Origin of the sequence: Pseudomonas sp. PDM25, from assembly GCF_019219045.1 — a bacterium.
Lineage (GTDB): Bacteria > Pseudomonadota > Gammaproteobacteria > Pseudomonadales > Pseudomonadaceae > Aquipseudomonas.
Genome location: NZ_JAHUWL010000022.1, coordinates 57,672 through 104,157 on the forward strand (window position 1 = coordinate 57,672; position 46,486 = coordinate 104,157).

The 46,486-nt window shown below is 58.8% G+C and carries 47 protein-coding genes, 1 tRNA gene and 1 pseudogene (1 of these 49 running past the window's edge); 30 read left to right on the forward strand and 19 right to left on the reverse strand.

The window, feature by feature from the left end:
* The 6 genes in view from KW848_RS28820 to KW848_RS28845 are tightly spaced (each overlapping or abutting the next) and all read right to left on the reverse strand, a layout consistent with a single transcriptional unit that may run on beyond the window.
* Positions 1-30, reverse strand: partial view of a DUF58 domain-containing protein gene (locus KW848_RS28820; protein WP_218538833.1) — the 5' end (the start) only. It extends 1,299 nt beyond the left edge of the window; only the first 30 of its 1,329 coding nucleotides appear in the window; the start codon lies at positions 28-30; its stop codon lies off the left edge, out of view.
* Positions 27-1,025: a MoxR family ATPase gene (locus tag KW848_RS28825; protein ID WP_218538834.1), complete on the reverse strand. Its 999-nt coding sequence runs from the start codon at positions 1,023-1,025 to the stop codon at positions 27-29. Before KW848_RS28825 ends, KW848_RS28820 begins: the two co-directional genes overlap by 4 nt.
* Positions 1,022-2,185, reverse strand: coding sequence for a DUF4350 domain-containing protein (locus tag KW848_RS28830; protein ID WP_218538835.1), 1,164 nt, complete (start codon positions 2,183-2,185; stop codon positions 1,022-1,024). The genes KW848_RS28825 and KW848_RS28830 overlap by 4 nt, the downstream gene beginning before the upstream one ends.
* Positions 2,182-3,726 (reverse strand): DUF4129 domain-containing protein, encoded by a 1,545-nt coding sequence (locus tag KW848_RS28835; RefSeq protein WP_218538836.1) that lies wholly within the window; start codon positions 3,724-3,726, stop codon positions 2,182-2,184. Before KW848_RS28835 ends, KW848_RS28830 begins: the two co-directional genes overlap by 4 nt.
* A complete protein-coding gene (locus KW848_RS28840; RefSeq protein WP_218538837.1) occupies positions 3,713-4,690 on the reverse strand; it encodes a stage II sporulation protein M in 978 nt (325 codons plus the stop codon). Before KW848_RS28840 ends, KW848_RS28835 begins: the two co-directional genes overlap by 14 nt.
* Positions 4,687-5,412: an RDD family protein gene (locus KW848_RS28845; RefSeq protein WP_218538838.1), complete on the reverse strand. Its 726-nt coding sequence runs from the start codon at positions 5,410-5,412 to the stop codon at positions 4,687-4,689. The genes KW848_RS28840 and KW848_RS28845 overlap by 4 nt, the downstream gene beginning before the upstream one ends.
* 183 nt (positions 5,413-5,595) lie before the next feature.
* Here KW848_RS28845 and sbcB point away from each other — a divergent pair, with 183 nt between their 5' ends.
* Positions 5,596-7,026 carry an exodeoxyribonuclease I gene (gene sbcB / locus KW848_RS28850; protein WP_218538839.1) on the forward strand — a complete coding sequence of 477 codons (1,431 nt, stop codon included), beginning with the start codon at positions 5,596-5,598 and terminating at the stop codon, positions 7,024-7,026.
* A gap of 98 nt (positions 7,027-7,124) precedes the next feature.
* Here sbcB and mvaT read toward each other — a convergent pair whose 3' ends face one another.
* Complete coding sequence (gene mvaT / locus KW848_RS28855) at positions 7,125-7,502, reverse strand: histone-like nucleoid-structuring protein MvaT (protein WP_007933316.1); 378 nt, start codon at positions 7,500-7,502, stop codon at positions 7,125-7,127.
* Positions 7,503-7,842: 340 nt separating this feature from the next.
* On the opposite strand from mvaT, the gene purU reads away from it, so the two are divergent.
* Both purU and KW848_RS28865 read left to right on the forward strand, forming a co-directional pair.
* Positions 7,843-8,691: a formyltetrahydrofolate deformylase gene (gene purU, locus KW848_RS28860; RefSeq protein WP_111451428.1), complete on the forward strand. Its 849-nt coding sequence runs from the start codon at positions 7,843-7,845 to the stop codon at positions 8,689-8,691.
* Between the two features lie 62 nt (positions 8,692-8,753).
* On the forward strand, positions 8,754-8,915 hold the full coding sequence (locus KW848_RS28865) for a hypothetical protein (RefSeq protein ID WP_218538840.1): 162 nt from the start codon (positions 8,754-8,756) through the stop codon (positions 8,913-8,915).
* Positions 8,916-9,130: 215 nt separating this feature from the next.
* On the opposite strand, the gene KW848_RS28870 is transcribed toward KW848_RS28865, so the two are convergent.
* From KW848_RS28870 to KW848_RS28885, 4 genes are all read right to left on the reverse strand, one after another.
* A complete protein-coding gene (locus KW848_RS28870; protein WP_218538841.1) occupies positions 9,131-10,126 on the reverse strand; it encodes a lysylphosphatidylglycerol synthase transmembrane domain-containing protein in 996 nt (331 codons plus the stop codon).
* On the reverse strand, positions 10,123-10,899 hold the full coding sequence (locus KW848_RS28875; protein ID WP_218538842.1) for a DUF2334 domain-containing protein: 777 nt from the start codon (positions 10,897-10,899) through the stop codon (positions 10,123-10,125). The genes KW848_RS28870 and KW848_RS28875 overlap by 4 nt, the downstream gene beginning before the upstream one ends.
* On the reverse strand, positions 10,892-12,013 hold the full coding sequence (locus tag KW848_RS28880) for a glycosyltransferase family 1 protein (RefSeq protein ID WP_218538843.1): 1,122 nt from the start codon (positions 12,011-12,013) through the stop codon (positions 10,892-10,894). The genes KW848_RS28875 and KW848_RS28880 overlap by 8 nt, the downstream gene beginning before the upstream one ends.
* A 195-nt stretch (positions 12,014-12,208) precedes the next feature.
* Complete coding sequence (locus tag KW848_RS28885; protein ID WP_218538844.1) at positions 12,209-14,098, reverse strand: methyl-accepting chemotaxis protein; 1,890 nt, start codon at positions 14,096-14,098, stop codon at positions 12,209-12,211.
* Positions 14,099-14,287: 189 nt separating this feature from the next.
* Here KW848_RS28885 and KW848_RS28890 point away from each other — a divergent pair, with 189 nt between their 5' ends.
* A complete protein-coding gene (locus KW848_RS28890; protein ID WP_218538845.1) occupies positions 14,288-15,775 on the forward strand; it encodes a helicase HerA-like domain-containing protein in 1,488 nt (495 codons plus the stop codon).
* A 124-nt stretch (positions 15,776-15,899) separates the two neighbouring features.
* On the opposite strand, the gene KW848_RS28895 is transcribed toward KW848_RS28890, so the two are convergent.
* Positions 15,900-16,355, reverse strand: coding sequence for a DUF721 domain-containing protein (locus KW848_RS28895; protein WP_008147416.1), 456 nt, complete (start codon positions 16,353-16,355; stop codon positions 15,900-15,902).
* A gap of 307 nt (positions 16,356-16,662) precedes the next feature.
* On the opposite strand from KW848_RS28895, the gene secA reads away from it, so the two are divergent.
* The 4 genes from secA to KW848_RS28915 all read left to right on the forward strand — a co-directional run bounded on the left by secA (position 16,663) and on the right by KW848_RS28915 (position 22,458).
* Positions 16,663-19,398 carry a preprotein translocase subunit SecA gene (gene secA / locus KW848_RS28900; protein WP_218538846.1) on the forward strand — a complete coding sequence of 912 codons (2,736 nt, stop codon included), beginning with the start codon at positions 16,663-16,665 and terminating at the stop codon, positions 19,396-19,398.
* A gap of 122 nt (positions 19,399-19,520) precedes the next feature.
* Positions 19,521-20,738, forward strand: coding sequence for a bifunctional glutamate N-acetyltransferase/amino-acid acetyltransferase ArgJ (gene argJ, locus KW848_RS28905; protein ID WP_218538847.1), 1,218 nt, complete (start codon positions 19,521-19,523; stop codon positions 20,736-20,738).
* Positions 20,739-20,884: 146 nt separating this feature from the next.
* Positions 20,885-21,517 carry a glutathione S-transferase gene (locus KW848_RS28910; RefSeq protein ID WP_218538848.1) on the forward strand — a complete coding sequence of 211 codons (633 nt, stop codon included), beginning with the start codon at positions 20,885-20,887 and terminating at the stop codon, positions 21,515-21,517.
* Entirely contained in the window at positions 21,514-22,458 is a 945-nt protein-coding gene (locus tag KW848_RS28915; RefSeq protein ID WP_218538849.1) for a Nudix family hydrolase, read from the forward strand. The genes KW848_RS28910 and KW848_RS28915 overlap by 4 nt, the downstream gene beginning before the upstream one ends.
* Before the next feature lie 118 nt (positions 22,459-22,576).
* On the opposite strand, the gene KW848_RS28920 is transcribed toward KW848_RS28915, so the two are convergent.
* The 3 genes from KW848_RS28920 to KW848_RS28930 are packed head-to-tail and all read right to left on the reverse strand — an operon-like array spanning position 22,577 to position 26,160.
* Positions 22,577-23,158: a cob(I)yrinic acid a,c-diamide adenosyltransferase gene (locus KW848_RS28920; RefSeq protein WP_218538850.1), complete on the reverse strand. Its 582-nt coding sequence runs from the start codon at positions 23,156-23,158 to the stop codon at positions 22,577-22,579.
* Positions 23,159-23,160: 2 nt separating this feature from the next.
* Complete coding sequence (locus KW848_RS28925) at positions 23,161-25,197, reverse strand: HAMP domain-containing sensor histidine kinase (RefSeq protein ID WP_218538851.1); 2,037 nt, start codon at positions 25,195-25,197, stop codon at positions 23,161-23,163.
* A gap of 45 nt (positions 25,198-25,242) precedes the next feature.
* A complete protein-coding gene (locus tag KW848_RS28930) occupies positions 25,243-26,160 on the reverse strand; it encodes a putative 2-dehydropantoate 2-reductase (protein ID WP_218538852.1) in 918 nt (305 codons plus the stop codon).
* Positions 26,161-26,302: 142 nt separating this feature from the next.
* On the opposite strand from KW848_RS28930, the gene KW848_RS28935 reads away from it, so the two are divergent.
* Both KW848_RS28935 and KW848_RS28940 read left to right on the forward strand, forming a co-directional pair.
* Positions 26,303-26,788 (forward strand): YajQ family cyclic di-GMP-binding protein, encoded by a 486-nt coding sequence (locus KW848_RS28935; protein ID WP_007906601.1) that lies wholly within the window; start codon positions 26,303-26,305, stop codon positions 26,786-26,788.
* 135 nt (positions 26,789-26,923) lie between these two features.
* Positions 26,924-27,766 carry a mechanosensitive ion channel family protein gene (locus KW848_RS28940; RefSeq protein ID WP_218538853.1) on the forward strand — a complete coding sequence of 281 codons (843 nt, stop codon included), beginning with the start codon at positions 26,924-26,926 and terminating at the stop codon, positions 27,764-27,766.
* 75 nt (positions 27,767-27,841) lie between these two features.
* Here the strand turns inward: KW848_RS28940 and KW848_RS28945 are convergent, their stop codons facing one another.
* A complete protein-coding gene (locus KW848_RS28945) occupies positions 27,842-29,200 on the reverse strand; it encodes an OprD family porin (RefSeq protein WP_218538854.1) in 1,359 nt (452 codons plus the stop codon).
* Between the two features lie 183 nt (positions 29,201-29,383).
* On the reverse strand, positions 29,384-30,133 hold the full coding sequence (locus KW848_RS28950) for a hypothetical protein (RefSeq protein ID WP_218538857.1): 750 nt from the start codon (positions 30,131-30,133) through the stop codon (positions 29,384-29,386).
* On the opposite strand from KW848_RS28950, the gene KW848_RS28955 reads away from it, so the two are divergent.
* Both KW848_RS28955 and KW848_RS28960 read left to right on the forward strand, forming a co-directional pair.
* Positions 30,115-30,540: an HIT domain-containing protein gene (locus tag KW848_RS28955; RefSeq protein ID WP_111451442.1), complete on the forward strand. Its 426-nt coding sequence runs from the start codon at positions 30,115-30,117 to the stop codon at positions 30,538-30,540. The two genes, KW848_RS28950 and KW848_RS28955, sit on opposite strands and share 19 nt — an antisense overlap.
* Before the next feature lie 3 nt (positions 30,541-30,543).
* Positions 30,544-30,750 (forward strand): SlyX family protein, encoded by a 207-nt coding sequence (locus KW848_RS28960; RefSeq protein ID WP_008147392.1) that lies wholly within the window; start codon positions 30,544-30,546, stop codon positions 30,748-30,750.
* Between the two features lie 71 nt (positions 30,751-30,821).
* Here the strand turns inward: KW848_RS28960 and KW848_RS32160 are convergent, their stop codons facing one another.
* Complete coding sequence (locus KW848_RS32160) at positions 30,822-31,424, reverse strand: cold-shock protein (protein WP_111451443.1); 603 nt, start codon at positions 31,422-31,424, stop codon at positions 30,822-30,824.
* Between the two features lie 464 nt (positions 31,425-31,888).
* On the opposite strand from KW848_RS32160, the gene KW848_RS28970 reads away from it, so the two are divergent.
* The 18 genes from KW848_RS28970 (at position 31,889) to nadA (ending at position 46,336) form a co-directional block, all read left to right on the forward strand.
* The gene (locus KW848_RS28970; RefSeq protein ID WP_192410362.1) at positions 31,889-32,227 is read left to right on the forward strand and encodes a ribbon-helix-helix domain-containing protein; all 339 of its coding nucleotides are present in this window, start codon (positions 31,889-31,891) and stop codon (positions 32,225-32,227) included.
* 136 nt (positions 32,228-32,363) lie between these two features.
* Entirely contained in the window at positions 32,364-32,585 is a 222-nt protein-coding gene (locus KW848_RS28975; protein WP_010457489.1) for an FmdB family zinc ribbon protein, read from the forward strand.
* 122 nt (positions 32,586-32,707) lie between these two features.
* Positions 32,708-34,483, forward strand: coding sequence for an aspartate--tRNA ligase (aspS, locus tag KW848_RS28980; protein WP_008147383.1), 1,776 nt, complete (start codon positions 32,708-32,710; stop codon positions 34,481-34,483).
* Between the two features lie 123 nt (positions 34,484-34,606).
* Entirely contained in the window at positions 34,607-35,353 is a 747-nt protein-coding gene (locus KW848_RS28985; RefSeq protein ID WP_008072427.1) for a YebC/PmpR family DNA-binding transcriptional regulator, read from the forward strand.
* Between the two features lie 158 nt (positions 35,354-35,511).
* Positions 35,512-36,036: a crossover junction endodeoxyribonuclease RuvC gene (ruvC, locus tag KW848_RS28990; RefSeq protein ID WP_008147379.1), complete on the forward strand. Its 525-nt coding sequence runs from the start codon at positions 35,512-35,514 to the stop codon at positions 36,034-36,036.
* Between the two features lie 115 nt (positions 36,037-36,151).
* On the forward strand, positions 36,152-36,766 hold the full coding sequence (gene ruvA, locus KW848_RS28995) for a Holliday junction branch migration protein RuvA (protein ID WP_046049661.1): 615 nt from the start codon (positions 36,152-36,154) through the stop codon (positions 36,764-36,766).
* Positions 36,767-37,828, forward strand: coding sequence for a Holliday junction branch migration DNA helicase RuvB (gene ruvB, locus KW848_RS29000; RefSeq protein WP_008147374.1), 1,062 nt, complete (start codon positions 36,767-36,769; stop codon positions 37,826-37,828).
* A 127-nt stretch (positions 37,829-37,955) separates the two neighbouring features.
* Entirely contained in the window at positions 37,956-38,423 is a 468-nt protein-coding gene (ybgC, locus tag KW848_RS29005; protein WP_008147372.1) for a tol-pal system-associated acyl-CoA thioesterase, read from the forward strand.
* A complete protein-coding gene (gene tolQ, locus KW848_RS29010; protein ID WP_008147369.1) occupies positions 38,413-39,108 on the forward strand; it encodes a protein TolQ in 696 nt (231 codons plus the stop codon). Before ybgC ends, tolQ begins: the two co-directional genes overlap by 11 nt.
* Before the next feature lie 23 nt (positions 39,109-39,131).
* Positions 39,132-39,584: a protein TolR gene (gene tolR / locus KW848_RS29015; protein ID WP_161807482.1), complete on the forward strand. Its 453-nt coding sequence runs from the start codon at positions 39,132-39,134 to the stop codon at positions 39,582-39,584.
* Positions 39,584-40,663: a cell envelope integrity protein TolA gene (gene tolA, locus KW848_RS29020; RefSeq protein ID WP_111451445.1), complete on the forward strand. Its 1,080-nt coding sequence runs from the start codon at positions 39,584-39,586 to the stop codon at positions 40,661-40,663. The genes tolR and tolA overlap by 1 nt, the downstream gene beginning before the upstream one ends.
* Positions 40,660-41,961: a Tol-Pal system beta propeller repeat protein TolB gene (tolB, locus tag KW848_RS29025; RefSeq protein ID WP_074879460.1), complete on the forward strand. Its 1,302-nt coding sequence runs from the start codon at positions 40,660-40,662 to the stop codon at positions 41,959-41,961. Before tolA ends, tolB begins: the two co-directional genes overlap by 4 nt.
* A gap of 52 nt (positions 41,962-42,013) precedes the next feature.
* Entirely contained in the window at positions 42,014-42,511 is a 498-nt protein-coding gene (gene pal / locus KW848_RS29030) for a peptidoglycan-associated lipoprotein Pal (RefSeq protein WP_003178634.1), read from the forward strand.
* Between the two features lie 6 nt (positions 42,512-42,517).
* A complete protein-coding gene (gene ybgF / locus KW848_RS29035) occupies positions 42,518-43,357 on the forward strand; it encodes a tol-pal system protein YbgF (RefSeq protein WP_218538855.1) in 840 nt (279 codons plus the stop codon).
* 167 nt (positions 43,358-43,524) lie between these two features.
* The gene (gene queE / locus KW848_RS29040) at positions 43,525-44,172 is read left to right on the forward strand and encodes a 7-carboxy-7-deazaguanine synthase QueE (RefSeq protein ID WP_074880837.1); all 648 of its coding nucleotides are present in this window, start codon (positions 43,525-43,527) and stop codon (positions 44,170-44,172) included.
* 1 nt (position 44,173) lies between these two features.
* The gene (queC, locus tag KW848_RS29045; RefSeq protein ID WP_111451446.1) at positions 44,174-44,866 is read left to right on the forward strand and encodes a 7-cyano-7-deazaguanine synthase QueC; all 693 of its coding nucleotides are present in this window, start codon (positions 44,174-44,176) and stop codon (positions 44,864-44,866) included.
* Between the two features lie 63 nt (positions 44,867-44,929).
* Positions 44,930-45,005, forward strand: a tRNA-Lys gene (locus KW848_RS29050).
* 272 nt (positions 45,006-45,277) lie between these two features.
* Positions 45,278-46,336, forward strand: a complete 1,059-nt coding sequence (nadA, locus tag KW848_RS29055; RefSeq protein ID WP_008146918.1) for a quinolinate synthase NadA — start codon at positions 45,278-45,280, stop codon at positions 46,334-46,336.
* 56 nt (positions 46,337-46,392) lie between these two features.
* Here nadA and KW848_RS32005 read toward each other — a convergent pair.
* Positions 46,393-46,486: pseudogene (locus KW848_RS32005) on the reverse strand (IS110 family transposase); the annotation flags it as partial.

Sequence of the window (46,486 nt, forward strand, 5' to 3'; positions counted from 1 at the left end):
CCAGATCAGCAGCAGGCGCGAGGGTTTCACAGGCGTGGCGCCGGCACTTGATCGAGCAGTTGCTTGAGCACTTGATCGACCTCCAGCCCTTCGATGTCCAGCTCCGGGGCAATGCGCACCCGGTGGCGCAGTACCGACAGTGCGCAGCCCTTGATGTCATCGGGTATCACAAAATCGCCGCCACGCAACAAGGCGCGGGCGCGGGCGCAACGTACCAGCGCGATGGACGCCCGAGGCCCGGCGCCGAGGGTCAAGCCCGGCCATGTGCGGGTGGTGCGGGCCAGGCGCACGGCGTAATCGAGCACCTGATCGTCCAGCGGCAAGTCGCTGGCGATGCGCTGCAAAGCCAGCACATCCTTGGCTTGCAGGACGGTGCGCAACGGCTGCACATCGAGCATGTCGGCGCGGGTCGAGCGGCTGACCTGGCGCACCATGTTCAGCTCCTGATCGGCATCGGGGTAGTCCATGCGCACCTTGAGCATGAAGCGATCGAGCTCGGCTTCCGGCAATGGGTAAGTGCCTTCCTGTTCGATGGGGTTTTGCGTGGCGAGCACCATGAACGGTTGCGCGATCGGCAGGGCGCGACCTTCGAGGGTGACCTGGCGTTCCTGCATGGCTTCGAGCAACGCCGCCTGGGTTTTCGCCGGGGCGCGATTGATCTCGTCGGCCAGCAAAAGGTTGGTGAACAACGGCCCTTTGCGCAGTTTGAATTGCTCGGTTTGCAGGTCGTACACCGCATGCCCGGTGACATCGCTGGGCATCAGGTCCGGGGTGAACTGGATGCGCGCGAATTCACCGCCGAAGCAGCGGGCGAGGGCGCGTACCAGCAACGTCTTGCCCAACCCCGGCACGCCTTCGAGCAGCACATGGCCGCCAGCGATCAGGGCGGTGAGCACATCGTCGATCACGCTGTTCTGGCCGATCACGGCTTTTTGCAGTTCAGTTCTTACCGCCTGGGCCAACTGGCTGGCGCGCTGGCGTTGCTGCGCAGCGTGGTTCAGTGTGCCGGGCTCGATCTCACTCATAAGGCATTCCTCAAGGTTTGCAGGTGGGCGACCTGACGGCTGAATTCAGCGCTGGACAGCCGCTGCTTCGGTCGCGGGCTCATGGCCTGGCTGATAGCGCGTGTGGGTTGGCCGGTCAGGCGTGCGAGCACCAGCCATTGTTCGGCAACGCCGAGTTTTTCAAAACCGGGATGACGGCGCCGCACACGACGCAAGATGTCGTGCTGCAAGGCGTGCAACAGGTGCTGCTGACCGTTGCGGCGCAACATGAAATCGGCGCTGGCGCGCAGGTGTTCCTGAAGTTGACGGCGGGCCCTGGGGGCAGGTTCCAGCAGCGGACCCTGGCGCACGCCGACGTGCCAGAAGCCAAGGCCGATCAGGGCAAAAAGGGCGACCAGTGCTTGAGGGAAATAGCGCAGGAGCAAGGTCAGCAGACTGTCGTGATCGGTGTTGAACAGCAGGGTCACGTTCGTGTCCGCGGTCAGGTACCAGAGCAGCCAGGCGTTGTCGTACTGGTCTATGGTCGGGGTTTTCCACAGGTCGGCGTCGGTGACCACGATGATCGAACCGAGCCCGTGATTGAGCTGCATCATGTGCGTGGCCTTGCCGCTGTTGGCCCAGGCCTGGGCGAGATTTTTCGGGTCTTCGAGATGGAACGCGGTATCGAAACCGGCGTAGGCCGGCGCGTTTTCGTCTTCCAGATACAACTTGGTCAGCTTGGGGTAAGGATCGTCGTCGATAGCGGGCGGCGGGTCCTTGAGGTCTTTGCTCAGCGACTGGTGCAGCTGCACCCGGTCGAGCAACAGGTCGTTGCTTTGGCCTGTCTGTTCATCCCACAGCGACTGGGCAACAAACAAAAGTCGCCCGCCGGCCCGGGTCCAGTTCAACAGCTGATCGACCTGGCGCGGAGTCATGTTGTCGCGGTCTCCGAGCAATAACAGGCTGTGCTGATGCGGCTCCAGGGTGGGCAGAATGTCGAGGCTGTTGGCGTGGTTCACCGACAAGCCCTGTTTGCGCAGGAAATGCTCGGCGGCGAGATAGGGGTTGGCTTGGGCTTCGGGCGAGGGGCCGTGATCGATGTCTGCCTGATAGGGCGTCGCCTTGACGTACAGATAAACACTCAGCGCGATCAATAGCACGGCGATGAACACGCCGATCGCCAGCCCGCGTTGCCGGTTCAACGCGACGCTCCCGGGCCGAACAGGGCTCGCCAGCCGTCACAGAGTTCCTGTTGCAAATGCGCGGGAGGCAGGCGATGCCCGTAGGCCATGTTCTGCCAGTGCCCGGTCAGGCTTTTACTGAAGGCCAGCAAGGCAGGTTGGTGCAGGTGCTCGATGCGCTCCAGGACCTGGCCTTCGGTGTCGGCGGGTTTGAGCAACAGGTTGAAGTCGTGCAGCAAATGGCTGAGCAGACCGCGATAGAGCAATCCGAGGGCCTCGCGAGGGTGGGTTTGCCAGAGGCGTTCGGCGCTGGCGGCGATGTCGGCGGGCAGGGTTTCGCGGTTGAGGTCCAGGCCGAAAGCCTGTTGCGGTAACGGCCGCGTGACTTTGCTGTTCAAGGCCGGTCGACGCCTGACGAAGGCTTGCATCCAGTCACGGTAATGCCAGATCAATAAACCGATGGCACCGATCACGACACCCCACAACACCACTTCAATCAGGGTGGCCGCTGCGCCGAAGCGTTGGTTGTCCAGAAGCTTGAGCAGCGCCTCCAGCCATTCGGTTGTTGGTTCATCGTCCGCCTTGTCGGTGGCGGGTTGGTCCTCGCCAAAACGATAGCGCGTGACCGATTCCTTATTCTTGAACGGAGGCTGATCAAGGATCGCCTTGATGCTGTCCCGGGAGGCCTGACTGGTCAGTGGCTGGTCCAGCAGACGCGGGGTGTCGGGTGAAATGACTGGCTCGGCGGCCCACACGGTTTGTGCTGTCGGCAGCAACAGGAATGCTGCCAGCAGCAGGGGGACGGCGGCGCTGCTCAAGCGTTGGCGCATGCGGCGGAACACCAACTCGATATCCCAGGCCTCCAGCACCGTGCGCCGGTTCAGATAAAGGCTGAAGCCGCAGGCGACATACACCGGTTCCCAGACAATCAGCACCAGTGCGTAAAAGGCGTTGGTCAGGTGTTCCAGCCATCGCCAGTCCTGTGTGGCGGCGGTGATCAAGGTCTGCCAGCTCCAGTCGAGTTCGACCTGTTGCGGCAAGAACATGTAGAACAGCACCATCAGGCCGATCCACAGCGCGGTTTCCAGATGTACGCCGATGATCGTCAGCCAGCGCGCGGCACCGGCGTTACGCTGCAACAGCACCTGCAAGCGCTGTTGTCGTGGCTCACCACTGAGACCTTCGAGTTGCACCACCGGCATCAGGAAACTGCGACTCAGGCTCAGGCGTCGCCAGGTCAGGCTCACCAACAGTTGCGGTTGGAGCAGCCGTGGAAATTGGCGCAACGCCTGCTTTAGCGTGGGCGTTTCGCCGAACATGGCTTTGGACAGGATGTACAGCGGCAGGCGGTCGAACGCCGGTTTCAGCCACCAGAAAATGAACACGGCGAGGGAGGGCGAATCCCACAGCGCCCAGCTGAGCAGGGCGAACACCGGCAAGGTCACGATGGCCCAACTGGTCATTAGCAGACGCCGGTGTCGCTGGCTCAGCAGGACGCCCAGGTCCATGGCTTCCCAGGTGGTGCGCGGGCGGATGACAGCTGTGGCGTCACTCAGGCGCATGGCGGGTCCGTCCGGCAAACAGCAGATAAACCGCCACCAACAACCAGAGTGCTGCACCGACCAGGTATTTGGTCATGGGTGCGACCCCGATCGTGGATGACCAGTAAGCTTCGATAAACGCCGCAATCAGCAGAAACAGCATGACCCCGCAAATCAGCAGCACGCTCTTGCGTGCCGCCAATCGCAGGGCTTCGGAGCGGGGCAGGCGTCCCGGCGCGATCAAGGCCCAACCCAGTTGCAGGCCGGCGGCACCGGCCAGTGCGATGGCACTCAGTTCGAAGGCGCCGTGGCCAACCACGAATGACCAGAAGGTCTGCCCGTAGCCGATGTGCGTCAGGTGCCCGGCCACCGCACCAATCATCAAACCGTTGAAGAACAGGAAAAACGCGCTGCCCAGGCCAAACAGCAAACCGCTGGCGAAGGTCTGAAAGGCGATGCCGATGTTGTGCATGATGTAGTAACCGAACATCACCCAGTCTTCGCTGGCCGCCCGTTCTGCCGAACGCCCCAGGTGACCGGCCTCGGGGTCGTACATGCCTTGCATCTCGCTGACCTGATCGGCCGGGATCAGGTTGTAGACCAGGTCCGGGAACAGATACACCAGCAACGCGAAGCCAATCAGGCTGCCAAAAAACATCAGGCTGGCGGCGAGCACGAAACGCCACTGTTCGCGCACCAGTCGCGGGAAGTCAGCCAGGATGAAGCCCAGCACGTTGGCCCCCAGTCGACTGCGATGGCGATAAAGCTGTTGATGCCCGCGCAGCACTTGTTGCTGTAGTGAATCGATGAGGAAGCTGCTGTAACCCCGTTCCTGGGCCAGCGCCAGATGTTGGCAGAGACGACGATAATCGCTGGGGAAACCGGCGACTCGCTGTGCTTGCTTGCCTTGCTCCAGTTGTTCAAGCACGAGGGCAAATTGTTCCCATTCGGCCTTGTGGCGACTTTCGAAAAGGCTTTGCTTCATGTCGGGCCCAACAAGCCGCGGGCGATGCCATTGAGTTCGTCCACGGCCCCTGGTGCCGACACCTGCAACGGGTGCGAGAGTATCGCCGCCAGCTCTTTGACCCGTGCTGCAGAGAGTTCACCCTGGCGCTCGGCAAACCCGAGGATGGCGCGTTGTTCGGTCAGCGTCAGCGCAAAGGCCGGACGCCGGGGCTGGACGGCGGGCAGTTGTGGTCGGGCGAGCGGTTGTTCGCGGTAGATCACCAGCGTGCCGGCGGTCAGATCGCCGAGGCGCTTGAAGGTGGGATGTTGCAGGCAACTGATGGCGCCGAGGAAATAGCCGAACGGCAGCATGTCGACAAATCGCAGCAGGTTGCGCAGCAACGAAGCAGACCAGCCGATCGGTGTGCCATCGTCCTGCACCACCCGCAGGCCCATCCATTGCTTGCCTGGCGAACGACCTTGATTGAGCACTTCGAACAGCACCATGTACCACCAGCTCACCACGAACAACAGAATCGAGCCGAGCCCGGCACCGAGTTTTCCGAGGAACGCCAGGACAATGAACAGCAGGCCGACGATCAACCCGCGCAGCCCGAGATCGATGGCGAACGCCAGCGCACGAACCATCAACCCGGCCGGGCGCAGTGGCAGGTCGATGCCTTCCGGCGTTTCGACTTGATACCGCGTATCCAGTGGCGGGGCCAGCGTCGCTTTCCTTGGCAGTGCTGTGGTCTCGAGCATGGGCAACCTTGATGTGGCCTGTTCGGGATTCGATGTCCGTCCGATGCTAGCAGCCTCTCGGGGGGAAACGACATAACTATGTATTGCACGGTACGTAGCCAGAGGTGATTGAATGACAAGATTACTGGCCGGGGCGGGATGTGAACGCCTAGACTTCGCCGATCTTCAGTTCAGGAATAGCCCGTGACCTCTATCTTCTGGTACGACTATGAAACCACTGGCATCAACCCCCGTTGCGACCGCCCGCTGCAGATGGCGGGGATTCGCACTGACTTCGATCTCAATGAAATAGACGAGCCAGTCAACCTTTACTGCCAGCCCAGTGAAGACATCCTGCCCCATCCGGCGGCCTGTGCGATCACCGGTATCACGCCCGGCCGACTGGCCGAGCAAGGCTTGAGCGAAGCCGATTTCATGACCCGGGTGCATGCCCAACTCGCTGCGCCCGGCACGTGTGGGGCGGGGTACAACACGTTACGTTTCGATGACGAGATGACTCGTTACAGTCTTTACCGAAACTTTTTTGATCCTTATGCACGCGAGTGGCAGGGCGGTAATAGCCGCTGGGACCTGATCGATGTGGTGCGTGCAGCCTATGCCTTGCGCCCTGACGGCATCGTTTGGCCGACGGACGACGAGGGGCGGATAACGCTCAAGCTCGAACGCCTGACCGCCGCCAATGGCATTGATCACGGAAATGCTCACGAAGCGCTGTCGGACGTTCGCGCCACCATCGCCCTGGCGCGTCTGATCCGGGAAAAGCAGCCGAAGTTGTATGACTGGTTGTTTCAGTTGCGCGGTAAACAAAAGGTGATGGATCAGATTCGTCTGTTGCAGCCGATGGTGCACATCTCCGGGCGCTTTTCAGCGGCGCGCAATTATATCGGTGTGGTGTTGCCCTTGGCCTGGCACCCGCGCAACAAGAACGCCTTGATTGTCTGTGATTTGCACCTGGACCCTCAGGGCTTGCTCGACCTTGATGCCGACACCTTGCGTCAACGGCTGTATACCCGCCGCGATGACTTGGCCGAGGGCGAGTTGCCGGTGCCGCTCAAACTTATCCACATCAATAAATGCCCGGTGGTGGCGCCGTTGTCGGTACTTCGCTCTGAAGATCAGCAACGTTTGGGGCTGGATATGTCGCTCTACCAAGAGCGCGCGCTGCGGCTAAGTGACGCACAAACAGTTTGGCTGGATAAAGTTCAGGCGATTTATGCCAGCGAAGCTTTCACCTCGAGCCAAGACCCTGAGCAACAGTTATACGATGGTTTTATCGGTGATCGGGATCGGCGTCTTTGTGAGCAAGTCAGGTCTGCCGACCCTGCTCAATTAGCGCAACAACAATGGCCTTTCGATGATGAACGACTGCCTGAATTATTGTTTCGATATCGCGCACGCAACTTCCCCGATACGTTGAATTTCGAAGAGCAAGAACGCTGGAGACTATTCTGTCAGCAACGTTTGTCAGCACCCGAGTGGGGGGCGCCAAATACGCTGGAAACTTTTGCAGAAGCCGCCGCCCAATGGAGTAATACGGCTACATCGTTTCAGCAAGAGGTGCTGAATGAATGGCTGAATTATGTCGAAGGATTACGCAAACGTTTGAATCTTTGAAACCGAAAATGTTCGGGCTGAATACCGTGCATAAAAAAACGCCAGCAGATGCTGGCGTTCTTTTTTGTCGCGGATAAACCTGCGACAAGCGCTACGGCTTAGCCCAGCAGGGTAGCCCAGCCTTCAACCACGTCACCGCCCCACTTGGCTTTCCACTCTTTCAGCGTCTTGTGGTTGCCACCTTTGGTTTCGATGACTTCGCCGTTGTGCGGGTTTTTGTATTGTTTAACTTTGCGAGCACGCTTGGTGCCAGTAGTTTTTACTGCGCCGCCGCGTGGTGCTTTGGTTTTGGACTCTGGATCCAATAGCGCAATGATGTCACGCAGCGACTTGGAGTATTCGCCCATCAGGGTGCGCAGTTTGCCTTCGAATTCCAGCTCGGTTTGCAGTTTGTCGTCTTGGGACAGGTTCTTCAAACGGGCTTGCAGCTCTTTGATAGCTTCTTCGGTGGCGCGATATTCGTTGATCAAGGACATGAGGACTACCTTATGTTGGGGCGCTGGATGGCAGGTGACAGTGCGGCAATAATAGTCAGGGTGTTTCACCAAGTAAACATATAACCGGAGTTTTATTTAAATTAGTTACGGTGAATAGGGCATAAATTGCAGGTGAAGTTGATTAGTGTGATGCAGTCATCACAGATATTCACAATTGGGCACTTGAAGATGGGTAACGGGAACACCATCGCGCGGGTAGCGGGTGCTGCCAGAACGTCACTTGCCCACCTTCGTGCCGGGCCAACCGTCATCAATACTGCAGTTTTGCTGCGCAATCGCTAGAATGGCCGCCTTTGCGAAGTTCTGGAGTTTGACCCTCATGCGCACTTTTCGGCTGGTGATTGCTTGCCCGGACCGCGTCGGTATCGTTGCTAAAGTCAGTAACTTTCTGGCGTCACATAACGGCTGGATCACTGAAGCGAGCCATCACTCGGACAACCTCAGTGGCTGGTTCTTCATGCGTCACGAAATTCGTGCCGATTCGCTGCCCTTCGGTATCGATGCCTTTCGCGAAGCGTTTGCACCGATTGCCGAAGAGTTCTCGATGGACTGGCGCATCACCGATACCGAGCAGAAAAAGCGCGTGGTACTGATGGCCAGTCGCGAGTCTCACTGCCTCGCCGACTTGTTGCACCGCTGGCACAGTGATGAGCTGGATTGCGAAATTTCCTGCGTGATATCCAATCATGACGACTTGCGCAGCATGGTCGAGTGGCACGGGATTCCGTATTACCACGTACCGGTCAATCCGCAGGATAAAGAGCCGGCCTTCGCCGAAGTCTCGCGACTGGTCAAACAGCACGATGCCGAAGTGGTCGTACTGGCCCGCTACATGCAAATCCTGCCGCCCGAGTTGTGCCGTGAATACGCTCACAAGGTGATCAACATTCACCACAGCTTCCTGCCGTCGTTCGTCGGTGCCAAGCCGTATCACCAGGCATCGATGCGTGGCGTGAAGTTGATTGGCGCTACTTGCCACTACGTGACCGAAGAGCTGGATGCCGGTCCGATCATCGAACAGGACGTCGTCCGCGTCAGCCACAGTGACAGCATCGACGATATGGTGCGTTTCGGTCGGGACGTCGAGAAGATGGTGCTGGCCCGTGGTCTGCGTTATCACCTGGAAGACCGGGTGCTGGTGCACGGCAACAAAACCGTCGTGTTCTGACAGCCGGCTGTTGATCGTTCCCACGCAAGTGGGAGCGATCTGTATAGAACGAGGACATGACCATGGCCGATCCACTGGACAAAGCCACATCCAAGGCTCCTGCCATGTTGGGCGAGGGGTGTTTGAGTCGTTACGACCCGGATGACATGAACCCCGAAGACGGCACGGAGTTTCCCGGTGCCGCCGAGTTGTGGGAACAGTTGAATCCGGAGTCCGACGATTAAATCGCAGAGGCCTAAAAAGATCGTCCGAACGCGGCCCGAGCCTCCGCCAGCTCATGGAGATTTTTGGTGAATGATCCACCGTCATCGCGAGCAGGCTCGCTCCCACATGGGGCCGATGCCACACCGAAGATCCCCTGTGGGAGCGAGCCTGCTCGCGATGAGGCCCGAATCGGCGCTGCAAATCTCCATGTAGGGCTGCTGCGAGCTGCAATCTTTCAGGCTTGTTTGAATTTCATCAGTTTTTTGAGCAGCGGCCGCCCAAGCATCAGTAAAAATACCGGGCCACCCACCAGCAAATAGAAGTAATAAGTCACCGCCCGCCAGATCAGAATCGCCGCCGCCGCGGTGGATTTCCCCACCATCGGCGCCAGCAGCGCCGCCGACGTCAACTCCGCCGCCCCGGCACCGCCCGGCAACAGGCTGAACTGCCCCGCGCTCAGCGAAAGCATCTGGATCAGAAAGCTCCAGGCCCACTGCAAATCCGCCCCAAGCCCACGCAACGCCAGATACAGCACGCTATAACGCAAGATCCAATGCAGGCACGTCAGGGCAAACACTGTGATGAGCGTCTGAAAGGGCAGCTTCAGTGTGTCCGTGAACGCCGCCAGAAAGTGCAGGAGTTTTCGCGCCCAGCGCAGGCGCGTGGTGGTTTTGACATTCAGGCGAGCGAGCACCCGACCGCTCAGACGAATAAGTATTCGATGGTAGCGGGCGACCGCCACGCAACTGAACAACCCGCCGAACATCGAAATGGCGCTGACGGTCAGCAGCCATTCCATGCGTTGGCTGAGGTGCTGGAACAACGCATAAATCAGGATTGCGCTCAGCGCGCAGAGAAAGAACAGCAAATCGCTCAGCTGATCCATGGCAAACACGGCGCTGCCCCTGGCCGGACGCACGTCATGGCGCGCCAACAACGCCATGATCGTCAGCGGCCCGCCGCTGCCACCCGGTGTGGCGCAATAAGCGAACTCGGCGGCCATCACCACCCCAAGACTTCTGAACGGGCTCACCTTGTCGCGCTGATCCCCGAGCAACAGGCGCAAGCGCATCGTGTTCAGCACCCAGCACAGCAGGATCATGCCGAACATGATCAGTAACCATGTCAGCGGAAAGCTTTGCAGTCGAGACCAGGTTTCGGTACCGCCCAGCAGCGACGGAATCAGCACCGCAGCGAGCAGTGCGACGAGCAGCAGAATCCCGCGACTCATGCGGCGCGACCCATACGGTCGCTTTGCAGCGCCAGCCAGCGTGCCTTGGTCATCGGTACACGTCCCTCGTTGAGCAAGCGCTTGAGGGTTCGTAGCCAGTAAGTGCGCGAGAACTCGTGGCGCATGTCCACCGGGTGCAGGCCAAGACGAATCACCGGTGCTTGCTGCCAGCGTTGTTCGCGTTGATCGCTGACGAGCTTCGACAGCCCTCGGCGCCAGGCACTGCGCGCACTCCAGACCAGTCCCGGTGCGTCGACCGCGGTGAAGTCCGGCAGGCGATACAGATGCTGCGAGTCGCTGGTGTAACTCAGGGGTAACTGGCGCAAGGCCTGGCGCGTCCCTTCGCTCATCAACCAGGCCGGGGCGACGAAGCCCTCCAGCGGCCAGTGATAACGGTGGAACACTTCGATGCCGGCGCGCAGGCGGGCGAGGGCGACTTCTTGAGACAGGCTGTAAAACTCGCCTTCGTGGGTGTAGATCCGGCGCATGAACCAGTCTCGTGGCGTAGCGGGAGTGGGCGCTTCATCGCAATGAAAGTAACCATGCAATGCCAGTTCGTCACCTCGGGCGATACGACGGGTGAGCAAACGTCGAAATCCCGGATGCTCCTCCAGATCGTTGTGTTTGTGGAAATTGGGCACCACCAACCAGGTCATCGGCACCTCGCCCAGGGCGTCGACGGCTTCGACAAAGGGTTGATAATCAGCCCAGGTTTGCGGTGCGACGTCGTGCAGCACGAGTAACAGGCTGGGCGGGTTCATGGGCTCAACCATTGGCCGTCAGCGGCCAGTGGCTGCGGAGCACGGCGTGATAGTGGCCCAGCAGGCTGGTGACCACCGTGTCCCAGGAGTAATGCCGTTCGACATGGCAACGGGCCTGTTTGCCCAAAGCCACGCTGCCCGAACTGAACAGCTCGCGGACTGCGTTGGCCATCGCCAATGGATTATTCGGCGGGCAGAGCAGGCCGCATTGATCGGTGATGATTTCCTGAAAGGCCCCGGCCGCCACGGCCACCACCGGAATGCCACTGGCCATGGCTTCAAGAACCACCAGACCAAAGGTTTCTTGGTCGCCGGCGTGCAGCAGCGCATCGGCGCTGGCCATCAACCGCGCCACCTGTGCCGCCGGACAGAACTCACCGATCACGGTGACGTTGTCCGGCACCACGGCCGGCATCGACGAACCTACCAACAGCAGGTGATAGCGTCGGCCCAGGCGTTTCATGCAGTCGAGCAGCACTGGCAGGTTTTTTTCCTTGGAGCCGCGCCCGGCGAAGATCAGCAAATGCGTGTTTTCATCAATGCCCAATTCGGCCCGCAGGCCCGAGTCTCGTGCCGTGGGATTGAAGGTTTGCAAGTCGACGCCCAACGGTTGCACGAAAACGTTCTTGACCCCCAGCCCGATCAGTTTGTCGGCCATGACCTGGCTGGGTGCCAGAACCCGATCGAAGTTGCCATAGAGCTTGCTGACATAAGCTTCGACGTTGGTGGTGACCCAGTTGCCCATGCGATTGCTGACCAGCAGCGGCAAGTCCGAATGATAAAAGCCGATCACCGGGACATCGAGTTGCCGCCGGGCATCGAGGGCCGCCCATGCGGTGAGGTAGGGGTCGCCGACCTCGATCAGGTCGGGCTGCAAATCCTGCAGAACATTGCGCCATGGCGCGAGACGGAGAGGGAAGCGATAGCCTTTGCCAAAGGGCAGGGCGGGGGCCGGAACCGTGTAGACGCCATCTTGTTCACTGAAGTAAGCCCCAGGAATCAACAGGCTGTGGCGAATGCCTGGCTTGATGCTCAGGCGACGGTGTTTTGCATCCAGATAAGTGCGCACGCCACCGCTGGCAGGGGCGTAGAACATGGTTATGTCAGCGATATGCACGATGAACATCCCTCCGGTCCGTTGTTCTCCCTTGGTTGACCTTTATGAAGGATAGATGTTCGGTTGGGGTTTTGTGGCGGGGCAGCGAGGTTTGCGGTGTCTGGAAGGCCGCCTTCGCGAGCAAGCCCGCTCCCACATTAGATCTCATTGCCGCCGCAGATCAATGTGGGAGCGGGCTTGCTCGCGAAGAGGGCGGTTCAGACACTAAATACGGAAACTGCCCACCAATTGTTTAAGCCGCGCCGCCTGCTGCTCAAGATCCGCACACGCCCGCAACGTCGACTGCAGGTTTTCCACCCCTTCCTGATTCAGTGTGTTGATCTCGGTAATGTCCACATTGATCGACTCAACCACCGCCGTCTGCTCCTCGGTCGCCGTGGCCACCGACTGGTTCATCCCGTCAATCTCGCCGATACGCAACGTCACGCTGTTCAACCGCTCGCCGGCCAGGTTGGCGATTTCGACGCTGTCCTGGCTGTGGCGCTGGCTGTCGCTCATGGTGCTGACGGATTCGCGGGCGCCGACTTGCAGCTCCTCGATCATGGTCTGCACCTGTTGCGCCGATTCCTGAGTGCGGTGCGCCAGGTTGCGCACCTCATCGGCCACCACGGCAAAACCACGTCCGGCTTCACCGGCGCGCGCCGCTTCGATGGCCGCGTTCAGCGCCAGCAGGTTGGTTTGTTGGGAGATGCTGGTGATCACTTCGAGAATCTGCCCGATGTTCACGGTTTTGCTGTTCAGCGATTCGATGTTGGTGCTCGAGGCGCTGAGCATGCTCGACAGCTGATTCATCGCGACAATGCTGCGATCCACCACTTGCTGGCCATCTTCGGCCAGGCTGCGGGCATCGCTGGCCTGACTCGATGCTTGTGCGGCGTTACGGGCGATTTCCTGAGCAGCGGCGCCGAGCTGGTTGATCGCCGCGGCCACGCTGCTGGTGCGCGAAGCCTGTTGGTCGGAGTTGAACATCGACGAGTTCGAGGCGGCCACTACCCGCAGCGCCACTTCGTTGACTTGCCCGGTGGCCGACGACACTTCGCGAATCGAACCGTGAATGCGTTCCACGAAGCGGTTGAACGCGGTACCGAGGACACCGAATTCGTCGTTGTTCACGATGGTCAGGCGTTTGGTCAGGTCGCCTTCGCCGTCGGCGATGTCTGCCATGGCGCGGGTCATCACGTGCAGCGGCTGGATCAGGATGCGGATCAGCATGCCCAGCAGCGCGATGATGATGGCCACGGCAATCACCGTCGCAACGAGCGCCGAGGCGCGGAATTCGCTGAGCTTGGAGAAGGCTTTGTCCTTGTCCACCGACAGACCGATGTACCAGTTGACTGAGGACAGCCCTTTGATCGGGGTAAAGGTCACGATGCGAGTCTTGCCGTCGACGTCGACTTCACTGAAGTCGCTGCTGATACGTGGGGTGTTTTTCGGATACGCCTCGCTCAGGGACTTCATCACCAGCGCTTTGTCCGGGTGGACCAGGATTTTTCCGTCGGCGCCGACCAGAAAGGCATAACCCATGCCGTCGAAGTCCAGAGCGTTGAGGCTGTCGGTGATCACCTGCAAGCTCAAGTCACCGCCCACCACGCCGATGTTTTGACCGTCCTTGAGTACGCTGTCAACGATGGAAATCACCAACTGGCCAGAAGCCAGGTCGATGTAGGGCTCGGTCAGGGCAGAACCGCTGGTGCTTTGCGCGCTCTTGTACCAAGGGCGGGCACGAGGGTCATAACCGTCGGGCATCTTGCTGTCCGGGCGAATGATGAAGGTGCCATCTTTGTTGCCCAGGTAGGCGCCCATAAAGGTCGACGACACCGCCTTCTGTTCCAGCAGGTTGGAAACATTGGCTGTATCTGCGTTCAAGGCAACGGTTTGCGACAGGTTTTCGATCAGCAGGCTGCGACCGGCCAGCCAGGTTTGAATGTTTTTTGCAGTGACGCTGCCCATTTCCTGCAAGTAGTTGTCCAGATCGCGGCGTATCGCATTGCGCTGCAAATAGTCGTTGTACAGCGTAAACGAGGCGAAGGCGGCAATGACGATGAGGGCGGCGGCCAGCAGGATTTTATGGCTGAAGCGCAGATTTTTGTTCATGGCTCGGGGTGTCCGCTAAGGTCTTATTGTTCGGGGCGCGTTGCTGCTGATGCGCGCAAAATGAGTGCGCAATGGAGCGAGTCGGTAATTCCTGCTCTCCATAGGGGAATGTCGGACCTTGCTTTCAATTGGGTCTCTCGCTTATTTCTATCGGCCGTGAAGGATCAAAGATTAACCATGGGTGACAAAATGCCTGACTCATTACAACTCGTTATCGGTGCTGACCTCGCCGGGCAGCCGATTGCCCAGGCCATGCGTCTGGCGAACCGTCATGGTTTGATCGCGGGCGCTACCGGGACGGGCAAAACGGTCACCTTGCAACGGATGGCCGAAGCCTTCAGCGATGCCGGCGTGGCGGTGTTCGCCGCCGATATCAAGGGTGACCTGTGCGGTCTGGGCGCCGCCGGCAACCCTCAAGGCAAAATCGCCGAGCGGATCGCCGGGATGCCCTGGCTGAACCATATGCCTCAAGCGTATCCGGTGACCCTGTGGGACATTCACGGTCAGTCCGGTCATCCGTTGCGCACAACCTTGAGCGAAATGGGGCCGTTATTGATTGGCAGCCTGCTGGAGCTGACTGACAGTCAACAGTCGGCGCTGTACGCCGCGTTCAAGGTGGCGGACCGTGAAGGGCTGTTGTTGCTGGACCTCAAGGACCTGAAGGCACTGCTCAATCACCTGCGTGACAACCCCGAATTGCTGGGTGACGACGCCGCGCTGATGACCACCGGTTCCAGTCAGGCACTGTTGCGGCGTCTGGCGACCCTTGAACAGCAGGGCGCCGAAGCGCTGTTCGGTGAGCCGGCGCTGCAACTCGAAGACATTCTGCAGCCGACCGCCGAGGGGCGTGGGCGCATTCACCTGCTTGATGCCAGCCGTCTGGTGCATGAAGCGCCGAAGGTCTACGCGACGTTCCTGTTGTGGTTGCTGGCGGAACTGTTCGAGCAATTGCCGGAGCGCGGGGATTCGGACAAACCGCTGCTGGCGTTGTTTTTCGACGAAGCGCATTTATTGTTCGCCGGTACGCCAAAGGCTTTGCAGGAACGTCTTGAGCAGGTGGTGCGGCTGATACGCTCGAAAGGCGTTGGTGTGTATTTCGTCACGCAATCGCCGGGCGACTTGCCGGATGACGTGCTGGCCCAGCTCGGTCTGCGCGTTCAGCATGGCCTGCGTGCGTTCACCGCCAAGGAACAGAAATCCTTGCGAGCGGTGGCCGAAGGCTTCCGGCCGAACCCGGCGTTCGATGCCTTGGCGGTACTGACCGAGCTTGGGATCGGTGAGGCGTTGGTCGGCACGTTGCAGGACAAGGGCACGCCGGAGATGGTCCAGCGGGTGTTGGTGGCACCGCCGCAATCGCGGATCGGGCCGCTGAGCGAGACTGAACGCACGGTGCTGATCGCCGGTTCGCCGTTTAAGGGGCGGTATGACAAACCCATCGATCGTGAATCGGCTTATGAAGTGTTGATGGGGCGCAAAGGGTTGGCGCCAGAACCTGACGCTGTTCCGGGGAAACCGGCAGCCGAAGAGCCAAGCTTCACCGACAAGGCCGGGGAATTCCTCGGCACCGCGGCGGGGCAGGCACTGAAATCAGCGATGCGCCAGGCGGCCAATCAATTGGGCCGACAGTTGGTACGCGGTCTGATGGGCTCGTTGCTCGGCGGCAGCAAACGCCGCTGAACATCTGGTGGGGCGCAATCAATGTGGGAGCGGGCTTGCTCGCGAAGAGGGAGTGTCAGTCGACATGTATGTTGCCTGACACACCGCATTCGCGAGCAAGCCCGCTCCCACATTGGGTTCTATGTCAGGTTTTGGGTTTAGCGTGCGCCGCCAGCCGTTCCAGCGCTGCCCGAAGATTCGGATCGCTGATCCCGTCGGCCGTGGCCTGAATGGTCGCGCCAGCATCAGTCGACAAGCTGATGGTATGGCCAGCCGCCCCTTGCTGAACCGTAGGAGGCTGAACCTTGAACAGAATTCGCGTCAAACTGGCGAATTCGTCGAACATCTGTAATTGCCGTTGCAGACGCTTTTGCTGATAACGCAGGCGGGTCGCCCAATGACCGTCGGTCACTATCAGCAACAAACTGCCTTCGCGCCACGACGCCACATGGCAATGCTCGCGGGCGGCGGGTTGCAATTGGCTTTCCAGCAGACGTTGTAAATGACCCAGGCGTTGAGCGTGGCCGAAGATGGCTTTCAGCGGTTTGGCTTCGCGAAGCAGGACGGCGGGTGCTCTGGCCGTAAGAGGGCGGAATGCCATGATCAGACACCTGAAGTAACAGAGCGGCCATGGTAGCAGAAAGCACCGGATGCACCCGAGCCATTGCTTTGCGAGCGCTTTACCCATTAAATCAACAAGTAACTTCTGCCGTGAATGGCTTGAAGTTCAGCAAAAAGCCCTTATTTTAAGTGAGCCCCGTCAAAGCGCTGAGCCAGCATCGTGGAATAACGCCACTTTCCTCACCACCGTTTCCGGGTAGAATGCTCGTTCGCATGCGGCCATGAGGGCTGCTCGGGCGACTCACGGGGCCGCCCTCCATCCCTTTAGTGTGGAAGATCCTGCCGATATGTTTGCGCCTTTGTTAAAGAAACTTTTTGGAAGCAAGAACGAGCGTGAAGTCAAACGCATGCTCAAGACGGTGCAACTCGTCAATGCCTTCGAAGAGCAAATGGTGGCCCTTTCGGACGATCAATTGCGTGCCAAGACAGACGAGTTCAAGGCCCGCATCGCCAAAGGGGAAACTCTCGACAAGCTGCTGCCAGAAGCCTTTGCGGTCGCCCGCGAAGCCGGTAAGCGCGTCATGGGTATGCGCCACTTCGACGTCCAGTTGATCGGCGGCATGACCTTGCATGAAGGCCAGATCGCAGAAATGCGTACCGGTGAAGGCAAGACCCTGGTGGCAACACTGGGCGTTTACCTCAACGCGCTGTCCGGCAAGGGCGTGCACGTTGTGACGGTGAACGACTACCTGGCCCGTCGTGACGCCAACTGGATGCGTCCGCTCTACGAATTCCTCGGCATGACGGTCGGCGTGGTCACACCATTCCAGCCGCCGGAAGAGAAGCGCGCTGCTTACGCCGCCGACATCACCTACGGCACCAACAACGAATTCGGTTTCGACTACCTGCGCGACAACATGGCGTTCAGCATGGAAGAAAAATTCCAGCGCGAACTCAATTTTGCCGTGATCGACGAAGTCGACTCCATCCTCATCGACGAAGCCCGTACCCCGCTGATCATTTCCGGTCAGGCCGAGGACAGCTCCAAGCTGTACATCGAGATCAACAAACTGATCCCGCAGCTTGAGTTGCACATCGAAGAAGTCGAAGGCGAAGTCACCAAGGCCGGCCACTACACCGTCGACGAGAAGACCCGTCAGGTCGAGCTCAACGAAGCCGGTCACCAGTTCATCGAAGACATGCTGACCCGCATTGGCCTGCTGGCTGAAGGCGAGAGCCTGTACTCGGCGCACAACCTCGGTCTGCTGACTCACGTCTATGCCGGTCTGCGCGCTCATAAACTGTTCAATCGCAACATCGAATACATCGTGCAGGACGGTCAGGTCGTACTCGTCGACGAACACACCGGCCGTACCATGCCGGGTCGCCGCCTCTCCGAAGGCCTGCACCAGGCCATCGAAGCCAAAGAAGGGCTGAACATTCAGGCCGAAAGCCAGACCCTCGCCTCGACCACGTTCCAGAACTACTTCCGTCTGTACAACAAGCTGTCCGGCATGACCGGTACCGCTGACACCGAAGCGTTCGAATTCCACCAGATCTACGGTCTGTCGGTGATGGTTATCCCGCCGAACAAACCGCTGGCGCGTAAAGACTACAACGACCTGGTGTTCCTGACCGCTGAAGAGAAATACGCAGCGATCATCAACGACATCAAGGAATGCATGACCCAGGGCCGTCCGGTGCTGGTGGGTACTGCAACCATTGAAACTTCCGAGCACATGTCTGCGTTGCTGCAGAAGGAAGGCATCGAACACAAGGTTCTGAACGCCAAGTTCCACGAAAAAGAAGCCGAGATCATTGCCCAGGCCGGTCGCCCAGGCGCACTGACCATCGCCACCAACATGGCCGGTCGTGGTACCGACATCCTGTTGGGCGGCAACTGGGAAGTGGAAGTGGCCTCGCTGGAAGAGCCAACCCCTGAGCAAATTGCCCAGATCAAGGCCGACTGGCAGAAACGTCACCAGCAAGTGCTCGAGTCGGGCGGTTTGCAGGTGATTGCATCCGAGCGTCATGAATCGCGCCGTATCGACAACCAGCTGCGTGGTCGTGCCGGTCGTCAGGGTGACGCCGGTTCCAGCCGTTTCTACCTGTCGCTGGAAGACAGCCTGATGCGCATCTTCGCCTCTGATCGGGTGAAGAACTTCATGAAGGCCCTGGGCATGCAGCCTGGCGAGGCGATCGAGCACCGCATGGTGACCAACGCCATCGAGAAGGCTCAGCGCAAGGTTGAAGGCCGCAACTTCGACATTCGCAAGCAACTGCTCGAGTTCGATGACGTCAACAACGAACAACGTAAAGTGATCTATCACATGCGTAACAGTTTGTTGGCCGCCGACAACATCGGTGAAACCATCGCCGACTTCCGTCAGGACGTGCTCAACGCCACCGTCAGCGCACACATTCCACCGCAATCGCTGCCTGAGCAGTGGGACGTGGCCGGTCTGGAAGCGGCGTTGCAGAGCGACTTCGGTGTGGCACTGCCGATCCAGAAATGGCTCGACGAAGACGATCACCTGTACGAAGAAACCCTGCGCGAGAAGCTCATGACCGAGCTGCTGGCCGCGTACAACGAGAAAGAAGAGCAGGCGAGCGCCGAAGCGCTGCGCAGCTTCGAGAAGCAAATCGTTCTGCGTGTGCTCGACGACCTGTGGAAAGACCACCTGTCGACCATGGATCACCTGCGTCACGGCATTCACTTGCGTGGTTATGCACAGAAGAACCCGAAGCAAGAGTACAAGCGCGAGTCCTTCACGCTGTTCTCCGAGCTGCTGGATTCGATCAAGCGCGACTCGATCCGTGTGCTGTCCCACGTTCAGGTTCGCCGCGAAGATCCGATCGAAGAAGAGCAACGCTTGCGTCAGGAAGCCGAAGCGCTGGCTGCGCGCATGCAGTTCCAGCACGACGAAGCACCGGGGCTTGAGCAACCGGAACTGCTGGGTGAAGAGGTCGATGTCGCCCTTGCCGCCGCGCCGGTACGCAATGAACAGAAGCTGGGCCGTAACGAACTTTGCTACTGCGGCTCGGGCAAGAAGTTCAAGCATTGCCACGGGCAGATCCAGTAAAACCCGTTTCATACGCTGAAATACCCGCGCCGCGACCGGCTTATGCCGTCGCGGCGTTTTGCCATTCAAACCACCGTTCTTCCTGAAAGCGGTGCTGACATCATTTATTAAGGAGCGCATTCATGGCTGTTGGTCTTGGTCCTTTGCCAACGTTGCACCCGGTTGCCGGTTTTGAACTCGGTATCGCCTCGGCTGGCATCAAGCGCCCGGGGCGCAAGGATGTTGTGGTGATGCGCTGTGCCGAAGGCTCCACGGTCGCTGGCGTGTTCACCCTGAACGCCTTTTGCGCAGCTCCCGTGATCCTGGCCAAGCAGCGTGTGCAAGGTCCGGTGCGTTACCTGTTGACCAATACTGGCAATGCCAACGCCGGCACTGGCGAACCCGGCCTTGCCGCCGCCGAGCGCACCTGCGCCAAACTGGCTGAGCTGACCGGCGTCGACGCCAGCCTGGTGCTGCCGTACTCCACTGGTGTTATCGGCGAGCCGCTGCCGGTCGAGAAAATCGAAGGGGCCCTGCAAGCCGCCCTCGACGACCTGTCGGTCAACAACTGGGAAGCTGCCGCCACCGGCATCATGACCACCGACACCCTGCCCAAAGGTGCCAGCCGCCAGTTCCAGCATAACGGCGTGACCATCACCGTCACCGGCATCAGCAAAGGCGCGGGCATGATCCGCCCGAACATGGCGACCATGCTCGGCTACATCGCCACCGACGCCAAAGTCTCCCGTGACGTGCTGCAAAACCTGCTGCTGGACGGTGCCAACAAGTCGTTCAACCGCATCACCATCGACGGCGACACGTCGACCAACGACTGCTGCATGCTGATCGCCACTGGTCAGGCAGCACTGCCGGAAATCACTGAAGCCAGCGGTGATTTGTTCGCCAAGCTGAAACAGGCCGTGTTCGAAGTGTGCATGGACGTGGCCCAGGCCATCGTTCGTGACGGCGAAGGCGCGACCAAGTTTGTGACCGTTGAAGTCAACGGTGGCGGCAATCACCAAGAGTGCCTGGACGTCGGTTACACCGTGGCTCACTCGCCGCTGATCAAGACCGCACTGTTCGCTTCCGACCCGAACTGGGGCCGCATTCTGGCCGCCGTGGGCCGTGCCGGCGTACCGAACCTGGACGTGAGCAAGATCGACGTGTTCCTCGGTGAAGTGTGTATCGCCAGCCGTGGCGCTCGTGCATCGACCTACACCGAAGCCCAGGGCGCGGCCGTGATGCAGCAGGAAGAAATCACGATCCGTATCGAGCTGGGTCGCGGTGATTGCAGCGAAACCATCTGGACCACCGACCTGTCCCACGAATACGTGAAAATCAACGCCGAATACCGCACGTAACTGGCGTCAAGACCGAGTTGCGCCCTTCGCGAGCAAGCCCGCTCCCACAGGATTTACGCTGACCCTGTGGGAGCGGGCTTGCTCGCGAAGGCGGTCGACCAGACACTAAAGATTCTGGCCCATACCCCTATCAAAAGGTCCCGAACATGAGCCTTCACCTGATCATCGGCGACAAACTGCATTCCTCCTGGTCCCTGCGTGCCGCTTTGGCCCTCGACCTGGCCGGCGCCCCCTACACCGAAGAACTGATCAAGCTGAACCAGCCGGATACGCGTGAGCGTCTGCTCAAGCACTCGCCGACCGCAAAAGTCCCGTTGCTGAAAACCGACCACGGCACCATCGCCGACTCCCTGGCGATTGCCGAGTATCTGGCAGAGCAGTTCCCCGGCGCCGGCCTCTGGCCCGAAGACACCGCTGCCCGCGCGCAGGCGCGTTCGGCGTGCGCGCAGATGCACAGCGGTTTCTTCGCCATGCGCGGCAACATGCCATTCGACTTGAGTCACGACGCTGCGCTGTCGCCGACACCGGCTGACGTCCAGGCCGACATCGAGCGCATGTTGGCGTTGTGGGCCGAGTGCCGCGCCGTTGCCACCGAAACCGGTCCGTACCTGTTTGGCGGCGCGACCCTGGCGGATGCCTTCTTCGCCCCGATCGCCGTGCGCCTGCGCACCTATCAGGTGAGGCTGCCCGCAGCGGACGCGGCCTACGTCGACACCCTCTATCAATGGCCGGCCTTCAAGGCTTGGCAGAAGGCGGGACTGGAGGAAATAGAACGGTGAAACGAGTCCACGTAGCTGCCGCTGTTATCCGTGATGGCAGTGGCAAGATCCTCATTGCCCGCCGTGCCGACACCCAGCACCAGGGTGGCCTGTGGGAGTTCCCCGGTGGCAAGGTCGAGGCCGACGAATCCGTCGAAATCGCCTTGGCTCGCGAGCTCCTTGAAGAGCTGGGCATCGTGGTCAACGCGGCTCGCCCGCTGATCAAGGTCCGACACGATTACCCGGACAAGCAAGTGTTGCTGGACGTTTGGGATGTGTCGGCCTTTACCGGCGAACCGCACGGTGCCGAAGGCCAGCCGTTGGAATGGGTCGCGCCCTGGGATCTGCTGAACTACGAATTCCCGGCGGCCAACCAGCCGATTGTCGCGGCTGCACGGTTACCCGCGCAGTATTTGATTACCCCGGAAGACCTGGAAACCCCGGCCTTGCTGCGTGGTATTCAAAAAGCCATTGCCGGCGGCATCAAGCTGATCCAGTTGCGGGCACCCAACGGCTACGATCCGAAGTACCGTGATCTGGCGGTGGACGCGGCGGGGCTGTGTGCGGGCAAGGCGCAGTTGATGATCAAGGGACCGTTCGAGTGGCTGGGAGATTTCCCGTCTGCCGGTTGGCACATCACCTCCGCGCAGTTGCGCAAATACGCGGCGGCTGGCCGCCCGTTACCGGCGTCGCGCTGGCTGGCGGCGTCCTGCCATAACGCTGAAGAGCTGGCGTTGGCCGAGCAGATGGGGGTGGATTTTGTGACCCTGTCACCGGTGCAACCGACCCTGACTCATCCGGGGGCTCAGCCGCTGGGTTGGGAGCAGGCTTGCGCGTTGATCGAAGGTTTCAGCAAGCCGGTGTTCTTGCTCGGCGGTGTTGGCCCGGCGGATCTTCAGAAAGCCTGGGAAGCGGGCGCACAGGGTGTGGCGGGGATCCGGGCGTTTTGGCCTCAGGCTTGATTCTGCGGTGAGTTGACTGGCCCCTTCGCGAGCAAGCCCGCTCCCACAGGGGATTGTGGCGCACACAGATCCAATGTGGGAGCGGGCTTGCTCGCGAAGGCGGCCTGACAGGCGCCGATTAAACCTCAGGCTTCGGCGCCGGTTGCCACAAAATCTCGGCAATCCCTTGCCGTTTGGCAATCAACCGCGCCACCACAAACAACAAGTCCGACAACCGATTGATATACGCCAACCCAACCCCGGCCAACGGTTCGACTGCATTCAAATGCTGACACCGCCGCTCGGCACTGCGCGCCAGGCATCTGCACGCATGCGCCTGGGCAATCAACGCCGAGCCACCTGGCAGAATGAAATTCTCCAACGGCCCCAGCTCTTCATTCCACACATCGATCGCGGCTTCCAGCCGTTCGACTTCTGCCGTATTCAGTGCCTGATACACCGGCATCGCCAGTTCACCACCCAGGTCGAACAACCGATGTTGGCAAGGCGCTAAAACCTCGATCACTTCGTTCAAGCCCGGATGCTCGCCACTTTCCGTTGCCAACCCGGCCAATAGCACACCCACCTGACTGTTCAGCGTATCGACTTCGCCAATGGCTTCGATCCGCGGATGGTCCTTGGGCACACGGCGGCCGTCGCCCAGCCCGGTTTCGCCTTTGTCGCCGGTGCGGGTGTAAATCTTCGACAAGCGAAAGCCCATGGTTACCTCGATAGCTGATTGAGTTCTTGAGAGGCGAGCGGGGTGCCCGCCAAGGGCAGGCGCAAGGTGAAACACGTGCCTTGGCCCAGGGTCGATTGCACTTCCATCTGACCCTTGTGGTTGTTGGTAATGATGAAATACGAGACCGACAGGCCAAGGCCGGTGCCCTGACCGATTTCCTTGGTGGTGAAGAACGGCTCGAAGGTGCGTTTGCGCACGTTCTCGCTCATGCCGACGCCGTTGTCCTCCACCTGGATTTCCGCCCACGGCGGGTTCAGCTTGGTGCGCAGAATGATCCGTCCCGGCTCGCGGTCGTCTTCACGTTGGTGAATTGCCTGTGCGGCGTTTTTCAACAGATTGAGCAGCACTTGCTCCAGTTCGTTCGCGGTCCCGGGCACGGGGCCCAACGCTGGATCGAACTGGCGAATGATCGCCTGGCCCTTGAAGTCGAAACCGATCGCCAGGTCGAAGTCGTTGCCGGCGATTTCCACTGCCTGATCGATCAGCGCCGGCAGGTCGCACGGGGCCATTTGCCGGTTACTGCGGCGGCTGAAGCTGAGCATGTGGGTGACGATTTTCGCTGCCCGGGCACCCGCCTGTTGAATGCCGTCGAGCAACTGCGGCACTTCGCGCGCTTGCAGGTATTTGTTGACCGTTTCCAGCGCGATCCCGATTTGCTCGGCTTGTTCGAGGTTCTTCGGCAGATCAGACGAAAGGCGTCGGCGAATGTTTTGCACGTTGTGCAGGATCGCGCCTAACGGGTTGTTGATCTCGTGAGCCATGCCCGCGGCAAGGCCACCGACCGAGAGCATTTTTTCCGACTGCACCATCATCTCTTCCAGCGACAGGCGTTGAGTGATGTCGTCGATCCGGATCACCACGCCGCGCCCGGCACCGCCCATCAGCGGGTAGAACGTCAGGGCGTAGTGCTTGGGTTCGTCGTCCTTGAGCCACGTCACCCGTTCAATCTTGGCCACTGTGTGCTGCTCGACGGTTTGCTTGAGTTGCGGCAGAAACGGCTTGAGCGGTTCGAAGGCCAGGAAGATCGGCTGGTTCAAGGCTTCGTCGAGGCGCGTGCCGGAGAGGGCGCTGGCCTCCTGATTCCACTGCGTCACATAGAGCTGTTCATCAAGGGCGATCAGCGCCGAGGGCATGGAATCGATGATGCTGTTGAGGTAGTTCTGGAAACCGGTGAGCTTCTTCTCGATCTTGCTGCGCACCTGAACTTCGAGTTCCAGTTTGCGATTGGTATGGCGGGTTTCTTCGGCCAGGCCCTGAGCCTGGTCATACGCCGCCTGGGAATCGTCCCGGGCCCGCTTGAGTTGCTGCTCCCGGGCTTCGATCCGCGAGAGCATGGTGTTGAACGCCTCGGCGAGGCTGCCGATTTCGTCATGGTTACCGCGGGAGGCGCGCAGGGCGTAGTTCTCTTCCCGGGTCACTTGCCGGGACAGCTCTTCGAGCTGATGAATTGGCCGGGTGATCAGGCGTTTGATTTGTCGGGCAATCACCAGCCACAACAGCACACTGAAGATCAGAATCCCGAGACTGGCGGTCAGGGTCCCGGTGTAGAACGCCATTGGCAGTTCGCTGCTGGCGACCAGTAACAGGTGGCCAGGTGCGGTGCCGGGGCGGGGCAGGGTGATGATTTGATTGCTGCGAAACTCGGTAACTTGCCAGGATTCAATGTGCCGGTAATGCGTTGGCAGGCTCAGCTGCTCGCCATGCTGCAACTGCGCCAGACGCTCGCCCTTGCCGTCATAAAGGGCCGCCGCGCGCAGCGGTGAATAGCTGTTGAGTTCATTGAGCAGGCGTTCGGCGCTTTGCGGCGACTGCAAGGCTTCGGACACCAGGCTGGGGTTGGACACCAGGCGGCCGATGGTCTGCAAGGCCTGAGGCGCCATGCTTTCCTGGGAGATGTAGTACGCGGCGCTGATAAAGGTCAGGTTGGCGACCAGCAGGACGGTGGTCAACAGCACCAGCAGGGCGGCCAGCAATTTCTGGCCGACCGGAAGGTTTTCAAGGCGCTGGCGCAATGGCATCAGGTTTATCGCTGAAAAGGAACAAGTGGCCAGCGTAGCCGCTGCTCAGTCGCTGGGCAATCCAAGGCTGTGCAGATGGGTGATCAACCTTTGTTCAAGTTGATTGAGGTGCGGCAGGTTCAACTGATGCCTCGCGGCGACTTTGCAGGCGTGACCCAATAGATAGCTGATTTCGGTGCGGCGCTGGTTCGCGACGTCCTGGTACATCGAAGAGTAGTTGGCGGCGGTTGCGTGAATCACCCGTTCGACTTCCTGTTGAAGGTCCTCGGCCGCTGCTGGCTGACCGCACCGCTCAAGCAACTCGGTCAATTCGCCGCAAAGGGTGGCGACTTCGCAGCGGTGCTCCTGTAAACCGCCATTGCGGCAATTGTGCAGGACGGTCAGCGGATTGATCGCACAGTTGAGTGCCAGTTTTCGCCACAGCCGGGTCAGAATATCGGTGCTCCACTCGTGGGGAATACCGGCGGCGCTCACGTCATCCAGCCAGATCGGCGCCACGGGATGCCCGGCATCCCCCAGCCAGGTGTAACCGTGGCCGGCGAATACCACGCGCCAGTCGCCATCGCGAAAGGCACCTTCGGTGCTCGACGCATAGATGCAGCGCGCCTGCGGCACCTGTGTGGCGACAGCGTCCTGGCTGCCAAGACCATTCTGCAACAGGATCAGCTCGGCGTCGGGGGCCAGGCGCGGTGCCAGTTGGGCCACGGCTTTCTCGGCATCGTAGGCTTTACAGGCCACCAGCAGGCGGTTGATCGGTTCCTTGTTGTCGGGTGTCTCGGCGGGCACCGGGTAGCACTTCGCTTCACCGTGTTCGACCAGCGTCAACCCACCCGCCGCCTCATACGCCTGCAAGCGTGCCGCGTCCCGCACGATCAGCTTGACCGGCACGCCGGCCCGCGCCAGCCGAGTGGCCCATAAGGTGCCAAGGCTACCGGCGCCCAGAATATGCCAGGTGGTGGGCATCAGCTTTTTGCTCTGTTTATCGCGCGCATGGGAGGCTCGCAGTGAATGATGGGAAAGACCCGTTATAATCAGCGCGGATTTTAACCGCAAGCCAGGCGTGCTCCATCGTGATCGAGCATGCCCTTTCTATTGGAGAGATTACATGCCGTCGTTCGACGTGGTATCCGAACTGGACAAACACGAAGTCACCAACGCGGTCGAGAACGCCGTCAAGGAACTCGATCGTCGTTATGACCTGAAAGGCAAAGGCACCTTCGAGTTCAAGGAAAAGGACCTGACCGTCAACCTGACCGCTGAAGCCGATTTCCAGCTCGAAGCGATGATTGAGATCCTCAAGCTGGCCCTGGTCAAGCGCAAAATCGACGTGCAGTGCCTTGAAGTCAAGGATGCGTATGCGTCGGGCAAGCTGATGAAGCAGGAAGCGGTCCTCAAGGAAGGCATCGACAAAGAGCTGGCGAAGAAAATCGTCGCTCATGTCAAAGACGCCAAGCTCAAGGTTCAGGCTGCCATTCAGGGTGAGCAAGTGCGCATTACCGGCAAGAAACGTGATGACTTGCAGGAAGCCATCGCGGCCCTGCGCGCCAAGACGTTCGACATGCCGCTGCAGTTCAACAACTTCCGCGACTGACTTTCAAGCGGGAACCTGTGGGAGCGAGCTTGCTCGCGAAAGCGGTGTGTCATTCAACAGTAATGTCGACTGATACGCCCTCTTCGCGAGCAAGCCCGCTCCCACCCCGATTGTGCTTAACCCAGGAGAATGTAGATGGATTTGAATGCTGAAGTGGACAACCTGGTCAAGGCATCCCAAGCCTGGATTCCAATGATCATGGAATACGGCAGCCGTGTGCTGTTGGCGGTGATTACCCTGGCCGTCGGCTGGTGGCTGATCAACAAGGTCACGCAAAAGCTTGGCGGCCTGCTGGCGTTGCGTAACGCTGACCTGGCGCTGCAGGGTTTCATCAGCAGCCTGGCGAACATTATTCTCAAGGTTCTGCTGATCGTCAGCGTCGCCTCGATGATCGGCGTGGAAACCACATCCTTCGTCGCAGCCATCGGTGCCGCCGGCCTGGCCATCGGTCTGGCCTTGCAGGGCAGCCTGGCGAACTTCGCCGGTGGTGTGCTGATTCTGTTGTTCCGCCCGTTCCGCATTGGTGACTGGATCGAAGCCCAAGGTGTTGCCGGCACTGTCGACAGCATTCAGATCTTCCACACCGTGCTGCGTACCGGCGATAACAAAACCATCATCGTGCCTAACGGTAATCTGTCGAATGGCATCATCACCAACACCAACCGTCAACCGACGCGCAAAGTTGTGTTTGATGTGGGCGTTGATTACGAAGCGGATCTGCAGAAAGCTCGTCAAGTCTTGCTGGACCTGGCCAAAGATGAGCGTGTTTTGGTTGACCCGGCACCTCAGGCAGTGATTTCTACCTTGGGCGACAGTTCGATTACTGTTTCCCTGCGAGTGTGGGTGAAGACTGCGGATTATTGGGATGTGATGTTCATGTTTAACGAACAGTCCCGTGATCGTTTGAAAACGGCTGGTATCGATATCCCGTTTCCACAGCGGGTGATTCGAGTGGTTCAGGAATCTGCGGTGCAGTAAGTAACAAGCAAGCAACAAAAAAGGCCCATCCGAAGATGGGCCTTTTTTTTATTACCGCGAACTAGCTTTCGGCAATTACAGAACCGAAATCGGGTAGTCGACGATCAGGCGGAACTCTTTGATATCGCCTTCACCTTCCTCGGCGTTAGCAGTGTGCCATGCTTGACGAATACGGAAGGACAGATCTTTTGCCGGTCCAGTTTGTACGACGTACTTGGCTTCCAGGTTGGTTTCGTGGTGCCGGCCATCTTCGAGATACAGACCACCGTACGGGCTGCCTGGTGGAGTGTTGGTACCGTCGATGTTCCAGCCTTTCACGTAACGGGTCATGAAGCTCAGACCTGGAACGCCATACTCTGCCATTTTCAGGTCGTAACGGATCTGGGCAGACTTCTCGCCTGGGGCGTTGAAGTCGGAGTACTGGATGGAGTTGGCGAGGAAAATCGAGTCGCCGCCGCGGTTGGTGGAACCGTTGTGACCACCTACACCGATATAGTCGAACGGCGTGTCGCCGTTAACTTTCTGGAACGCCAATGTAATGGTGTGTGCTTTCAGGAACGAGAAAGCGGCTGCCAGGGAGTAGGCGGTGTTGCTGATTTCGCCTGCTTTAGCGTTACCGGTATCGGTGGTGCGGTAGATGTTACCGTCCAGGTTAACCGACTCATCGCCACCCATTGGGATGGTGTAGTTCAGGTTGGCGTAGTACTGGTTCCAGATGTCTTCCAGCTTGGCGCCGTACAGCGATGCGCTCAGGTTGTCGGTGATGCCGTACTTGCCACCGAAATAGTCGATGGAGTTGGCTTCCACGCCAGCGTAGGTTGCCCACAGGCCACCGTCACGAGCGTTTTTGTCCTGGCTGGTCGACGAGTAGAAATGACCGGCTTCGAGGTCAAGGTCTTTGACTTCGCTGCTCTGCAGTTGGAAACCGCTGGCAGTTTGCGGAAGGACACGGGAACCGCCAACAGCGAACACTGGGGCAGTGCTTGGCTGCATGTCACCGACTTTCAGCTCGGTTTTGGAGACGCGGAATTTAACGGCTGCGCCGGATTTACCCTGGCTGTTGTTGACGTCGTGGGAACCGTCGGCCTTAGCGACGTCGCTACGGCTCATGTTACCCGTACCGGAAGTACCATCGCCGCCATCCAGTTTGATCGCCAGGTAACCGAACGCATCAACGCCGACGCCTACGAGACCTTGGGTGTAACCGGAGTTGTAGTTAGCCCAAAAGCCCTGGGTCCAGTCTTTCTGGTCGCTGTTGTTGTTTTTGCGGTCACGGTTGAAGTAGTAGTTGCGAAGATTCAAGTTCAACTTGGAGTCTTCAACAAAACCCTTGGCTTCAGCCTGGTCACTTACAAAAGGTGCGGCCGTAGCCAACTGAGTACCGGCTGCTGCTGCAACTGCCAGTGCGATCATGCTCCACTTCATCACGCGCATCGTGATTTGCTCCTTTGGTTTTAGAAGAGTACTGCCGTCCCACCTGATTTATTATCTGGGCGGCTCTTTCTTTTTGTGTCGGCGCAAACTTATATCACGCCGACCATGTTGGCGATACTTGCGTATCTAACCTTTCAGCTTCTTTACGACCCTGTCGCAAACGGCTTGGTAGATGTCGCAAATTTACAGCCCCGACGCAAGCGGACTGACAACTTTTAGCGTTGTTTCCAGGGCCTGAGCATCGGTAAAAAGAGTCCCTGGTGAAACGCTTGAATCTCCATCGGGCAACCCTGCCACTGTTTTTATTTGCCTTAAGGCTTCCACTTCCAGCGGACGCTTTAGAGGCGATGTGGGTGTGAATGCAACAAGCGTGCACAAATCAGAATCCTGCTGGTTTTTTTTCTGAAAGCCTGCCTGTCGCTGTAAAAACCTCATAAAACCGGGGTGTTCAAGCACGTTTTGTTCGGGCTTGACGCCATGGTTTGCATCGTGTTGTACCCTTGTGGCCGACTCCGTGACAACCCAAAACGTTACCGGTTCACCCCACCAGTGAGTAAATGGCGGATGCCTGACCGACTCAGCGTAGACGCACTGTGCGGTTTTGGTGCAAAAAATTTTTATCGCTGTACTGAATTCATACAGTGCGGCCGTCTGCCAAATTCGAACGCGTCGTTGTTTATCAGTCAGTTCGGCGTTTTTTGTGTGGCTGCCGGTTCTGTAATGGTGCGGCCTGAGCGAAAATGACTCATGTCGGGGCGCGTGACCGGTCGTTTGTAGTTTCTCGGGTTGGCTTTGACCATGGTTGATCGTGAAGCCAGCGGCGTTCGCAGGTATGCTGCCGTCCTGTCGCTTGGTGCGCCGTCTCTCGGGATGGACGCTAAGCTGAAATTGATGACCAGGCGGGAGTGCGCGCAGTGTTCGCTTTAGATCCACGACTTCAACAAGACACGTTACCGATTGGGGATTTCCCACTGTGCCGGTTGCTGCTGTCCAATGATTCGAACTACCCCTGGTTCATTCTGGTGCCACGTCGCGACGATATCAGTGAGATATTTCAGTTGGATGTCGCAGATCAACAGCAGCTGTGGCGGGAAACAACCGCACTGGCGGAGATGCTCAAGGATTCGTTCGACGCGGACAAATTGAATGTCGCGGCCCTGGGCAACGTCGTCAGTCAGTTGCACATGCATGTGATTGTGCGCAAGCGTGAGGACGCCGCCTGGCCAGCGCCGGTCTGGGGTAAACACCCAGCCAAGCCTTATGGTCCAGAGCAGATCGCGTTGATTCGCGAGCGGTTGCGCCTGGTATTGACCGATGATTTTACGTTTCTGGAGGGTTGAATCATGAGCCTGGAAGCACGCGTTACCGATCTGGAGAGCCAGCTGGCGTTTCAGGATGACACCATCCAGGCATTGAGTGATGTGCTGGCGACGCAGCAGCGTGCGGTTGAACGCCTGCAACTGCAAATGGCCGCCTTGCTCAAACGGCAAGAGGAAATGGCCGGTCAGTTCGAGACGTTTGAAGAAGAAGCGCCACCGCCGCATTACTGAGTGCGACCAACTGACGGGCAATAAAAAACCGCGAACAGCCAGGCTGTTCGCGGTTTTTTTTTAGCCTTGAATCAGCGACGCGGCAGTGCGGCGATCACATCTTCGGCTTGCAGGCCCTTGTCACGGTTCATGACAGAGAACTCCACACGCTGGCCTTCGACCAGGACGCGGTGACCTTCGCCACGAATGGCCCGGAAATGCACGAAAATATCATCGCCGGAATCACGGGAAATAAAGCCGAAGCCTTTGGATGTGTTGAACCACTTTACGGTACCGGTATCGCGGTTGCTCATGTCATAGCTTGGCGAGGCGGCGGCCGGTGAAGATTTGTAGAAGCTGATGGCCAGGTGCAGAAGAACGGCAATCAGGGCAGCGACCAGGCTGAACAGAACAGCAGGTTGACCGGCAATGACAGGCATCGGCGCGATCAGCGTCAGGGTTTGCAGGACGACGGCCAGAACCAGCAGGGCGCTGACCAGGTTTTGCAGTTGATGACGCGGGCCTTTGTTCCAGTAAGGGATAACAGGAGCGAGGGTGAGGTTGAGCAGGCCGAAAAAGGCCAGGTACAACGCATCAGGTTGTTGCAGGTAAGGTACGGCTTCGGATCGCAGGCTAGGGATGAAGGACAGCAGCAAGGCTGCTGCGCCCATTAGCAGGTGGACAATTTTCAACATTTTGAGTAACTCACGTTAAGACGGATCACAAGGAAGAGCTGAGTGAGCACGGTTCGCTTCAGAACAATAGGAGGCGTTGGACACGTACCCGGCATCAGCCTATGCGCAGCCCCCGGAAAATAGGCGGTAGCGACACACTGCCTATTTAACAGCAAAGCCTGCAGCTACTCAAATCAGGCAGTCCAGCGGTGCTCTGAGGGTCGATTAGTCGCAGATAACCTTCGTTGGCGTTATTCGCGTTCGACCTCTTGTCTCTTTAAACCCATTTCGCGCTAGTCAAATGGCGTCTGACTATGTAGGAAAACATCCGGCCTAGGACGGTCTCCATGATCGCTCTTCAATTGTTGGCTTCTCCTACGTTGATGGTCATAAAGTCATCTGGATATACCTTTGCGCCTGCGCTTCTATAGGGCAACAGATATTGCTCTTAAAGAAGGCAAGGACGGCTAAGGAGTCTCAACGAAATGGATGACGAAGACAGGAGAAACGAGGGGAGGGTCGGTCCGGTCAAGGAGATAAGGATCGATCCATTCGTCAGCGAATTTGATATGGGCCTGGCCCAGCCTTTATCCCGATCAGTGCGCTTGAATGGTTTCGCCACCTGCTTGCGACTTGAACAGGTGTACTGGGATATTTTGAATGATATGGCCAAGATCAACTGCTGTACCGTCAGTGCGCTGTTGTCCCATGTGGACCGCGAGGTGCATTTGCGTCACGGCGGGGTCAAGAACTTCACCGGGCTGGTGCGGGTTGTGTGCGTCGTGCACAGCCTGAAGGAAGGCGGCTGCGTCGCCATGCCTTAACCACAGGGGTGGAACGGGTAGAGTGTCGGTCTGTGCAGTCTTACGGCTGCACAGGCTGCATTTAATGGATATAATCCCGCTCTTTGCCGCAAAACCCAGCGTGTGCGGTAGCAATCTGATCGCCGAGACAACCCCCATGCCGATGTACGACTATCAATGTGCTTCCTGTGGTCATCAGTTGGAAGCCATTCAAAAGATCAGCGCAGCACCGCTGGTCGACTGCCCTGCCTGCCAGGCGCCAGAGCTTAAGAAGATGCTGTCCATGCCGGGCTTCCGCCTTAGCGGCACCGGCTGGTACGAAACCGATTTCAAGACCGGTTCCAAGAAGAATCTGGCCGGCGGCGACAAAGCTGACTAGGGTCTTGAGCCTGAGTTGAACGACACGTGCGAGCTCTTGCATCATCTGGCGCCTTTCTTAAGGGCGGGGCTGTTGCAGGATCTCCAACCGAATTTCGAATTACGAGAAGCGAAACTACGACCATGATGCGCAGCCATTATTGCGGCCAACTGAACGAAAGCCTGGAAGGCCAGGAAATTACCCTTTGCGGATGGGTTCACCGTCGCCGTGACCACGGTGGGGTGATTTTCCTCGATATCCGTGATCGTGACGGTCTGGCCCAGGTGGTGTTCGACCCGGACCGCGCTGAAACTTTCGCCGCCGCCGATCGCGTGCGCAGCGAGTATGTGGTCAAAGTCACCGGCAAGGTACGCCTGCGTCCGGCCGGTGCCGGCAACGCCAACATGGCGTCGGGCATGATCGAAGTGCTGGGCTACGAGCTGGAAGTATTGAACGAAGCGGAAACCCCGCCGTTCCCGCTCAACGAGTTCTCCGACGTCGGCGAAGAAACCCGCTTGCGTTATCGCTTCATCGACCTGCGTCGTCCGGAAATGCTCGAGAAGCTGCGTCTGCGTTCGCGCATGACTACCAGCATCCGTCGTTACCTGGACGAGAACGGCTTCCTCGACGTCGAGACGCCGATCCTGACTCGCGCTACCCCGGAAGGTGCTCGCGATTACCTGGTGCCGAGCCGTACTCACGCCGGTTCCTTCTTCGCCTTGCCGCAATCGCCGCAGCTGTTCAAGCAACTGCTGATGGTGGCCGGCTTCGATCGCTACTACCAGATCGCCAAATGCTTCCGCGACGAAGACCTGCGTGCCGACCGTCAGCCTGAATTCACTCAGATCGACATCGAAACCAGCTTCCTCGATGAAAAAGACATCATTGGCATCACCGAAGGCATGATCCGCAACCTGTTCAAGGAAGTGCTGGATGTGGAATTCGGCGAATTCCCGCACATGACCTGGGAAGAGGCCATGCGTCGTTACGGTTCCGACAAGCCGGACCTGCGTAACCCGCTGGAACTGGTCGACGTTGCCGATCAGCTGAAAGAAGTCGACTTCAAAGTCTTCAGCGGCCCGGCCAACGACCCGAAATGCCGCGTTGCCGCCTTGCGCGTTCCTGGCGCGGCGAGCATGCCGCGCAAGCAGATCGACGACTACACCAAGTTCGTCGGCATCTACGGTGCCAAGGGCCTGGCGTACATCAAGGTCAACGAGCGCGCCAAAGGCGTCGAAGGCCTGCAATCGCCGATCGTCAAGAACATCCCTGAAGCCAACCTCAATGTGATCCTCGATCGCGTGGGTGCGGTCGATGGCGACATCGTGTTCTTCGGTGCCGACAAAGCCAAGATCGTCAGCGAAGCCCTGGGCGCGCTGCGGATCAAGGTCGGTAACGATCTGAACCTGCTGACTTGCCAGTGGGCGCCGATGTGGGTGGTCGACTTCCCGATGTTCGAAGAGAACGACGACGGCAGCTTCGCGGCCTTGCACCACCCGTTCACCGCGCCGAAGTGCACCCCGGAAGAACTGGAAGCCAACCCGGCGACCGCTCTGTCCCGTGCCTACGACATGGTACTGAACGGCACGGAGCTGGGTGGCGGTTCGATCCGTATCCACCGCAAGGAAATGCAACAGTCGGTGTTCCGTCTGCTGGGTATCAGTGAAGCGGAACAGGAAGAGAAATTCGGCTTCCTGCTCGACGCCCTGAAATACGGCGCGCCGCCGCACGGTGGCCTGGCCTTCGGTCTGGACCGTCTGGTGATGCTGATGACCGGCGCCCAGTCGATCCGTGAAGTGATCGCCTTCCCGAAAACCCAGAGCGCCGCTTGCGTCATGACTCAGGCCCCGGGTGTGGTAGATGCCAAGGCACTGCGCGAACTGCACATTCGTCTGCGCGAAACGCCTAAGGCTGAGTAAGGCTGACCAGAAGGGCGCATCTTCGGATGCGCCCCTTCTTTATAGAATGGTCGAGATTTTTATTTGCTGGCTGGCGCATCATGGCGCGGCGGGCAATGTTTCAAAGAGAATTCGGAGCGAGATATGGCGGGTCATTCCAAGTGGGCGAACATCAAGCACCGCAAAGAACGTCAGGATGCCAAGAAGGGCAAGATTTTCACCAAGTGGATTCGTGAGCTGACCGTTGCGGCCCGTCAGGGCGGTGGCGATCCGGGTTCCAACCCGCGTTTGCGTCTGGCGCTGGACAAGGCCCTCGGCGCGAACATGAGCCGGGACATTATCGACCGTGCGGTCGCCCGCGGCGCCGGTGCTGCCGACACCGACGACATGGTCGAGCTGACCTACGAAGGCTACGGCCCGGGCGGCGTGGCGGTGATGGTCGAGTGCATGACCGACAACCGCAACCGCACCGCCGCCGCTGTTCGCCATGCGTTCAGCAAATGCGGCGGCAACCTCGGTACGGACGGTTCGGTGGCCTATCTGTTCGAGCGCAAGGGGCAGATTTCCTTCGCTCCGGGCGTTGATGAAGATGCACTGATGGAAGCGGCGATGGAGGCCGATGCCGATGACGTGGTGACCCACGAAGACGGCTCCATCGACGTGTTCACCTCGTTCGCCGGTTTCTACTCCGTGCGTAACGCGCTGGAAGCGGCCGGTTTCAAAGGTGATGACGCGGAAATCGTGATGTTGCCGACCACCAGTGCCGAACTCGACCTGGAAGGCGCCGAGAAGGTGCTCAAGCTGATCGACATGCTTGAAGACCTGGATGACGTGCAGAACGTCTACTCCAACGCGGACATCCCTGAATCGGTAGCCGCGCAGCTGGGTTAAGGGCGACTAAGATCCAATGTGGGAGCTGGCTTGCCTGCGATGACGGTGTGTCAGGCTGCATCATTGTTTGATGTGCCTACGCCTTCGCAGGCAAGCCAGCTCCCACAATTGTTATTCGCTGTATTGAATATCGTGCTCTTACCTAACCCGCAGGCGTTATGACTTTAATTCTTGGTATCGACCCCGGTTCGCGCATCACCGGTTATGGCGTAGTGCGTGATACCGGGCGGGGATGCGTCTACGTGGCGTCGGGCTGCATTCGCACAGGTTCCGGCGAGCTGCATGAACGCCTGCAAATCGTCTATCGCGGCGTGCGCGAAGTCATCCAGACCTACGGCCCGGTGACCATGGGGATCGAAAAGGTCTTCATGGCGCGCAACGCCGACTCTGCGCTGAAACTTGGCCAGGCCCGCGGCGCAGCCATTGTTGCCGGGGCGGAAGAAAGCCTGGAAATCGCTGAGTACACGGCGACCCAGGTCAAACAGGCGGTGACCGGGACCGGCGCGGCGAATAAAGAGCAGGTGCAAATGATGGTCATGCACATGCTGAAACTGACCAGCAAACCGCAAATCGATGCCTCGGACGCCCTGGCCATTGCCATTTGCCATGCTCATACCCGCTCCAGCCTGTTGCCCCATGGTCTGGGCACGGCACGCAGTCGTGGCGGGCGCCTGCGTCTCTGATAGCATCAGCAATCATTTTTTACGGAATGAGGGTTTTGCGCCTGTGTCGTCGGCGCAAAACCCTTGTTCTGTCAGTCGCCAGCACTGATCTGGCCAACGCTCAAGGATCTGAAACGTGATTGGACGCTTGCGCGGCACACTGGCTGAGAAACAGCCGCCGCACCTGATTCTGGATGTAAACGGTCTGGGGTATGAGCTGGAAGTGCCCATGACCACGCTTTATCGCTTGCCGTCGGTCGGTGAACCGCTGACCTTGCACACCCATTTGGTCGTACGCGAAGACGCGCAGTTACTCTATGGCTTCTTCGGCAAGCGTGAGCGAGACTTTTTTCGCGAGTTGATCCGTCTCAATGGTGTAGGGCCGAAATTGGCCCTGGCCCTGATGTCGAGCCTGGAAGTCGATGAGCTGGTCCGCTGCGTACAATCCCAGGACACCTCGGCGTTGACCAAGGTGCCGGGCGTGGGCAAGAAGACTGCCGAGCGTTTGCTGGTGGAACTCAAGGATCGCTTCAAGGCCTGGGAAACCGTGCCGGCGATGTTTGCCTTGGTGCCAAACCAGCCAGGTGGGCCAGATACGACGCCGGTTGCCACCGCCGAAAATGACGCGGTCAGCGCGCTGATCTCCCTGGGCTACAAACCGCAGGAAGCCAGCAAGGCGATTTCTGCGATCAAGGAGAAAGGCTTGAGCAGTGAAGACATGATTCGTCGTGCCCTGAAGGGAATGATCTAAGTGATTGAAGCTGATCGTCTGATTGCCGCCACGCCTGGCCCTCGTGACCGCGAGGAAGTCCAGGACCGGGCGATTCGCCCTGTCAGCCTGGCCGAGTACATTGGCCAGCCGACCGTTCGCGAGCAAATGGAGTTGTTCATCCAGGCGGCTCGTGGGCGCAATGAATCCCTGGACCACACGCTGATTTTCGGCCCGCCGGGTCTGGGTAAAACCACCTTGGCCAACATCATCGCCCAGGAAATGGGCGTGTCGATCAAGAGCACCTCGGGCCCCGTGCTTGAACGCCCGGGTGATCTGGCGGCGCTGCTGACCAATCTTGAGCCACACGACGTGCTGTTCATCGACGAAATCCATCGGCTCTCACCGATTGTCGAAGAAGTGCTGTACCCGGCCATGGAAGATTTCCAGCTCGACATCATGATCGGCGAAGGGCCGGCCGCGCGCTCGATCAAGCTTGATCTGCCGCCGTTCACCCTGGTCGGTGCGACGACGCGGGCGGGGATGCTGACCAATCCGCTGCGCGACCGTTTCGGCATCGTCCAGCGCCTGGAGTTCTACAACACCGCCGACCTGGCAACGATTGTCAGTCGTTCGGCGAATATCCTCGGCTTGCCGCTGGACCCGGAAGGCGCCTTTGAAATCGCCCGCCGTGCCCGTGGTACGCCGCGGATCGCCAACCGCTTGCTGCGCCGGGTTCGGGATTTCGCCGAAGTTCGCGCCAAGGGTCACATCACCAAACCGATCGCCGACCTGGCCTTGAACCTGCTGGATGTCGACGAGCGTGGCTTCGATCACCAGGATCGACGGCTGCTGCTAACGATGATCGAGAAGTTCGACGGTGGGCCGGTCGGGGTCGATAGCCTCGCCGCCGCCATCAGTGAGGAGCGCCACACCATTGAAGACGTGCTGGAGCCGTATCTGATCCAGCAGGGCTACATCATGCGTACGCCGCGGGGGCGGGTGGTGACCCGGCATGCGTACCTGCACTTCGGTTTAAACATCCCGTCACGATTGGGCGAGATGCCCGTGGTAGACGAGTTCCTCGATGCCGTGGACGATTAATAACCTTTGCGCGCTGATATATTCGGGGTTTGTGTGGTCCCAGGACCGTACTTTCGCCAGAAAGCCGTGAATCAATGAAAAACAGTTGCCTGGCCGGATTGGCAACCTGAGGAGTAAGCACTAGAGTATGCGCGCGCAAAACGGGCTTGAGCCTTTCGCACTTCGTTGTCGCGTTTATTACGAGGACACCGATGCGGGCGGCATCGTGTATTACGTTAATTACCTCAAGTTTATGGAACGGGCTCGAACCGAGCGGCTCCGGGAGCTGGGCTTTGCCCAATCCCAGCTTGCAGGTGAGGACCTGTTGTTCGTCGTGCATTCCAGCGAAGCGCGTTACCACGCGCCGGCGCGACTGGACGACGAGCTGCTGGTAAGCGCTGAAGTAATCGAATTGAACCGTGTCAGCCTGCGCTTCAAACAGCAGGTCAGGCGGGCTACGGATAATGCGCTGCTCTGCGAAGGGCAGTTTTTGGTGGCCTGTGTGCGCACTAACAGTTTGAAACCCCGGGCCATTCCCGAAGCTCTACGCGCGGCCTTTGCCGACGTGAGCGGCGCGGGTACACACTCAAAGCAGGAGATAAAGCGTGGAAGCTAACGTCGTCGACCATTCCTCCATGTGGAGCCTGGTCAGCAATGCCAGTATCGTGGTGCAACTGGTAATGCTGATCCTGGTAGCCGCATCGGTGACCTCATGGATCATGATCTTTCAGCGCAGCAATCTGCTGCGCGCCGGTCGACGTGCCCTGGAGAGCTTTGAAGAGCGCTTCTGGTCGGGTATCGACCTGTCCAAACTCTACCGTCAGGCCGGCAGCAACCCTGATCCGGATTCGGGCGTAGAGCAGATCTTCCGTGCCGGTTTCAAGGAATTCTCCCGTCTGCGCCAGCAGCCAGGTGTTGACCCGGAAGCGGTCATGGAAGGCGTGGCCCGTGCCATGCGCGTCGCCATTTCCCGCGAAGAAGAAAAGCTCGAGCAGAGCCTGCCGTTCCTCGCGACCGTAGGTTCCGTCAGCCCGTACATCGGTCTGTTCGGTACCGTCTGGGGGATCATGAACTCCTTCCGTGGCCTGGCCACTGCCCAGCAAGCGACCCTGGCCACCGTGGCTCCGGGTATCGCCGAAGCACTGATTGCTACCGCGATCGGCTTGTTCGCCGCCATCCCGGCCGTTATCGCTTACAACCGTTTTGCTGCTCGCAGCGAAACCCTGCTGGGCCGTTACTACACCTTCGCCGATGAATTCCAGGCGATCCTGCACCGCAAAGTGCACACCAGCGAAGAATAAGCAGGTAATTTCCAATGGCTTTAATCGCTCGAGCTCGCAAAAAGCGCAAGCCGGTTGCCGAGATGAACGTGGTGCCCTACATCGACGTGATGTTGGTGCTGCTGGTCATCTTCATGGTGACCGCTCCGATGCTCAATCAGGGCGTGAAAGTTGATCTGCCCAAGGTTTCCAGCGAAGCCTTGCCGCAGGACAACAACACCCAGGTCCTGACCATTTCGATCAAGGCTGACAAGACCTACTACTGGAACCTTGGCAGCGAAGTCGACACTGAAAAGCAACAGGACAAGGCCATGACCTTGCCGCAGATGACTGACGCCGTGACCAAAATCATTCGCGCCGGCACTGAAGGTGGCAAGCGTACCCAGGTGTTCATCCGCGGCGACAAGACCGTCGACTACGGTTCCGTCATGGGCGCCATGGGCGGGTTGCAGAAAGCCGGGGTCGGTAATGTTGGCTTGATTACCGAGGCACCCTGATGCAGCAAATGCGAGAGCCGTCCGCCTCGGAAAGCTATTTCTGGCCTAGTGTCTGGGCGCTTGTCTTGCACGTGCTGGTTTTCGGCATGCTGTTCGTCAGTTTCGCCTTCACGCCCGAACTGCCGCCGGCCAAGCCGATTGTCCAGGCGACCCTGTACCAACTGAAATCGAAAAGTCAGGCGACTACCCAGACCAATCAGAAGATTGCGGGTGAAGCGAAGAAATCCGCCGCGCGCCAGACCGAAGTCGAACAGATGGAACAGAAAAAGATCGAGCAGGAAGCGATCAAGGCCGCGGAACAAAAGAAGGAAGACGCGGCTCAAAAAGCCGAAGAATCCAAGAAGGCCGACGAGACAAAGAAAGCGGAAGAGGCCAAAAAGGCTGATGAAGCCAAGAAAGCCGATGAAGCGAAGAAGACCGCCGAAGCTAAAAAGGCCGAAGAGAAACAATTGGCTGATATAGCCAAGAAGAAGTCTGAAGAAGAAGCCAAGAAAGCAGCTGAAGAAGAGGCCAAGAAAGCGGCCGCTGAAGAAGCGAAGAAAAAGATCGTCGAAGACGCGAAGAAGAAAGCCGCCGAAGACGCCAAGAAGAAATCTGAAGCTGAAGAGGCGAAGAAGAAAGTCGCCGAAGACGCGAAGAAGAAAGCTGCTGCCGATGCTGCGAAGAAAAAATCGCAGGAAGCGGCACGTAAATCCGCCGAAGACAAAAAGGCTCAGGCCCTGGCAGATTTGCTTTCCGATACGCCGCAGCGTCAGCAGGCCTTGGCGGATGAGCAGGGTGACGAAGTCGCCGGTAGTTTCGATGATCTGATTCGTGCTCGTGCAGCGGAAGGCTGGGCTCGTCCACCTTCGGCCCGCAAAGGCATGACGGTCGTGTTGCAAATCGGCATGTTGCCCGATGGTACGGTGACTTCGGTCGGCGTGGCCAAGTCCAGTGGCGATGGTCCGTTTGACGCTTCCGCTGTAGCGGCGGTCAAGAACATTGGACGTTTGACAGAAATGCAGGGAATGAAGCCGAGCGATTTCGCTCCGTATCGTTCATTCAAGATGACATTCACACCTGAGGATCTAGCCTTGTGAGAAACCTTCTTCGAGGAATGCTCGTCGTTATCTGCTGCCTGGCAGGGATAGCGGCAGCTGATGAAAAAAACATTCTGGTCACCAGCGGCAGTGATCGGGCCACCCCGATCGCAGTCGTTCCGTTTGGCAACCAGGGCGGCAGCGTTCTGCCGGACGACATGGCCGAAATCATCGGTAACGACCTGCGCAACTCGGGTTACTACTCGCCGATTCCAAAACAGAACATGATCAGCCAGCCAAGCCAGGCCAGCGAAATCATCTTCCGTGACTTCAAGGCGCTGGGCGCCCAGTACGTCATGGTCGGCAGCATTGCTCCTGCGGGCGGTCGCCTGCAAGTCCAATACGCACTGTTCAACGTCGCCACCGAGCAGCAAGTGCTGACCGGCAGCGTGTCGGGCAGCGTCGATCAACTGCGCGACATGTCGCACTACATCGCGGACCAGTCGTTCGAAAAACTCACCGGTATCAAAGGTGCGTTCTCGACTCGTCTGTTGTACGTGACAGCCGAGCGTTTCTCCGAGAAGAACACTCGCTACACGCTGCAACGTTCAGACTATGACGGTGCCCGTGCCGTGACCCTGCTGCAATCGCGCGAGCCGATCCTGTCGCCACGTTTCGCACCGGACGGCAAGCGCATCGCTTATGTGTCGTTCGAGCAAAAGCGTCCGCGTATTTTCATGCAGAACATCGACACCGGTCGCCGTGAGCAGATCACCAACTTCGAAGGCCTGAATGGCGCGCCAGCATGGTCGCCTGATGGCAATCGCCTGGCATTCGTACTGTCGAAAGATGGCAACCCGGACATCTACGTGATGAACCTGGGTTCGCGTCAGATCACGCGTGTCACAAACGGTCCTGGCATCAACACCGAACCGTTCTGGGGTAAGGATGGTTCGACCATCTACTTCACCTCGGACCGTGGCGGCAAGCCGCAGATCTACAAAACCAGCGCAGGCGGTGGTGGTGCGGAGCGTGTGACCTTTATCGGTAACTACAACGCCAACCCTAAGCTTTCGGCTGATGAAAAGACCCTGGTGATGATCCATCGTCAGGAAGGTTTCACTAATTTCAAGGTGGCAGCCCAGGATTTGCAGCGCGGAAGCGTAAAAATCCTCACTGATAGCACTCTGGACGAGTCGCCTACTGTTGCGCCCAACGGCACCATGGTAATCTACGCCACCCGCCAGCAGGGCCGGGGAGTCTTGATGCTCGTGTCCATTAATGGACGCGTAAGGCTCCCGCTTCCTACCGCACAAGGCGAAGTCAGAGAACCTTCCTGGTCCCCTTACCTGAACTGACGCGGCGCTACACGTTGTACTTAACACATTGGGGTTCATTAGGAGTTTCACGATGGAAATGCTGAAGTTTGGTAAATTTGCTGCGCTGGCTCTGGCCATGGCTGTAGCTGTAGGTTGCTCGTCCAAAGGCGGCGACAATGCCGGTGAAGGCGCTGTAGATCCAAACGCTGGTTACGGCGCAAACACTGGTGCAGTTGACGGCTCCCTGAGCGAAGAAGCTGCTCTGCGCGCAATCACCACTTTCTACTTCGAATACGACAGTTCGGACCTGAAGCCAGAAGCCATGCGCGCTCTGGACGTTCACGCCAAGGACCTGAAAGCAAACGGCGCTCGCGTTGTTCTGGAAGGCAACACCGACGAACGTGGTACTCGTGAGTACAACATGGCACTGGGCGAGCGTCGTGCGAAAGCCGTTCAGCGTTACCTGGTACTGCAAGGTGTTTCCCCAGCTCAGCTGGAACTGGTTTCCTACGGCGAAGAGCGTCCAGTTGCTACCGGCAACGACGAGCAGTCCTGGGCTCAAAACCGTCGCGTCGAACTGCGTAAGTAATTCGTCATGCGAACGTGCCGTCGTGCTGTAACTGTTTTGGCTCTCAGCCTCGCACCGCTTGCGGTGTGGGCTGCGGTTCCTGTGGTCGATAATGACTCCGGCTATACCAATAGCGGGACTAATAATCCGCCTGCAGGTTACGGTACGAGCGGCGCCTATGCCGGGGGAGGGGTTTCGGCCCCTGTCTCGGCACAGGGCGAGCTGTTCAACCAACTGCAATCGATGCAGGAGCAGATCTCGCGCCAACAAGGCATCATCGAAGTTCTGCAAAATGATGTAGCGCGCATGAAGCAAGAGAACCTGGAGCGATATCAGGATCTTGATCGGCGCATAGGAACCGGCGTTGCACCAGCCGCGACTCCTGATAATTCTTCCACCGGTGGCAGTTTGAATGCCCCCGGTGCAGCAGCGGGCGCAGCCGCAGGAGCGGCAGCCGCTCAGGCACCTGCCGCGGGTAGCGAGCCGGCTGATCCGGCGAAGGAAAAACTGTATTACGATGCAGCCTTCGACCTGATCAAAGCCAAGGATTTCGACAAGGCCAGCCAGGCTTTTGCCGCATTCCTGCGCAAGTACCCGAACAGTCAGTACGCGGGCAATGCTCAATACTGGTTGGGCGAAGTGAACCTGGCCAAAGGCGATCTGCAAGGTGCAGGTCAGGCTTTTGCCAAGGTTTCACAGCTGTACCCCAAGCATCCCAAAGTGCCTGATTCGCTGTACAAGCTCGCTGATGTAGAGCGCCGCCTCGGTCATCCCGACAAGGTCAAAGGCATTCTGCAGCAGGTTGTGTCCCAATATCCGGGCACTTCCGCCGCTCAGCTGGCCCAGCGTGATCTGCAAAAAATGTAAGGGCGGCTTGACCCGTTTTGAAGAAACCCGCGCTTGTCGCGGGTTTTTTCGTTAGAATTCACGCCCTTTTTATGAAACACGCTTTTTGGGATCTGCGCGGTGGCGGGGTTCCTTGAAGTGCCTGACGGAGGCGGACAGCCTGTTTAGCTGTTATGCCCGTGGCGACTATGCAAGACACATTGAGAATCACCGAAGTTTTCTACTCGTTGCAGGGTGAAACGCGGACTGCCGGGCTGCCCACTGTTTTTGTGCGCCTGACCGGTTGCCCATTGCGTTGCCAATACTGCGACAGCGCTTATGCATTCACTGGCGGCACCCTCCGCACGCTCGACGACATCCTCGAGCAAGTGGCCGGTTTTCGTCCGCGTTACGTCTGTGTCACCGGCGGCGAGCCGCTGGCACAACCCAATGCCATCCCATTGCTCAAGCAGTTGTGTGACGCCGGTTACGAGGTCTCGCTGGAAACCAGCGGTGCCTTGGATATCTCGGCGGTCGATCCACGGGTCAGTCGCGTCGTCGACCTGAAAACCCCGGGTTCGAAAGAAGCCCACCGCAACCGCTACGAGAACATCGAACTGCTCACGCGCAACGATCAGGTGAAGTTTGTCATCTGCTCGCGGGAAGACTATGACTGGGCCGTGTCCAAGCTGATCCAGTACGGTCTGGATCAGCGTGCCGGCGAAGTCCTGTTCTCGCCAAGTCACCATGACCTTAATGCTCGGGACCTGGCTGACTGGGTGGTGGCGGACAACCTGCCAGTGCGTCTGCAATTGCAGTTGCATAAATATCTTTGGAATGACGAGCCGGGGCGCTGAAATGACTGAACAACTGAACACCACTGAAAAACGCGCGGTCATCTTGCTGTCCGGCGGCCTCGACTCCGCGACCGTTGTGGCCATGGCTCGCGCTGAAGGCTATAGCTGCTACACCATGAGCTTCGACTACGGTCAGCGCTCCCATGCCGAACTGCACGCCGCCGAACGTGTCGCTCGCGACCTGGGTGTGATTGAACACAAGGTGATCGGCCTGAACCTGAACGGTATCGGCGGTTCAGCATTGACCGACACCAGTATCGATGTGCCGGAAGAAGCGGGCGAAGGTATTCCGGTGACTTACGTGCCAGCACGCAACACCGTTTTCTTGTCCCTGGCGTTGGGCTGGGCTGAAGTGCTCGGCGCTCGCGACATCTTTATCGGTGTGAACGCAGTGGATTACTCCGGTTACCCGGACTGCCGTCCCGAGTTCATCGAGTCTTTCGAGCGCATGGCCAATCTGGCGACCAAGGCCGGTGTAGAGGGGAATGGTTTCCGTATCCAGGCACCGCTGCAGAACCTGAGCAAGGCGCAGATCGTCCAGGCGGGGGTGAAGCTCGGCGTTGATTACGGCCTGACTGTTTCCTGCTATCAGGCGGACGATAACGGCCGTGCATGCGGCAAATGCGACAGCTGCCGTCTGCGTGCAGAAGGCTTTGCGGCAGCCGGAATCAGTGACCCAACACCTTATTTTTGATTTATTTCAAATTAGGTGTTGAATAGTCCTTAAAAATCAGTATTATACGCGCCACCACACAGCGGGTCGTTAGCTCAGTTGGTAGAGCAGTTGGCTTTTAACCAATTGGTCGTAGGTTCGAATCCCACACGACCCACCATTTTTGTAGCAGTTTTAAAAGTCTGGAAGGCCCACGCAAGTGAGGATTTCCGGATTTTTTTTTGCCCGCGATTTAAGGTCGCCCAGGTTCTGGGCTGCACCGCGTGACGCAGGTCAGAATCATCTTTTGCATCCACGGGATATTCTGTAGCCTTGCGCAGCTTCAACGTTGTCCGTGCCTGATGATACTCACTCTCCCGGCGGTACCCTGAAGGGTCCGGAGCCGGGTGTATACTCGACTTTCGCGCGAAAGCGCCTGCAGGTCTTGCGAACATGACGCAGATTTCCGAACGCCTTCTGGTTCAAGCCCACCTCGACGCCAAGCAGCCCAAGCCGCTGACTGCCGAGGAGGAGGCCTATTACCGTGCCGCCATCGCTGCCGAGCTCAAGGCTCAGGACGCGGTGCTGGTTGCTCACTTCTATTGCGATCCGGTCATTCAGGCCCTGGCCGAAGAAACCGGAGGTTGTGTCTCCGACTCGCTGGAGATGGCCCGCTTCGGCAATGCTCATCCGGCCAAGACCGTGGTGGTCGCCGGTGTGAAGTTCATGGGCGAGACCGCCAAAATCCTCAACCCTGAAAAACGCATCCTGATGCCGACCCTCGAGGCGACCTGCTCGCTGGACCTGGGTTGTCCGGTGGACGAGTTCTCGGCGTTCTGCGATCAGCACCCGGAGCGTACCGTGGTGGTGTATGCCAATACGTCGGCGGCGGTCAAAGCCCGGGCGGATTGGGTGGTGACTTCAAGCTGCGCGCTGGAGATCGTCGAAAGCCTGATGGATAACGGCGAAACCATCATCTGGGGCCCGGATAAGCATTTGGGCACCTACATCCAGCGCCAGACCGGCGCGGACATGCTGCTGTGGGACGGTGCCTGCATCGTTCACGAAGAGTTCAAGTCCAAGCAGCTCGAAGACATGAAGGCGCTGTACCCGGACGCAGCGATTCTGGTGCACCCGGAGTCGCCGACGTCGGTGATCGAGTTGGCGGATGCCGTCGGCTCCACCAGTCAATTGATTGCGGCAGCGCAGAGCCTGCCAAACAAGACTTTTATCGTCGCCACAGATCGCGGCATCTTCTACAAGATGCAGCAGCTGTGCCCCGACAAGGTCTTCATCGAAGCGCCAACGGCTGGTAACGGCGCAGCATGCCGTAGTTGCGCACATTGCCCGTGGATGGCGATGAATACCCTTGAGCGCACGCTCAAGAGCTTGAAGGAAGGGACTAACGAGATCTTTGTCGATCCTGCGTTGATTCCACAAGCGATCCGGCCGCTCAAGCGCATGCTCGACTTCACCCAGGCCGCGCGGATGAAATTGGCCGGCAACGCCTGAGATCTTTCAGTTAAGTCACAAAACCTGTGGGAGATTCTATGGTTGAGGGAAAGCCCTCAACTGGCTTTTGGCTGATATTCGCTTTGCCCTTTCAGCAAGGCGAATACCACCCGAGCAAGCTTGCGAGCCAGCATCACCAGCGCCTGAGTG

Excerpts from the sequence above, each read along its gene's own strand:
- KW848_RS28945 (WP_218538854.1), bottom strand. The coding sequence starts at position 29,200 with ATGCGCGTGATGAAGTGGAGCATGATCGCACTGGCAGTTGCAGCAGCA.
- KW848_RS28870 (WP_218538841.1), bottom strand. The coding sequence starts at position 10,126 with ATGAGTCGCGGGATTCTGCTGCTCGTCGCACTGCTCGCTGCGGTGCTG.
- KW848_RS28865 (WP_218538840.1), top strand. The coding sequence starts at position 8,754 with ATGGCCGATCCACTGGACAAAGCCACATCCAAGGCTCCTGCCATGTTG.
- KW848_RS28925 (WP_218538851.1), bottom strand. The coding sequence starts at position 25,197 with ATGCCATTGCGCCAGCGCCTTGAAAACCTTCCGGTCGGCCAGAAATTG.
- queE (WP_074880837.1), top strand. The coding sequence starts at position 43,525 with ATGCAAGACACATTGAGAATCACCGAAGTTTTCTACTCGTTGCAGGGT.
- KW848_RS28910 (WP_218538848.1), top strand. The coding sequence starts at position 20,885 with ATGAGCCTTCACCTGATCATCGGCGACAAACTGCATTCCTCCTGGTCC.
- KW848_RS28880 (WP_218538843.1), bottom strand. The coding sequence starts at position 12,013 with ATGTTCATCGTGCATATCGCTGACATAACCATGTTCTACGCCCCTGCC.
- KW848_RS28875 (WP_218538842.1), bottom strand. The coding sequence starts at position 10,899 with ATGGTTGAGCCCATGAACCCGCCCAGCCTGTTACTCGTGCTGCACGAC.
- ybgC (WP_008147372.1), top strand. The coding sequence starts at position 37,956 with ATGCGCGCGCAAAACGGGCTTGAGCCTTTCGCACTTCGTTGTCGCGTT.
- argJ (WP_218538847.1), top strand. The coding sequence starts at position 19,521 with ATGGCTGTTGGTCTTGGTCCTTTGCCAACGTTGCACCCGGTTGCCGGT.
- KW848_RS28960 (WP_008147392.1), top strand. The coding sequence starts at position 30,544 with ATGAGCCTGGAAGCACGCGTTACCGATCTGGAGAGCCAGCTGGCGTTT.
- pal (WP_003178634.1), top strand. The coding sequence starts at position 42,014 with ATGGAAATGCTGAAGTTTGGTAAATTTGCTGCGCTGGCTCTGGCCATG.
- KW848_RS28840 (WP_218538837.1), bottom strand. The coding sequence starts at position 4,690 with ATGAAGCAAAGCCTTTTCGAAAGTCGCCACAAGGCCGAATGGGAACAA.
- KW848_RS28920 (WP_218538850.1), bottom strand. The coding sequence starts at position 23,158 with ATGGGCTTTCGCTTGTCGAAGATTTACACCCGCACCGGCGACAAAGGC.
- KW848_RS28885 (WP_218538844.1), bottom strand. The coding sequence starts at position 14,098 with ATGAACAAAAATCTGCGCTTCAGCCATAAAATCCTGCTGGCCGCCGCC.
- KW848_RS28940 (WP_218538853.1), top strand. The coding sequence starts at position 26,924 with ATGGATTTGAATGCTGAAGTGGACAACCTGGTCAAGGCATCCCAAGCC.
- ruvC (WP_008147379.1), top strand. The coding sequence starts at position 35,512 with ATGACTTTAATTCTTGGTATCGACCCCGGTTCGCGCATCACCGGTTAT.
- queC (WP_111451446.1), top strand. The coding sequence starts at position 44,174 with ATGACTGAACAACTGAACACCACTGAAAAACGCGCGGTCATCTTGCTG.
- KW848_RS32160 (WP_111451443.1), bottom strand. The coding sequence starts at position 31,424 with ATGTTGAAAATTGTCCACCTGCTAATGGGCGCAGCAGCCTTGCTGCTG.
- KW848_RS28890 (WP_218538845.1), top strand. The coding sequence starts at position 14,288 with ATGCCTGACTCATTACAACTCGTTATCGGTGCTGACCTCGCCGGGCAG.
- nadA (WP_008146918.1), top strand. The coding sequence starts at position 45,278 with ATGACGCAGATTTCCGAACGCCTTCTGGTTCAAGCCCACCTCGACGCC.
- tolA (WP_111451445.1), top strand. The coding sequence starts at position 39,584 with ATGCAGCAAATGCGAGAGCCGTCCGCCTCGGAAAGCTATTTCTGGCCT.
- mvaT (WP_007933316.1), bottom strand. The coding sequence starts at position 7,502 with ATGTCCTTGATCAACGAATATCGCGCCACCGAAGAAGCTATCAAAGAG.
- KW848_RS28845 (WP_218538838.1), bottom strand. The coding sequence starts at position 5,412 with ATGCTCGAGACCACAGCACTGCCAAGGAAAGCGACGCTGGCCCCGCCA.
- purU (WP_111451428.1), top strand. The coding sequence starts at position 7,843 with ATGCGCACTTTTCGGCTGGTGATTGCTTGCCCGGACCGCGTCGGTATC.
- secA (WP_218538846.1), top strand. The coding sequence starts at position 16,663 with ATGTTTGCGCCTTTGTTAAAGAAACTTTTTGGAAGCAAGAACGAGCGT.
- KW848_RS28825 (WP_218538834.1), bottom strand. The coding sequence starts at position 1,025 with ATGAGTGAGATCGAGCCCGGCACACTGAACCACGCTGCGCAGCAACGC.
- KW848_RS28985 (WP_008072427.1), top strand. The coding sequence starts at position 34,607 with ATGGCGGGTCATTCCAAGTGGGCGAACATCAAGCACCGCAAAGAACGT.
- KW848_RS28895 (WP_008147416.1), bottom strand. The coding sequence starts at position 16,355 with ATGGCATTCCGCCCTCTTACGGCCAGAGCACCCGCCGTCCTGCTTCGC.
- KW848_RS28935 (WP_007906601.1), top strand. The coding sequence starts at position 26,303 with ATGCCGTCGTTCGACGTGGTATCCGAACTGGACAAACACGAAGTCACC.
- aspS (WP_008147383.1), top strand. The coding sequence starts at position 32,708 with ATGATGCGCAGCCATTATTGCGGCCAACTGAACGAAAGCCTGGAAGGC.
- KW848_RS28975 (WP_010457489.1), top strand. The coding sequence starts at position 32,364 with ATGCCGATGTACGACTATCAATGTGCTTCCTGTGGTCATCAGTTGGAA.
- ybgF (WP_218538855.1), top strand. The coding sequence starts at position 42,518 with ATGCGAACGTGCCGTCGTGCTGTAACTGTTTTGGCTCTCAGCCTCGCA.
- KW848_RS28930 (WP_218538852.1), bottom strand. The coding sequence starts at position 26,160 with ATGCCCACCACCTGGCATATTCTGGGCGCCGGTAGCCTTGGCACCTTA.
- KW848_RS28970 (WP_192410362.1), top strand. The coding sequence starts at position 31,889 with ATGGATGACGAAGACAGGAGAAACGAGGGGAGGGTCGGTCCGGTCAAG.
- KW848_RS28835 (WP_218538836.1), bottom strand. The coding sequence starts at position 3,726 with ATGCGCCTGAGTGACGCCACAGCTGTCATCCGCCCGCGCACCACCTGG.